This window comes from Gordonia malaquae NBRC 108250 (assembly GCF_000344135.1).
GTDB lineage: Bacteria > Actinomycetota > Actinomycetes > Mycobacteriales > Mycobacteriaceae > Gordonia > Gordonia malaquae.
Map to the genome: position 1 here is coordinate 56,475 of NZ_BAOP01000015.1, position 57,671 is coordinate 114,145.

50 protein-coding genes and 1 tRNA gene (2 of these 51 cut by a window edge) are annotated in these 57,671 nt (G+C 66.5%); 20 read left to right on the top strand and 31 right to left on the bottom strand.

Features of this window, described 5'->3' with window-relative positions; translation table 11 throughout:
• The 6 genes from GM1_RS11640 to GM1_RS11665 all read right to left on the bottom strand — a co-directional run.
• Positions 1-1,299, bottom strand: the 5' portion of a protein-coding gene (locus GM1_RS11640; protein ID WP_008379059.1) for an AMP-binding protein. Its footprint begins 348 nt before the window's first position; the window shows 1,299 of its 1,647 coding nt (coding positions 1-1,299); the start codon lies at positions 1,297-1,299; its stop codon lies off the left edge, out of view.
• A gap of 20 nt (positions 1,300-1,319) precedes the next feature.
• The gene (locus GM1_RS11645; protein ID WP_008379061.1) at positions 1,320-2,153 is read right to left on the bottom strand and encodes an HpcH/HpaI aldolase/citrate lyase family protein; all 834 of its coding nucleotides are present in this window, start codon (positions 2,151-2,153) and stop codon (positions 1,320-1,322) included.
• 6 nt (positions 2,154-2,159) lie between these two features.
• Positions 2,160-2,648, bottom strand: coding sequence for a MaoC family dehydratase (locus tag GM1_RS11650; protein ID WP_008379062.1), 489 nt, complete (start codon positions 2,646-2,648; stop codon positions 2,160-2,162).
• Positions 2,645-3,793: an acyl-CoA dehydrogenase family protein gene (locus GM1_RS11655; RefSeq protein WP_008379065.1), complete on the bottom strand. Its 1,149-nt coding sequence runs from the start codon at positions 3,791-3,793 to the stop codon at positions 2,645-2,647. Before GM1_RS11655 ends, GM1_RS11650 begins: the two co-directional genes overlap by 4 nt.
• A 298-nt stretch (positions 3,794-4,091) precedes the next feature.
• Positions 4,092-6,176: an acetyl/propionyl/methylcrotonyl-CoA carboxylase subunit alpha gene (locus GM1_RS11660; protein WP_008379066.1), complete on the bottom strand. Its 2,085-nt coding sequence runs from the start codon at positions 6,174-6,176 to the stop codon at positions 4,092-4,094.
• A gap of 23 nt (positions 6,177-6,199) precedes the next feature.
• Positions 6,200-7,777: a carboxyl transferase domain-containing protein gene (locus GM1_RS11665; RefSeq protein ID WP_008379068.1), complete on the bottom strand. Its 1,578-nt coding sequence runs from the start codon at positions 7,775-7,777 to the stop codon at positions 6,200-6,202.
• A 229-nt stretch (positions 7,778-8,006) separates the two neighbouring features.
• Here GM1_RS11665 and GM1_RS11670 point away from each other — a divergent pair, with 229 nt between their 5' ends.
• On the top strand, positions 8,007-11,552 hold the full coding sequence (locus GM1_RS11670; RefSeq protein WP_008379069.1) for an indolepyruvate ferredoxin oxidoreductase family protein: 3,546 nt from the start codon (positions 8,007-8,009) through the stop codon (positions 11,550-11,552).
• Positions 11,553-11,938: 386 nt separating this feature from the next.
• On the opposite strand, the gene GM1_RS11675 is transcribed toward GM1_RS11670, so the two are convergent.
• The 7 genes from GM1_RS11675 to sucC all read right to left on the bottom strand — a co-directional run bounded on the left by GM1_RS11675 (position 11,939) and on the right by sucC (position 18,130).
• Positions 11,939-13,426 carry a glycoside hydrolase family 5 protein gene (locus tag GM1_RS11675; protein ID WP_008379071.1) on the bottom strand — a complete coding sequence of 496 codons (1,488 nt, stop codon included), beginning with the start codon at positions 13,424-13,426 and terminating at the stop codon, positions 11,939-11,941.
• A gap of 85 nt (positions 13,427-13,511) precedes the next feature.
• Entirely contained in the window at positions 13,512-14,144 is a 633-nt protein-coding gene (locus GM1_RS11680) for a TetR/AcrR family transcriptional regulator (RefSeq protein WP_008379072.1), read from the bottom strand.
• Positions 14,145-14,147: 3 nt separating this feature from the next.
• Entirely contained in the window at positions 14,148-14,867 is a 720-nt protein-coding gene (locus tag GM1_RS11685; protein ID WP_008379074.1) for a DUF5336 domain-containing protein, read from the bottom strand.
• A gap of 109 nt (positions 14,868-14,976) precedes the next feature.
• A complete protein-coding gene (locus GM1_RS11690; RefSeq protein ID WP_008379076.1) occupies positions 14,977-15,426 on the bottom strand; it encodes an RDD family protein in 450 nt (149 codons plus the stop codon).
• Positions 15,419-15,970: a hypothetical protein gene (locus tag GM1_RS11695; RefSeq protein WP_008379078.1), complete on the bottom strand. Its 552-nt coding sequence runs from the start codon at positions 15,968-15,970 to the stop codon at positions 15,419-15,421. Before GM1_RS11695 ends, GM1_RS11690 begins: the two co-directional genes overlap by 8 nt.
• Positions 15,971-16,051: 81 nt before the next feature.
• The gene (gene sucD / locus GM1_RS11700; protein ID WP_008379080.1) at positions 16,052-16,954 is read right to left on the bottom strand and encodes a succinate--CoA ligase subunit alpha; all 903 of its coding nucleotides are present in this window, start codon (positions 16,952-16,954) and stop codon (positions 16,052-16,054) included.
• A 12-nt stretch (positions 16,955-16,966) separates the two neighbouring features.
• Positions 16,967-18,130 carry an ADP-forming succinate--CoA ligase subunit beta gene (gene sucC, locus GM1_RS11705; protein WP_008379081.1) on the bottom strand — a complete coding sequence of 388 codons (1,164 nt, stop codon included), beginning with the start codon at positions 18,128-18,130 and terminating at the stop codon, positions 16,967-16,969.
• A gap of 240 nt (positions 18,131-18,370) precedes the next feature.
• On the opposite strand from sucC, the gene GM1_RS11710 reads away from it, so the two are divergent.
• Positions 18,371-19,309, top strand: a complete 939-nt coding sequence (locus tag GM1_RS11710) for a M23 family metallopeptidase (RefSeq protein WP_008379083.1) — start codon at positions 18,371-18,373, stop codon at positions 19,307-19,309.
• Between the two features lie 156 nt (positions 19,310-19,465).
• On the opposite strand, the gene GM1_RS11715 is transcribed toward GM1_RS11710, so the two are convergent.
• Together GM1_RS11715 and GM1_RS11720 are read right to left on the bottom strand one after the other, a co-directional pair.
• Positions 19,466-21,976 (bottom strand): UvrD-helicase domain-containing protein, encoded by a 2,511-nt coding sequence (locus GM1_RS11715; RefSeq protein ID WP_008379084.1) that lies wholly within the window; start codon positions 21,974-21,976, stop codon positions 19,466-19,468.
• 45 nt (positions 21,977-22,021) lie between these two features.
• A complete protein-coding gene (locus GM1_RS11720) occupies positions 22,022-23,821 on the bottom strand; it encodes a hypothetical protein (RefSeq protein WP_040519992.1) in 1,800 nt (599 codons plus the stop codon).
• A gap of 100 nt (positions 23,822-23,921) precedes the next feature.
• On the opposite strand from GM1_RS11720, the gene GM1_RS11725 reads away from it, so the two are divergent.
• Positions 23,922-24,233 (top strand): chorismate mutase, encoded by a 312-nt coding sequence (locus tag GM1_RS11725; protein WP_008379088.1) that lies wholly within the window; start codon positions 23,922-23,924, stop codon positions 24,231-24,233.
• Positions 24,234-24,244: 11 nt separating this feature from the next.
• Here the strand turns inward: GM1_RS11725 and pgi are convergent, their stop codons facing one another.
• Entirely contained in the window at positions 24,245-25,933 is a 1,689-nt protein-coding gene (gene pgi, locus GM1_RS11730) for a glucose-6-phosphate isomerase (RefSeq protein WP_008379090.1), read from the bottom strand.
• A 141-nt stretch (positions 25,934-26,074) separates the two neighbouring features.
• Here pgi and GM1_RS11735 point away from each other — a divergent pair, with 141 nt between their 5' ends.
• Positions 26,075-26,467 (top strand): hypothetical protein, encoded by a 393-nt coding sequence (locus GM1_RS11735; protein ID WP_040519978.1) that lies wholly within the window; start codon positions 26,075-26,077, stop codon positions 26,465-26,467.
• Positions 26,468-26,478: 11 nt separating this feature from the next.
• On the opposite strand, the gene GM1_RS11740 is transcribed toward GM1_RS11735, so the two are convergent.
• A complete protein-coding gene (locus GM1_RS11740) occupies positions 26,479-27,222 on the bottom strand; it encodes an SDR family oxidoreductase (protein WP_008379094.1) in 744 nt (247 codons plus the stop codon).
• Positions 27,223-27,342: 120 nt separating this feature from the next.
• Between GM1_RS11740 and GM1_RS11745 the strand changes: the two genes are divergently transcribed.
• Together GM1_RS11745 and GM1_RS11750 are read left to right on the top strand one after the other, a co-directional pair.
• The gene (locus GM1_RS11745) at positions 27,343-28,611 is read left to right on the top strand and encodes a glycoside hydrolase family 183 protein (RefSeq protein WP_052005382.1); all 1,269 of its coding nucleotides are present in this window, start codon (positions 27,343-27,345) and stop codon (positions 28,609-28,611) included.
• Between the two features lie 89 nt (positions 28,612-28,700).
• Positions 28,701-29,885, top strand: coding sequence for a glycoside hydrolase family 183 protein (locus tag GM1_RS11750; RefSeq protein ID WP_008379098.1), 1,185 nt, complete (start codon positions 28,701-28,703; stop codon positions 29,883-29,885).
• Positions 29,886-29,900: 15 nt separating this feature from the next.
• Here the strand turns inward: GM1_RS11750 and GM1_RS11755 are convergent, their stop codons facing one another.
• On the bottom strand, positions 29,901-30,773 hold the full coding sequence (locus GM1_RS11755) for an Fpg/Nei family DNA glycosylase (protein ID WP_008379100.1): 873 nt from the start codon (positions 30,771-30,773) through the stop codon (positions 29,901-29,903).
• 39 nt (positions 30,774-30,812) lie between these two features.
• Between GM1_RS11755 and GM1_RS11760 the strand changes: the two genes are divergently transcribed.
• A complete protein-coding gene (locus GM1_RS11760; RefSeq protein WP_008379102.1) occupies positions 30,813-31,553 on the top strand; it encodes a 3'(2'),5'-bisphosphate nucleotidase CysQ in 741 nt (246 codons plus the stop codon).
• Positions 31,554-31,644: 91 nt separating this feature from the next.
• Entirely contained in the window at positions 31,645-32,547 is a 903-nt protein-coding gene (locus tag GM1_RS11765; RefSeq protein WP_008379104.1) for a DUF4189 domain-containing protein, read from the top strand.
• A gap of 2 nt (positions 32,548-32,549) precedes the next feature.
• Here the strand turns inward: GM1_RS11765 and cobF are convergent, their stop codons facing one another.
• Positions 32,550-33,317 carry a precorrin-6A synthase (deacetylating) gene (gene cobF, locus GM1_RS11770; RefSeq protein ID WP_008379105.1) on the bottom strand — a complete coding sequence of 256 codons (768 nt, stop codon included), beginning with the start codon at positions 33,315-33,317 and terminating at the stop codon, positions 32,550-32,552.
• Position 33,318: 1 nt separating this feature from the next.
• A tRNA-Arg gene (locus tag GM1_RS11775) sits at positions 33,319-33,391 on the bottom strand.
• 477 nt (positions 33,392-33,868) lie between these two features.
• On the opposite strand from GM1_RS11775, the gene GM1_RS11780 reads away from it, so the two are divergent.
• From GM1_RS11780 to GM1_RS11790, 3 genes are all read left to right on the top strand, one after another.
• Positions 33,869-34,396, top strand: coding sequence for a hypothetical protein (locus GM1_RS11780; protein WP_008379106.1), 528 nt, complete (start codon positions 33,869-33,871; stop codon positions 34,394-34,396).
• Positions 34,397-34,471: 75 nt separating this feature from the next.
• Positions 34,472-35,488, top strand: coding sequence for a COG1361 family protein (locus GM1_RS11785; RefSeq protein WP_008379107.1), 1,017 nt, complete (start codon positions 34,472-34,474; stop codon positions 35,486-35,488).
• Positions 35,489-35,808: 320 nt separating this feature from the next.
• Positions 35,809-36,171: a hypothetical protein gene (locus tag GM1_RS11790; RefSeq protein WP_157435974.1), complete on the top strand. Its 363-nt coding sequence runs from the start codon at positions 35,809-35,811 to the stop codon at positions 36,169-36,171.
• Between the two features lie 31 nt (positions 36,172-36,202).
• Here GM1_RS11790 and GM1_RS11795 read toward each other — a convergent pair whose 3' ends face one another.
• Positions 36,203-37,678 carry an NAD-dependent succinate-semialdehyde dehydrogenase gene (locus GM1_RS11795; protein WP_008379111.1) on the bottom strand — a complete coding sequence of 492 codons (1,476 nt, stop codon included), beginning with the start codon at positions 37,676-37,678 and terminating at the stop codon, positions 36,203-36,205.
• Between the two features lie 111 nt (positions 37,679-37,789).
• Between GM1_RS11795 and GM1_RS11800 the strand changes: the two genes are divergently transcribed.
• Both GM1_RS11800 and GM1_RS11805 read left to right on the top strand, forming a co-directional pair.
• A complete protein-coding gene (locus GM1_RS11800) occupies positions 37,790-39,136 on the top strand; it encodes an SWIM zinc finger family protein (RefSeq protein ID WP_008379112.1) in 1,347 nt (448 codons plus the stop codon).
• Positions 39,129-42,338, top strand: coding sequence for a hypothetical protein (locus GM1_RS11805; RefSeq protein WP_008379113.1), 3,210 nt, complete (start codon positions 39,129-39,131; stop codon positions 42,336-42,338). Before GM1_RS11800 ends, GM1_RS11805 begins: the two co-directional genes overlap by 8 nt.
• Before the next feature lie 36 nt (positions 42,339-42,374).
• Here the strand turns inward: GM1_RS11805 and GM1_RS11810 are convergent, their stop codons facing one another.
• The gene (locus GM1_RS11810) at positions 42,375-43,328 is read right to left on the bottom strand and encodes a hypothetical protein (RefSeq protein ID WP_008379115.1); all 954 of its coding nucleotides are present in this window, start codon (positions 43,326-43,328) and stop codon (positions 42,375-42,377) included.
• Positions 43,329-43,446: 118 nt separating this feature from the next.
• The gene (locus GM1_RS11815; RefSeq protein ID WP_008379117.1) at positions 43,447-43,884 is read right to left on the bottom strand and encodes a type II toxin-antitoxin system Rv0910 family toxin; all 438 of its coding nucleotides are present in this window, start codon (positions 43,882-43,884) and stop codon (positions 43,447-43,449) included.
• On the opposite strand from GM1_RS11815, the gene GM1_RS11820 reads away from it, so the two are divergent.
• Positions 43,862-44,455 (top strand): DNA-3-methyladenine glycosylase, encoded by a 594-nt coding sequence (locus GM1_RS11820; protein WP_008379118.1) that lies wholly within the window; start codon positions 43,862-43,864, stop codon positions 44,453-44,455. The genes GM1_RS11815 and GM1_RS11820 overlap by 23 nt on opposite strands.
• A 1-nt stretch (position 44,456) precedes the next feature.
• Here GM1_RS11820 and GM1_RS11825 read toward each other — a convergent pair whose 3' ends face one another.
• From GM1_RS11825 to GM1_RS11835, 3 genes are read right to left on the bottom strand one after another with little or no spacing between them, the layout of a single operon-like run.
• Positions 44,457-44,639: an antitoxin gene (locus GM1_RS11825; RefSeq protein ID WP_008379120.1), complete on the bottom strand. Its 183-nt coding sequence runs from the start codon at positions 44,637-44,639 to the stop codon at positions 44,457-44,459.
• A 19-nt stretch (positions 44,640-44,658) separates the two neighbouring features.
• Positions 44,659-47,160, bottom strand: coding sequence for an HAD-IC family P-type ATPase (locus GM1_RS11830; RefSeq protein WP_008379121.1), 2,502 nt, complete (start codon positions 47,158-47,160; stop codon positions 44,659-44,661).
• Positions 47,157-48,254, bottom strand: a complete 1,098-nt coding sequence (locus GM1_RS11835) for an MBL fold metallo-hydrolase (protein WP_223291321.1) — start codon at positions 48,252-48,254, stop codon at positions 47,157-47,159. The genes GM1_RS11830 and GM1_RS11835 overlap by 4 nt, the downstream gene beginning before the upstream one ends.
• A 124-nt stretch (positions 48,255-48,378) precedes the next feature.
• On the opposite strand from GM1_RS11835, the gene GM1_RS11840 reads away from it, so the two are divergent.
• Complete coding sequence (locus GM1_RS11840; RefSeq protein ID WP_008379123.1) at positions 48,379-49,623, top strand: alanine racemase; 1,245 nt, start codon at positions 48,379-48,381, stop codon at positions 49,621-49,623.
• The gene (locus GM1_RS11845; RefSeq protein WP_008379125.1) at positions 49,620-50,942 is read left to right on the top strand and encodes a D-arabinono-1,4-lactone oxidase; all 1,323 of its coding nucleotides are present in this window, start codon (positions 49,620-49,622) and stop codon (positions 50,940-50,942) included. The genes GM1_RS11840 and GM1_RS11845 overlap by 4 nt, the downstream gene beginning before the upstream one ends.
• 66 nt (positions 50,943-51,008) lie before the next feature.
• On the opposite strand, the gene GM1_RS11850 is transcribed toward GM1_RS11845, so the two are convergent.
• The 3 genes from GM1_RS11850 to GM1_RS11860 form a co-directional block, all read right to left on the bottom strand.
• Positions 51,009-51,740, bottom strand: coding sequence for an enoyl-CoA hydratase (locus GM1_RS11850; RefSeq protein WP_008379126.1), 732 nt, complete (start codon positions 51,738-51,740; stop codon positions 51,009-51,011).
• A gap of 93 nt (positions 51,741-51,833) precedes the next feature.
• Entirely contained in the window at positions 51,834-52,199 is a 366-nt protein-coding gene (locus tag GM1_RS11855) for an FKBP-type peptidyl-prolyl cis-trans isomerase (protein ID WP_008379127.1), read from the bottom strand.
• Positions 52,200-52,202: 3 nt separating this feature from the next.
• Entirely contained in the window at positions 52,203-53,513 is a 1,311-nt protein-coding gene (locus GM1_RS11860; RefSeq protein WP_008379128.1) for a citrate synthase, read from the bottom strand.
• A gap of 191 nt (positions 53,514-53,704) precedes the next feature.
• On the opposite strand from GM1_RS11860, the gene GM1_RS11865 reads away from it, so the two are divergent.
• Genes GM1_RS11865 through GM1_RS11875 form a run of 3 tightly spaced genes read left to right on the top strand, consistent with a single transcriptional unit; the run spans position 53,705 to position 56,310 of the window.
• On the top strand, positions 53,705-54,394 hold the full coding sequence (locus GM1_RS11865) for a 5-oxoprolinase subunit B family protein (RefSeq protein ID WP_040519981.1): 690 nt from the start codon (positions 53,705-53,707) through the stop codon (positions 54,392-54,394).
• Positions 54,391-55,269: a 5-oxoprolinase subunit C family protein gene (locus GM1_RS11870; RefSeq protein ID WP_157435976.1), complete on the top strand. Its 879-nt coding sequence runs from the start codon at positions 54,391-54,393 to the stop codon at positions 55,267-55,269. Before GM1_RS11865 ends, GM1_RS11870 begins: the two co-directional genes overlap by 4 nt.
• A gap of 42 nt (positions 55,270-55,311) precedes the next feature.
• Positions 55,312-56,310, top strand: coding sequence for an oxygenase MpaB family protein (locus GM1_RS11875; protein ID WP_008379134.1), 999 nt, complete (start codon positions 55,312-55,314; stop codon positions 56,308-56,310).
• A gap of 52 nt (positions 56,311-56,362) precedes the next feature.
• On the opposite strand, the gene GM1_RS11880 is transcribed toward GM1_RS11875, so the two are convergent.
• Positions 56,363-56,650 (bottom strand): hypothetical protein, encoded by a 288-nt coding sequence (locus GM1_RS11880; RefSeq protein ID WP_008379136.1) that lies wholly within the window; start codon positions 56,648-56,650, stop codon positions 56,363-56,365.
• A gap of 240 nt (positions 56,651-56,890) precedes the next feature.
• On the opposite strand from GM1_RS11880, the gene GM1_RS11885 reads away from it, so the two are divergent.
• The gene (locus tag GM1_RS11885) at positions 56,891-57,514 is read left to right on the top strand and encodes a Pr6Pr family membrane protein (protein WP_008379137.1); all 624 of its coding nucleotides are present in this window, start codon (positions 56,891-56,893) and stop codon (positions 57,512-57,514) included.
• 118 nt (positions 57,515-57,632) lie between these two features.
• On the opposite strand, the gene GM1_RS11890 is transcribed toward GM1_RS11885, so the two are convergent.
• On the bottom strand, positions 57,633-57,671 hold the end of the coding sequence (locus GM1_RS11890) for a DUF3885 domain-containing protein (protein ID WP_075051969.1). The gene runs 510 nt beyond the window's last position; the window shows 39 of its 549 coding nt (coding positions 511-549); the start codon falls outside the window, past its right edge; its stop codon occupies positions 57,633-57,635.

Sequence of the window (57,671 nt, forward strand, 5' to 3'; positions counted from 1 at the left end):
GGCGTAGCCGTCGTCGCCCATCACGCCCAAGTCGCCTGTGCGCATCCAGCCGTCGGCGTCGATCGCGTCCGCGGTCTTCTCCGGCTCGTTCCAGTAGCCCTGCATCACCGAGTAGCCACGCGTGCAGAACTCGCCGGTCTCACCACGCGGAAGCACTTCGCGCGTCACCGGGTCGACGATCTTGATCTCCAGGTGCGGTCCGACCCGGCCGACGGTGCCGACGCGCAAGTCGAGCTCGTCGTCGGTACGGGTCTGAGTGGAGACCGGGCTGGTCTCGGTCATTCCGTAGCAAATCGACACTTCGGCCATGTTCATCTCGTCGATCACCCGACGCATCACCGCCTCCGGGCACGGCGAACCCGCCATGATGCCCGTCCTCAACGTCGACAGGTCGTACGACGCGCCTGTGTCAAGCAACGCGAGTTCGGCGATGAACATCGTCGGCACACCGTACAGGCTCGTGCAGCCGTACTTCTCGACCGCCGCGAGCGCAGTCGCCGGGTCGAACGCCGGGCCCGGGATCACCATCGCCGACCCGTGCGAGATCGCGGCGAGATTGCCCATCACCATGCCGAAGCAGTGGTAGAACGGCACCGGCAGGCAGATGCGGTCGGCTTCGGTGTAGTTCACCAGCTCGCCGACGAGGAACCCGTTGTTTCCGATATTGGTGTGCGACAGGGTGACGCCCTTCGGCGAGCCCGTGGTCCCCGACGTGTACTGGATGTTGATGGCGTCGTCGGCGTCGAGTCGAGAGGCGATCTCGTCGACGGCGGCGAGCTCGTCGGCCGTCGGCTCGGACAACAGCGTCGCGAACCCGTCCGACTCGAACAACACGACCTGACGGAGCTCCGAAAGCTGATCCCTGACGTCGTCGAGCATCACCGCGTACTCGGAGTCGCGGAACCGCTCAGCCGCGAGCACCACGGTCGTTCCCGACTGCCCGAGGACGTACGCCAGTTCGTGACGACGGTACGACGGATTGATCACCACGAGCACCGCACCGATCTCAGCGGCGGCGAACTGGGTGAGGACCCATTCGAACCTGTTCGGCGACCACAACGCCACCCGATCACCCGGGTTCACACCCAGCCGCAACAGCCCGGCGGCGAGGGCCCGGACGTCGCGCCGGAACTCACGGTAGGTCCACTGCCTGTCGACGCTCGCGTCGATGAGCGCGACAGAGTCCGGGAACCTCTCCGCGGTGGCGGCCAGCGTCGCGCCGATCGTCTGAGTCAGCAGTGCAGGCTCGGACTCGCCGCGGGCATAGGAGTCGGTGTCGGTGTACATCTGGTCAGCCATGAGTTCCTCCGGGTTGTGAATTACCGCGTGACGCCCGCGCGGGACAGGACGGCGCGAGCCTGCGCCAAGACGGGACCGTCGATCATCTGGCCGTCGAGCTGGAAGACGCCGCCGTCGTAGACGACTGCACCCTGAAGCACTCGCGTGGCCCATTCGACACGCTCAGGAGCGGGCGCGTACCCGTCCCTGATGTGGGCGGCCTGCGACGGGTGGATGCACGCGGTCGCGGTGAACCCGAGTGCGACTGCGTCCTGGACTTCGGCGACCAGTCCGTCGACGTCGGCGATGTCGATGTGGACGGCGTCGATCGCGGCCTTGCTGTAGGCGCCTGCGGCGAGCCGGACACGCGAACGAACGTGACGCGCCACATCGCGGTACTCGCCCGCGTACGGTTCACCGACGCCGAACCTGCTCGACGTGCCGCCGAGACCTGCAACGAGATCCTCCGCTCCCCACATCAGGCCGATGCAGTTCGGCGCCGCGACGATCTCCTCCACCCGGAGTGCACCCATCGGCGTCTCGATCAGGGCGATCGTCGGCAGGTGGGCGATCTGCGAGGGCTCTTCGACCTTGGCCTGCATCAGGACCCGATACGGCGTCGCCTGCACGGCGGCGAGGTCGAGTTCGTGGTCTTCGGTGCCCGCCGGGTTGATCCGGACGATCACCCGATCCGGGTGGACCGGATTCGCGACGAGCGCCTCCCTCGCGGCAGCCTTGTTGACGGGAGCGACGGCGTCCTCAAGGTCCAGGATCACCATGTCGGCGCGATCGAGCGCCTTCAGATAGCGCTCGGGTCGATCGGCCGGGCAGAACAGGAGTGCAGGTCCTGCGGGTGTCCACGATTCGACAGTCATGCGATTTCAGTTCTCCTTGGGTGCGAGTCGGACGAGCGTCGAGCGCGACGCTCTCGCCACTATGACACCGTCTTGGTTGCGGCCGATGTGCGTTATCTGGACGATTCCTTCACCGGGGCGCGACGACGACTCTCGTTTTCCGGTGCATTCGGTCTCCGCGTACAGCGTGTCGCCCGCGAAGAGCGGATGCGGGAACGCGATGTCGCTGAATCCGAGGTTCGCGACGAGCGTCCCCTGGGTCAGCTGCGAGACGGAGAGTCCGACGATCGTCGACAGCGTGAACATCGAGTTGATCAGCCGTTGTCCGCCGAATCCCGGCTGCTGCGCGGACCATGCGGCATCCAGGTGCAGTGCCTGAGTGTTCATCGTCAGCGTCGTGAACAGAACGTTGTCGGCTTCGGTGACTGTACGTCCGGGGCGGTGCTCGTACACTGTCCCGATCTCGAACTCCTCGAACCACAGTCCGCGCTGCGGGACGCGCTTGCCCTCGCTCATGCCGGGAGTCCCAGCGAACGGGCGATCAGCATCAACTGGACTTCGGTGGTGCCCTCGCCGATCTCGAGGATCTTCGAGTCGCGGTAGTGACGCGAGACGGGGTACTCGTTCATGAATCCGTACCCGCCGTGGATCTGCGTCGCCATGCGTGCGTTGTCCATCGCGGCCTCGCTGGAGATCATCTTCGCGATCGACGCCTCCTTCTTGAACGGCTTTCCGGCGAGCATGCGCGCTGCAGCGTCGTAGTAGGCCATGCGGGAGACGTGAGCACGCGCCTCCATGCGGGCGATCGCGAACGACACCGACTGGTACTCGGCGATCGCCTTCCCGAATGACTTCCGCTCACGCGCGTACTTGATGCACTCGTCGACGCAGCCCTGCGCGACGCCGGTCGCGAGGCCCGCGATGGCGATACGGCCCTCGTCGAGGATCGACAGGAAGTTCGCGTAGCCGCGGCCACGCTCGCCGAGGAGGTTCTCGCGCGGGACGTGGGCCTCGTCGAAGCTCAGCGGGTGTGTGTCCGATGCGTGCCAGCCGACCTTGTCGTACGCGGGCTCGGCGGTGAATCCGGGCGTCCCGGCGGGCACGATGATCGTTGAGATCTCCTTCCCGCCGCCAGCCTTCTCACCGGTCACGGCCGTGACGGTGACCAACGAAGTGATGTCCGTGCCGGAGTTGGTGATGAACTGCTTGCCGCCGTTGATCACCCATTCGTCACCCTCTTCACGGGCCGTCGTCGCAGTCGCGCCTGCATCCGAGCCGGCGCCCGGCTCAGTGAGGCCGAATCCGGCGAGAGCCTTGCCTGCCAGCAGATCGGGAAGGAATCGCTCCTTCTGCTCCTGCGTTCCGAAGCGGTAGATCGGCATCGCGCCGAGGCCGACCCCCGCTTCGAGGGTGATCGCCACCGACTGATCGACCTTGCCGAGTTCCTCAAGCGCGAGGGCCAGGGCGAAGTAGTCGCCGCCCATGCCACCGAACTCCTCTGAGAACGGCAGACCGAACAGGCCCATCTCACCCATCTTGGCGACGACCTCGTACGGGAAGGTCTTCTCGCGGTCGTGCTGCGCCGAGACCGGTGCGACGACACTCTGCGCGAAGTCGCGCACGCTGTCGACGAGGTCGGTGTACTCCTGGGTCAATTCCATGTCTGTTCCTTCATTTTGTGTTTTTCCGCTGCCGCCACAACTTGCTCATTCCCCGCGCACTCCCTCTGCTCCCTCGCCCCGCGCGACCCCCCTCTGCTCCGTCGCGTCGCGCGACCCCCTCTGCTCCGTCGCGTCGCGCGACCTCCTCTGCTCCTTGAGCGAGCGGAGCGAGTCGAAAGGTCTGCACCCGAACACCTTTCGACTCGCAAGCTCGCTCAAGGAGTAGGAAAAGCGCCTCCCGCTCGAGGAGAAGAAAGGGGCGCCTCCCCCTCAAGGAGCAGGTGGGTTCGCGCGTCCCTCAAGGAGCAGGCGGGGTCGCCACGTGAGCCATGACCTGGGCTGAGGCGACCTTGTCACCGACTCGAACGGAGATGCTCGCAACGCCGTCGACCGGCGCGCGGAGCGTGTGTTCCATCTTCATCGCTTCGACCACCACAAGCGGATCGCCCGCGACGACGTCTGCACCGTCGACTCCGGGAACTGCGACGACGGTTCCGGGCATCGGACTTGTCACGTCTCCCGCGGCGTCCGCTGCGTCTCCGTCGGACAGTGCACGCAGTGGGTGGACGAGCCATGTCCCGTCGTCGCCGGCCACCCAGTGGTCACGGACGGTGAAGCGCTTCCGGACGCCGTCGCAGGTGAGCGTGATCGCCGATCCTCCCAACGGCGTCATCACCGCATGCGCACTCCACGGGTCGCCGCCGTCGGACTGCACGGTCACCTGGGCTTCCACCTCTCGCCCCTTCGAACCGCTGCGCTGGAGGAGCGACGACACTGTGTACGTCTCGCCGTCGACCGACAGACGAGACACATACGGCGACGGCGCTCCGACCCGGAAGCCGAGAGCACTGGACCACAGGTCGTCCGGGTCGCCGAGGTCGAGGACTCCGAGCGACGCGGCGACAAGCGCCTCGGGCGGCGGAGTCGGAGCCTGATAGTCCACGACGATCCGGTCGAGCAGTTCGGTGTCCAGGTCGCCCGCCCGAACTGCGTCATGCGCGAGCACGTGACGGCAGAAATCGATGTTGGTGACGACACCGGTGAGGCGGGTCTGAGCGAGCGCCTCGTCGAGACGTTCGACGGCTTCGGCGCGGTCTGCGCCGTGGACGATCACCTTGGCGAGCATCGGGTCGTAGTCGCTGCCGACGACGGAACCGGCGACGACACCGGAGTCGATTCGCACGGCGCCGGGAACGAAGTGAGCAGGCCGTGTCTGTGCCGACCGCGGCCACGCGAGGTCGCCGATCTCGCCGCCTGTCGGGAGGAAGCCTTGCGCCGGGTCTTCGGCGTACACACGGGCTTCCATGGCGTGGCCGGTCATGGTGACGTCGTCCTGTGTGAACGACAACGCCTCGCCACGCGCGATGCGGACCTGTTGTTCCACCAGGTCGAGTCCGGTGACGAGTTCGGTCACCGGGTGCTCCACCTGCAGACGAGTGTTCATCTCCATGAAGTAGAAGTTCTCGGGGTCCCGAGCCGACACGATGAACTCGACCGTGCCCGCGCCGGTGTACCCGACGCTGCGCGCCGCATCGCATGCGGCCTGGCCGATGCGAGCGCGAGTGGCCTCGTCGAGGAGCGCCGACGGAGCCTCCTCGATCACCTTCTGGTGCCGCCTCTGCAGGGAGCACTCGCGTTCCCCGAGGTGGACGACGTTGCCGTGGGTGTCGGCGAGGACCTGCACCTCGATGTGGCGCGGGGTGAGGACGAAGTGTTCGAGGAACAACGAGTCGTCGCCGAACGCCGCCCCCGCTTCTCGTCGTGCCGTGATCAGTGCCGCGGGCAGATCGTCGATGTTCTCCACACGATGCATGCCCTTGCCGCCGCCACCGGCGCTCGGCTTGATCAGCACCGGGAAGCCGATCCCCGGCGCGGCCTCGATCAGTTCCGCATCGGTCAGTCCCGGCCGAGACAGTCCGGGGACCACCGGGACGTTCCTCTCGGTGACGGCCGCACGGGCGGTGATCTTGTCGCCCATCGTGGCGATCGACCGGGCAGGCGGCCCGATGAAGACGATGCCCGCATCGTTCAATGCGGCCGCGAACGCCTGATTCTCGGAGAGGAAGCCGTACCCGGGGTGGACTGCGTCGGCGCCTGTCGCCTGCGCTGCGGCGACGACCTTGGTGATGTCGAGGTAGCTCTGCGACGCGGCGGCCGGACCGAGACGCACCGCTTCACCCGCCGCGGCGACGTGGGGTGCGTCGACGTCGGCATCGGAGTAGACGGCGACCGACTCGACGCCCATCTGGTCGAGGGTGTTGATCACCCGGACCGCGATCTCACCGCGGTTCGCGACGAGGACTTTGCGGATGCGCTTCGGACCGACTCCGCCTCTCGACTGCGCTCGAGAACCACTCGATGCGCTGGGGGAACTGGTGCTCACTGGGGACTCCTGGTTCATGGTGATCACATCCGGAAGACGCCGTAGCGCGGTTCGGGGAGCGGGGAGTAACGGCATGCCTCGAGGGCGAGGCCCAGAACGGTGCGGGTGTCGGCAGGGTCGATGATCCCGTCGTCCCACAGTCGGGCGGTGGAGTAGTACGCATCGGACTGCTCGGCGAACTGTGCGCGGATCGGCTCCTTGAAAGCCTCTTCGTCGGCGTCCGACCAGGTTCCGCCCGCACGCTCCACACCCTTGCGGCGGACTGTGGCGAGAGTGTCGGCGGCCTGCGGCCCGCCCATCACCGAGATGCGAGCGTTCGGCCACATCCAGAGGAAGCGCGGCGAGTAGGCGCGGCCGCACATCGAGTAGTTGCCCGCACCGAACGAGCCACCGATCATGACGGTCAGTTTCGGGACACTGGCACACGCGACGGCGTTGACCATCTTGGCGCCGTTCTTCGCGATGCCGCCCTCCTCGTACTCGCGGCCGACCATGAACCCGGTGATGTTCTGCAGGAAGATCAACGGGATGCGCCGCTGATCGCAGAGTTCGATGAAGTGAGCGCCCTTGAGCGCAGACTCGCTGAACAGGACGCCGTTGTTGGCGACGAAGCCGACCGGATGTCCGTGCAGGGTGGCGAATGCGGTGACCAGCGACGTCCCGTAGTCCGCCTTGAACTCCGTGTACTCACCGCCGTCGGACAGGATCTCGATCACCTGTCGGACGTCGTACGGGATCTTCGGGTCGGTCGGGACCACGTCGTACAGGTCGGTCTGCGCGCGCGGCGGCGCCACGGTGCGCGATGTCTCCCATTGAGCGGCCGCGCGCGGGCCGAATGTCGCGACGATCTCGCGGACCTTCTCCAACGCCTGCTCGTCGTTGTCGACGAGGTGATCAGTGACGCCGGAGATCGATGAGTGCATGGTACCGCCGCCCAGGTCTTCGGCAGTGACGTCTTCGCCTGTCGCGGCCTTCACCAGCGGCGGGCCGGCCAGGAAGATGGTGCCCTGATTGCGGACGATGACGTTCTCGTCGCTCATCGCGGGGACGTACGCACCGCCTGCGGTGGACGAACCGAGGACCGCTGAGATCTGCGGGATCCCGGCAGCGCTCATGTTCGCCTGGTTGAAGAAGATCCGACCGAAGTGCTCGCGGTCCGGGAACACGTCGTCCTGGTTGAGGAGCATCGCGCCACCCGAGTCGACGAGGTAGATGCAGGGCAGCCTGTTCGCTGCGGCGATCTCCTGCGCGCGCAGATGCTTCTTGACGGTCACCGGGTAGTAAGTGCCGCCGGACACCGTCGCGTCGTTGGCGACGATCATGCACTCCCGGCCGTGGATGCGGCCGATGCCTGCGACGACGCCCGCGCTGGGCGCCTTCCCGTCGTACATCCCGTACGCGGCGAGCGGCGCGACTTCGAGGAACGGTGAACCGGGGTCGACGAGTCCGTCGATCCGGTCGCGAGCGAGCAGTTTGCCGCGCTCGACGTGACGGTCCCGAGCTTTCTGGCCGCCTCCGGCCGCAGCTGCGAGCAGTCGTTCGCGGAGCTCGTCCACGTTGGACCGATGAGCGTCCCGCGGGGCGAGAAACTGGTCGACCATCGCCGCACCTTTCAGTTATTCGACATTAACCGAATTGACCATACGTGACCCGACGCACATCCGCCAGACACGAAATAGATTGTTCCATCACTGGTGACGCAGCTCACTGAAACAGTTAGGGTGGGGGCAAGCCACACACCCTCGTGGCGTCATCAACAACGCTCTCGACCGCACGCCTATCACCCTTGGCCTGCGTGTTGAGCCGAATACAGCAAGGCCAGGTGAACCCATGACCGTCGCCGACGACCGCGCCCACGCGGAGTCCACCCCTGCGAGCAGCCCCTCGCATTTCTCGCTCGATGACCGCTACACACGCGCGTCCGGAAGCATCTATCTGACCGGCATCCAGGCCCTCGTCCGCACCGTGCGCGACCGCGCGGTGCTCGACCGCCGCAACGGCCTACAGACCGCGTCGTTCATCTCCGGCTACGAGGGCTCGCCGCTCGCCGGCTACGACCTCGAGATCGCCCGACGCCGCAAGCATCTGGAGAAGTGGGACATCGTCCATCGTCCCGGTCTCAACGAGGAGATCGGCGCGACGTCGGTGATGGGCTCGCAGGTCGCGGCGCGGGTCGGCCATCTCGCCGCCGACAAGTCCGGCGTGCAGCGCGACGGTGTCGTCGGGTACTGGTACGGCAAGGCGCCCGGCCTGGATCGCGCGACCGACGCGCTGCGTCACGCGAACATCATCGGCACCCACTCTGCGGGCGGCGCCGTCGCACTCGTCGGCGACGACCCCGGCGCCAAGAGTTCAACGGTCCCCTGCTCGTCGGAGATGGCCCTCGCCGACCTGTACATGCCGATCCTGTACCCGGCCGACAGCGCCGACATCCTGGACTTCGGCATCCACGCAGCCTTGATGAGCCGCGTCTCCGGATTGTGGACGTCGATGAAGATCTCGGCGCACGTCGCCGACGGCTCGTCGACTGCAGAGATCGACCTCGACCGCTTCGAGGTGGACTACGGCGGCCTCGGCACCAGTCCGCACATCCCGTCCGGCAGGCTCCTCGGTCCCACGCTGATGGAGCTCGAGCAGAACCAGCTCACCACCCGCATCCCGCGCGCCGTCGAGTATGCGCGCCTCAACGGCCTCAACAACATCGTCCAGTCGACGGGCGACGACCGCATCGGCATCGTCGCCGCAGGTAAGACGTACCTCGACCTCCGCGAGGCGCTGCGTCTCATCGGCATCTCCGACGACGACCTCGGCCGCCTCGGCATCCGCATCCTCAAGCTCGGCATGGTCTACCCGATCGAGCGGGGGATTCTCGACCGTTTCATCGCCGGGCTCGACGAAGTGATCGTCATCGAGGAGAAGCGCGACTTCATCGAGACGATGATGCGCGACATCCTCTTCCGCCGTCCGGACGCCCCCGCGATCGTCGGCAAGACTCACGAAGACGGTTCCACGCTGTTCTCGCGTTTCGGTGAGCTCGACGTCGACTCCGTCTCGCGAGGCCTGGCGGCCCGCCTCGGCAAGTACCACCACATCGAACCCGCCCAGCGGTGGATGGACGAACGCAATGCCACACGCGAGCGCATCATGCTGCCGCTGGCCGTCCGCACCCCCTACTTCTGCTCGGGCTGCCCGCACAACAGCTCGACGAAGGTCGCCGACGACACTCTTGTCGGCGCCGGCATCGGCTGCCACGCGATGGTGCTCCTGATGGAGCCGGAGCAGGTCGGCGACATCGCCGGCGTCACCCAGATGGGCGGCGAGGGCAGCCAATGGCTCGGCATGGCGCCGTTCGTCACGGAGAACCACTTCGTGCAGAACATCGGCGACGGCACGTTCATGCACTCTGGTTCACTCGCCGTCCGCTCCTCGGTGGCGTCCGGCGAGAACATCACCTACAAGCTGTTGTTCAACGGCACTGTCGCGATGACCGGCGGTCAGGACCCGGTGGGTCAGATGACACTTCCCCAGATCCTCGCACTGCTGCAGGCCGAGCGGGTCGCGAAGATCGTCGTCACGTCGGACGATCCGTCACGCACCAAGGCGTTGGGCCTGCCGAAGGGCGTCGACGTCCGCCACCGAGACGACATGCTCGACGTCCAGAAGGAGCTCGCCGAAGTCTCCGGCGTCACCGTCCTCGTCCACGATCAGCATTGCGCCGCGGAAAAGCGCCGCAAGCGCAAGCGCGACAAGGGGACCGACAAGAACAGCCAGTTCAAGACTCCGAAGCAGCGTGTGATGATCAACGAACGCATCTGCGAGGGCTGCGGCGACTGCGGCGCGAAGTCGAACTGCCTGTCTGTGCATCCCGTGTCGACCGAGTTCGGCCGCAAGACGCAGATCGATCAGAGCTCGTGCAACCTGGACTTCTCGTGCCTCGAAGGCGACTGCCCGGCATTCGTCAGCATCGTGCCGGGCACGGCGCGCAACCGCGAGAAGGTCGCCTCCATCGCCGGTTCGCTCATCCCGGAACCCACGTTGGTTCCGACCATGAACGGAAACTTCACTATTCGAATCACCGGCATCGGCGGCACCGGTGTCGTGACCGTGTCCCAGGTGCTCGCCACCGCAGCCGTCATCGACGGTCACAGCGCACGAACCGTCGACATGACGGGACTCGCCCAGAAGGGCGGTGCCGTCGTCAGTGACATCAAGGTGTCCGCGTCGCCGGTGGAACAGGCGGCGAAGGTCGCGTCCGGCGACTGCGATGTGTACCTCGCCTGTGACCAGCTCGTGGGCGCCGATCCGGTGAACCTGAAAGTCGCGTCGTCGAAGAAGACTGTCGCCGTCGTGTCCACCGCGAAAGTGCCCACCGGATCGATGGTCATCGACACGTCGGTCGCGTTCCCGGAGGCTCTTGCGGTCCGCACCGCCATCGACGATCACGTCGCGCGCTCGGTGTACCTCAACGCGGGTGAACTGTCCGATGACCTGTTCGACGACGAGCAGTACGCGAACATGCTCATGGTGGGCGCGGCGTACCAGACCGGCGCACTTCTCATCTCGGCCGATGCGATCGAGCGGGCCATCGAACTCAACGGCGTCGCCGTCGAGGTGAACATCCAGGCGTTCCGCCGCGGTCGCCAGGCCGTCGTCGCACCCGACGCCGTGGTGGCCGCGGCCGAATCGGTCCGCGTCCAGGTCCCGACGTACGCACCGAGCGCGGTCGCGACGAAGGCTGCATCCACCCTCGCCGGCGCAGGCGAGGACCTCACGGCGATCGTCGAGCGACGCTATGACGAGCTGGTCGCCTACCAGAGCGCGAAGTACGCCGACTCCTGGCTGGCGGACGTTCAGCGTGTCCATCGCGGCGGTTACGGCGACGACTTCACGTCTGCCGTCGCCCGGAACCTGTACAAGCTCATGGCCTACAAGGACGAGTACGAGGTGGCGCGTCTCGCCGACGACGCCGCGTTCGCTGCGGAGATCTCCAACACGTGGGGTGACGACGCGAAGGTGTCGTTGCGCCTGCACCCGCCGATGCTGCGTGAGATGGGCATGAAGAAGAAGCTGTCGCTCGGCCAGTGGGCCGATCCGGCGATGCGGAGTCTCGCGTCGATGAAGCGTCTTCGCGGAACCAAACTCGATCCGTTCGGCCACGGCGAGGTCCGTCGCACCGAACGCGAGCTGATCGTCGAGTACCGCCGTGCCGTCGACGTCGTCGTCGCTGCTCTCGGAACGTACCCGGCGCCCGAGCGGATCGCCGCCGCCACCGCCATCGCAGACCTGCCGGACATGGTCCGCGGCTACGAGGGAGTCAAGATGGGCAACGTCGCCCGCTACCGCGCGGAGATGGCCCGCCAGCTTCGCGCGCTGTAGCCACTGTTCGCGGCCGTCGGCGACGAACGCGGCGTTCGCAGACACAGATCGACGCCTCGCCGACAAACGCGGCCTCCGTGAAGGCCGCGTTTGTCGGTGAGGGTCGCGGCAACGATTCCCCCTTCAGCATGCCGAACGTTGATGCGAAACCGGGTGGCGGCCTTGTCAGAGGTCGAGTCGTCCCACCGGGCTACCGCTCCCTGTGGGAGCGTTTGTCAAAGACGCTAGGACAGCCAGGCGGCGATTCGGTTTCGCGTCGACGTTCGGCCGGCTGCCGCCGCGACCTTCACTGACAAACGCGGCCTTCACAGAGGCCGCGTTTGTCGTTGAAGCGTCGATCTACGTCGAGGAAGGCAGCGTCTGTCGCTGAAGGTCGCGACGCGGCCTCAGAACGACGCGGAGTACCGCCCGGCCGAGCGGGCGATGAACTGCCATCCTCCATCGACCTGGATGAGCTCGACGTCGGACAGTCCGGTGGTCTTCGCGGTGGGGCGTGCGCTTCCCGGGATCCACGCCTCCACCCGGCCGGTTCCAACGCCTGCGAACCCGCGCTTGTCGGTGCGGGTGAGTCGTCCTGGAACGGCGCGAGGGAAAGCCTGGCCGAGGACCGCTGCGACAGAACGATCGAGTCCGGTCATGACGCCCGACGGGCAGGCGACGATGTTCAGGTGATGCTGGTCGTTGAGGGTGTCGTCGCCCTTCACCGCATGCGGGTCGCCGCACGCCTGCGCCCACGACCACCAGGCGCCGCCGATCCGGTGGGCATCGGCGGAGCGCATGAAGCGAGCGACGTCGGAGGCACGACGGCTGGGATCACTCCACCAGCCCCACTCCCCGGTCCACAGCGGCGCGTTGTAGACGGCGGCCGCGTTCTTCGCGATCTGGAAGCCCTGTTCGACGGACGGGATGTCGTTGCTGACGTTGATCGACCCGCTGTACAGGTGTGGAGAGAAGACGACGCGCGGGTCCGTCAGGTACTTGGCCGGCGGGAGCACGTCGGTTCCGAATGCCGACCAGAGCGCACTGGGTTCGACGATGGCGAGGTGCTCGAATCCACCTCGCTCGGCGACGCGGATGGCCCGGATCGCACGCTGGTAGAACCGGCCGATCTGGTCCGCTGCGCCGATCGGTTCGCGCAGACCCGGGTTCGGTTCGTTCAACAGGTCGTAGCCCGCGACCGCCGGCTCGTTCTTGAACTCGCCTGCCAGTCGTGCCCAGGTCGCGACGAGGCGACCCTGGATTCCGTTGCGGTCGTCGTAGAAGTTCTGGAATGCTCGCGCCACACCCGGCGCGGCTTCTCGCTGGCCTGCGATGGTGCACGTGGTCCAGCCGTCGGTGATCGTCGCCCAGCCGGGTGCACCGTCCCAGCCGATGCCGGGTTGGAGCGGGCCGGGGCACTCGGCGCCGCGCGGCGTTCCGATCGTCGGGCCCCAGGCGTCCTGGTGCATGTCGAGCACCGTGTAGATCCCATGGGCCTTCGCCTGATCGACGGCCTGCCGAATGCGATCGACGTAGGCCCTGTTGAAAGCGCCGCGGGTCGGCTCGAGTTGCGACCAGGAGACGTTGAGTCGGACGACGTTGAATCCGAGGGCGGCCATGTCGGCGTAGTCGACGTCGGACTCCGGTACGACGGTTGCCAGCGGCTGCCCGTTCTGGGCGTACTCGACGAGATGGTTCGCGTTCACCCCGCGCAGGATCACGGTGCGGCCGGTGACATCGGTGATGTCTCGATGCGCAACGGTCAGCCTGGGCGTCGTCCAGCCGCCCGACTGCGGCTCGGCCGCCGCCGGCACCACGAGCACGGTGACGAGCGCTGCGATCGATGTCGCCGTCGCCGCAATGCTGCGAACCCAGGAGCGCGTTGAGGTGACCATCACATGAACGTATCCCGAAGTTGATCGATCGAACAGGAACGAGTGTGTCGCTGGCACAAAACGCAACCCGGACCAGGTGATCGTCTCAGTCCGGCGGGTCCGCGTACAGCGCGGCGAGCGCCATGCCGGCCAGGAGCGGACCGAGTTGATCCGTCGGATACGCGGGGAGGCGGGGCGAGGAGTTCAGCAGGCCGAATCCTGCGTGAACACGCACACGCGCCTGCTCACGGCTCAACGACTCTCCGGAAGCCGCTAGCAGGACGTCGACCCATCTCTCGACATACCGTCGCTGCAACGATCGGACGCGGCGATTCGTGTCGGGAGTCATCGACGACATGTCGCGCCCCTGCACGACGATCAAGTCCGGCTTGGTGACGAGCATGTCGATGTGGAAGTCGACGAGCCGCCGCAGGACGTCGCCCGGCTCTCCGCCCGCCTCGACCACGCCCTCGCCTCCCGCGTGCAGTCGCTCGCTGATGTCGAGGAGCATCTGGTCGAGAAGATCGGTCTTGGACGAGAAATGCCGGTACATGGCGGGCCCGCTGACACCGACCTCCGCGCCGATGTCTTCCAAGCGCACACCGGAGAAGCCCCGCGAAGCCATCTGCCGAGCCGCCGCGGCAATCAGTTCCGCCCGTCGGGCGGCCTTGGCCTGGGAACGCTTTGTTCCCGGCACCGCAGCAGCGGCACCGGGAACGGGATGCTCAGCGTCCGCCATGTATCAGTTCTGCGGCGGGTTCTTAGCCTCTGCGAGACCATCGATGATGACCGCGGCCACCAGCAGCGCCGCCTGCACGAAGCCCAGGATGAGTGCGACGATCGCGCCTGCACCCAGTCCGATGAACGGCGGAATACCCATCGAGGCCGCGAAGATGCCCAGCCAGCCCGCAACGGATCCGAACGCGAGATACGGCAGGAACTTGCGCCACTTGGGAGCGATCAGCGAGAACGTCGCGACGGCGACGGCCCCCAGCAGGATGAAGAACCAGCCGACGCTGAGCAGGAGGGTCGGCGAGAAGAACGCCGGGATGTCCACCGAGCCGTTGAGGTCTGCCGCCCAGTTCTCCGCGTCGCGTTCGACGCTCTCGTCGATCGTGAGCCATGCCAGGAAGCCCATGAAGAAGGTGATGACGCCTGCGACCGCAGAGCCGAGCGCAAGCTTGTAGGGCAGCGGCAGCAGTGCCAGGAACGACGGCCGAGCCGGCACCGGCGGGCCGAACGAGGGCTGGCCGTACTGTCCGGGCATGGGCTGGCCGTACTGTCCCGGCACCTGCTGCCCGGGCGCGGGCTGACCGGGGAACGGCTGGCTCTGCGGTGCAGGCTGCGCGCCCCACTGCTGTCCCTGCTGCTCGATGTTCGTCGTGGCGTCGAATCCGCCCGTCGGAACGTTGGGATTGCTGGGGACGTTGCCCGGCTGACCCGGGTACGGCGGCTGCGTCATGGGAGTATTGAACCACTCGATTGGCACGTATTCACCGGCAAGACCCCCTCGGCTCGTCGATTTCGTTCGAACGACATACACCGCGGCCGTGTCAAGGACGGAACGACGGTCAGTCGGCGAAGACCACTCGCGTGCGGAGCACGATGTCCTGCAACGACTTCCGCTTCGGGGACAGCACAACCCACGCGAGCCCGAAAGGGAACACCACGCAGAAGGCCGCACGCGGAAGGATCCGCACCACCGGGACGTCGTCGCCTGCCGCGTTCGCCAGGCGGAGTCCGAGGAACGCGTAACCCACAGTGCGGCCGGTGACGGCCCAGCAGACGAACAGGTACAGCACCGCGGTGACGAAGAACCCGCTCGCCGTGAAGATCCACATCACTTCGGGAAACCGGAACTCGCGGAAGTCGACGGCGAACAGGATGATCGCCATCGACAAGTACCCGATGCCCATCAACCCGATCACAACGCCGAAGTCGATGCCGGCCGCGATCGACCGGGACACGATGCCCGCATCGCGGATCGTCGTCTCCTCCGAGGGAGCGGCTGCCTCACTCATTGCCCTGCTTCCGTCCGAGCATGCGGTTGACGATGCCCTCGACGACGTCGTCGGCGCGTTCGCTGCCGGTCCGGACGTCGGAGATCATCTCGGTGGTGACGGTGGTGCTCGCGCCGCGTACCACCGACGACATGTCGACGCCGTCGAGCAGCGCGTTGACGTCGACGCGGTCGAGGACTGCGTCGAGGTCGAGGTCGGCCAGGAGCGCGTTCAGGTCGATCCGCTCCAGCAGTTTCGGCAGGTCCACCTGGTCGAGGACTGCGTTGATGTCCAGGCGAGCGATCAGGCGATTGAGGTCGACGGTGTCGAGGACCGCGTTGATGTCGAGTTTCTCGAGGAGAGCGTTCAGGTCGACGCTCTCGACGATCGGGTTCACGTCGAGCGTTCCGACGATCCGGTTGAGGTCGATCGCGTCCATCAGCATCTGCGTCGCATCGATCTCCTCGGTGAGGAACGTCAACGCCTCCGACAGCACGAACCGGACGGTGCTGCCCGGAACAGAGACGGCCTTGCCGACCGTTTCGGACACTAACTTCGAGATCATCGGTAAATCATGTCAGATGCACAGAACCCCGGTGCGGCACTCTCGTGCCGGACCGGGGTTCTGTGATGAGTCCCTGAGGGATCAGAGCGCCTCGAAGAGTTCGCGGGCGAGGCGAGCGGTCTCGCTCGGGGTCTTGCCGACCTTGACGCCTGCGGCCTCGAGGGCCTCCTTCTTGGCCTGCGCGGTGCCGGAGCTGCCCGACACGATGGCGCCTGCGTGGCCCATCGTCTTGCCTTCCGGCGCGGTGAAGCCCGCGACGTAGCCGACGACCGGCTTGGTGACGTTGGCCTTGATGTAGTCGGCCGCACGCTCTTCGGCGTCGCCGCCGATCTCACCGATCATGACGATCAGCTTGGTCTCCGGATCGTTCTCGAAGGCCTCGATCGCGTCGATGTGGGTGGTGCCGATGACCGGGTCGCCGCCGATACCGATGGCGGTCGAGAAGCCGAGGTCACGGAGCTCGTACATCATCTGGTAGGTGAGGGTGCCCGACTTCGAGACGAGGCCGATCGGGCCCTTGCCCGTGATGTTGTTCGGCGTGATGCCGACCAGTGCCTCTCCCGGCGTGATGATGCCGGGGCAGTTCGGGCCGATGATGCGGGTCTTCTCGCCCTTCTCGACGTTGTACGCCCAGGCGTACGCCGAGTCCTGCACGGGGATGCCCTCGGTGATGACCACGAGCAGCGGGATCTCCGCGTCGATGGCCTCGATGATGGCGTCCTTCGAGAAGGCCGGGGGCACGAAGGCGATCGAGGTGTCGGCCCCGGTCTTCTCCATGGCCTCGGCGACCGAACCGAAGACCGGAAGCTCGACGGTGTTGCCGTCAGCGTCGACGTGCGACACGGTGGTGCCAGCCTTGCGCGCGTTGACGCCGCCGACGACGTTGGTGCCCGCCTTGAGCATCAGTGCGGTGTGCTTGGTGCCTTCGCCGCCGGTGATGCCCTGGACGATGACCTTGTTGTTCTTGTTCAGGTAGATCGACATGTTCGCAGGCTCCTACTTGCTCGCCAGTTCGGCGGCCTTGTCGGCGCCTTCGTCCATGGTCTCCGCCAGGGTCACCAGCGGGTGGTTGGCCTCGGCAAGGATCTTGCGACCCTCCTCGACCTTGTTGCCGTCCAGGCGGACGACCAGCGGCTTGCTCGCGCTGTCGCCCAGCTTGGCGAGTGCGCCGACGATGCCGTTGGCGACGGCGTCACACGCGGTGATGCCGCCGAAGACGTTCACGAAGACGCTCTTGACCTGCTCGTCGCCGAGGATCACGTCGAGACCTGCGGCCATGACGTCGGCCGATGCGCCGCCGCCGATGTCCAGGAAGTTGGCCGGCTTCACGCCGCCGTGGTTCTCGCCCGCGTAGGCGACGACGTCGAGGGTTGACATGACCAGACCCGCGCCGTTGCCGATGATGCCGACCTGGCCGTCGAGCTTGACGTAGTTGAGGTCGTTCTCCTTGGCCTTGAGCTCAAGGGGATCGGTGGCGTCGACGTCGGCGAACTCGGCGTGGCCGGGCTGACGGAAGTCGGCGTTCTCGTCCAGGGTCACCTTGCCGTCGAGGGCGAGGATCTGGTCGTCGGGGGTGCGGACCAGCGGGTTGACCTCCACGAGCACGGTGTCTTCGGCGACGAAGACCTCCCAGAGCTTCTGGATGGTCACGGCTGCGGCGTCGAGGACCTCTGCGGGCAGGTGGCCCGCTTCGGCGATCTCGCGCGCGAACGCCAGGTCGACACCCTTGACGGCGTCGACTGCGATGCGAGCGAGACGCTCGGGCTTGGTCGCTGCGACTTCTTCGATCTCCATGCCGCCTTCAACCGAGCACATGGCCAGGTAGGTGCGGTTGGACCGATCGAGCAGGAACGAGATGTAGTACTCCTCAGCGATGTCGCTGGCTTCAGCGACGAGGAGCTTCTTGACGACATGACCTTTGATGTCGAGGCCCAAGATGTTTTCGGCGTGTGTCTGTGCGTCATCAGGGGTAGCGGCGTACTTGACGCCTCCCGCCTTGCCACGGCCGCCGACCTTGACCTGCGCCTTGATCATGACGGGCTTGCCGATTTCCTCGGCGATCGCCCGCGCATCGGCGGCAGTATCGGTCACCCGACCGGGTGTGGTGGGTACCCCATGCTTGGCGAACAGTTCCTTCGCCTGGTATTCGAAGAGATCCATTCAGCTCACCATCTGAAGTAAGTTTTGCCCGCCTCGGTGTAACGCGGGCCATATCGGACTCTAATCCTGTCATGCCCCCACAGCCCAAGCAGCCCCAAGCTTGTGCCCCATCTCACTGACTTCTGGCCGAAGGTGGACTTAGGGCGGACACTTGGTTACCGTCGTGGAGGTTGATAACGAGATGGTTACATTCCACAGGACGCGATACGAGGTGACGAGCACTTGACGACACGGGACGTTATGAACCCCGAGGCGGACGCCTCCGCCGTTGTCGACGCTCCGGTCACGCGCGACATCCCGGTCCCCTCTCGTGCCCTCCGTCTTGGACTCCGCGCCGACGACGCCGTGATCGCGAACGTCCGTACCACCGAGATCCCGGTGACCGACGACGATGACGTCCCGACGCCCGTCACAGAGTCCGCTCTGGCCAAGGCCCGCGCCGGATCGAAGCCGAACGGTCGCCATCGCCTGCGACCTCCGTCGTCGGCACTCAAGGCCCGTACCGCGCTCGTGGCGATCGCCGCAGGCGCAGGCGCCGTGGCCATCGTCGGTTCCGGCGTGGACCAGGCGACGCATGCGGCTTCGGCGCCCGAGCCCGCGGACGCGTCACCGGAACTCGCCCGTTCGGCCGACGATCTCGGCCCCGGCATCACTGAGTCGGATGCGGCGCCGGACTTCAGCGACTTCTCGGACCAGCTGACGCAGGGCAAGAAGATCGCGGCCGCGAAGGCCGCGGCAGACGACGCCGCTCGTCGCCCGATGTTCGTCAGCCCGATCTCCGACAAGTACTCACTGACGTCGGCGTTTGCACCTCGCTGGGGCGCGTTCCACGGTGGACTGGACATGGCGGCGCCGCTCGGCACTCCGATCCACGCCGTCACCGATGGTGTTGTCGTCAACGCCGGCCCGGCGTCCGGCTACGGCAACTGGGTCCAGGTCAAGGGCGCAGACGGAACCATCACCATGTACGGCCACATGTCGTCAAGCGGCGTGAAGGTGACCAAGGGCGAGAAGGTCACCGCAGGCGACGTGATCGCCCTCGTCGGCAACGAAGGCTTCTCCACCGGACCCCACCTCCACTTCGAGGTCTGGATCCCCAAAGGCGGCGGCTACTTCAAGATCGACCCCGCGCCCTGGCTTGCGAAGCACGGCATCCGGCTCGTCGCTCTGACTGGATAGCAACCGGCCGTCGGCCGCACTACCGATCCTTCGCATTGACGGAGCGCTCCCTGCCCCGTGAGCGACCGTTCCCTGCTCCTTGAGCGAGCTTGCGAGTCGAAAGGCTGCGGCGCCGAGCATGAAGCCGTGGCCGCTCTCAAGGGCTGTGAAGTCGAGCTAGAGCTTCTCCCCCGGCAGACCGCCCGCGGTCATGAGGGTGACGCGACCGACGTTGCCGCCGAAGTCGAAGGTGATGCGCTCGGTGATGCCGTTCCCCTCCTTCGCCACGGCCTTCCCCATCCCGAACTTCGGGTGGTTCATGCGGTCGCCGATCTCGTAGTTGACCTGCTTGTTCCGGCCCTTCGTCGGATCGGAGGAGTACGACGACCGACCACGACCGAACGACTCACCGCCGCCGAAACCGCTCGACGAACCGCGTCCTGAGTCGTAGCCGAACCCTCCCGACCGGGAACCGAACTCCCGGGGAGCACGACGCGGCTCGGTGCGTCGCCAGTCGATGAGGTGCTGCGGGATCTCCTGCAGGAACCTCGACTCAGGGTTCGACACCGGCTGACCCCACGACGCCCGGGACATGGCACGCGTCAAATACAGACGCTGACGGGCACGGGTGATGCCCACGTATGCGAGACGTCGCTCCTCGCTGAGCTCGTTCGGATCGCCGAGCGCTCGCATGTGCGGGAAGTGCCCGTCCTCCCAGCCCGTGACGAACACGACCGGGAACTCGAGGCCTTTTGCGGTGTGCAGCGTCATCATCGTGACAACACCTTCGCCCTCGTCCGGAACCTGGTCGGCGTCGGCCACCAAGGACACCTTCTCCAAGAACGCCGCGAGTGAGCCCGGCTCCGGTTCGCCCTCTTCGACAGGACTCGGAGCGTCGAGCGGAACGTCGTCGTCCTCGTCGTCCTCTGCACGTTGAGCTGCTTCGAGGCTGAAGTCCCGGGCCACGGCTACGAGCTCGTTGACGTTGTCCAGTCGCGCCCCGTCCTGTGGGTCGTTGGACGCCTCGAGCTCTGCTCGATAGCCACTGCGCTCGACGATGGCGTCGACGAGTTCGCCGATGTCGGAGCCTTCGGTCGTCGCGTCCGCGACCGCCTCGTCCGCTTCCCCGCCGACTGCGCCGAACGACATCAGGAAGTCGGTGCGCAGGCCCTCGATCAGTTCCACGAACCCGGTGATCTGCTTGACCGCCCGAGTGTTCAGCAGCGCCACTCGCCCCTCGGTCGCGTCGATCAGCGCTTGATAGAAGCTCACACCGAGGTTCTCCGCGTGCACCGCCACGCACGCTTCCGCACGATCGCCGATTCCTCGGCGCGGGGTGTTGAGGATGCGGCGCAGACTCACTTGATCGTCGGGGTTGGCCACCACACGCAGGTAGGCGACGATGTCGCGGACTTCCTTGCGTTCGTAGAATTTCGTCCCTCCGACGACCTTGTACGGCATGCCGTGACGGACGAATACTTCCTCCAGCGCGCGCGAGCCGGTGTTGGTGCGGTAGAAGACGGCGATGTCGGAGTAGGTGTGGCTGGCCGAGCCGCCGATCGAGTAGTCGACGAGTTGCTCGATCTCTTTGGCGATGAACGCCGCCTCGTCACGGTCGGAGTCGGCGACGTAACCGACGATGAGTTCACCGTCTCCCGAGTCGGTCCACAGTCGCTTCTCACGACGACCTGTGTTCCGGGAGATGACCGCGTTGGCGGCCGACAGGATGGTTTGCGTGGAGCGGTAATTCTGTTCGAGAAGGATGGTCTCGGCGTTCGGGTAGTCGCGCTCGAACTCCTCGATGTTGCGGATCGTGGCGCCGCGGAACGCGTAGATCGACTGGTCCGCATCGCCCACCACACACAGTTCGGACGGTTCGACGCCGCCGGTCGCCGCCTCCGCGTCACCGACGAGTTCCCGGACGAGAACGTACTGCGCGTGGTTCGTGTCCTGGTACTCGTCGATCATGATGTGACGGAAACGCCTGCGGTAGTACTCGGCGACGTCGGGGTGGCGCTGCAGGAGCGACACCGTCTCGCCGATCAGGTCGTCGAAGTCGAAAGCGTTCGCCGTGGACAGCCTGGCCTGGTACTCGGCGTAGATCTGGGCGACGGTCTGCTCGGTCGGGTCGCCGTCGTCGCCGACGGCACGCGCAGCCGCCTCCTCCGGGTCGACGAGTTCGTTCTTGTGATTCGAGATGAGCGTTCCGACTCCGCGGGGACTGAACTTCTTGGGGTCGAGGTTGAGGTCGCGGATCACCATGCCGAGCAGACGACGCGAGTCGTCTGCGTCGTAGATGGAGAAGTTTGAGTTCCGGTTGCCGAGCAGCGCCGACTGCGCGCGCAGGATCCGGACGCACGTCGAGTGGAACGTCGACACCCACATGTACGCGGCGCGGGGACCGACGAGGTCGATGACTCGCTCGCGCATCTCGGCGGCGGCCTTGTTGGTGAAGGTGATCGCGAGGATCTGCCCCGGTGTCACATCGCGTTCGGCCAGCAGAAATGCGATACGACGAGTCAGGACTGCGGTCTTGCCCGACCCGGCTCCGGCCACGATCAGCAGCGGCACACCCTGATGAACGACAGCGGCCCGCTGTTGCGGGTTGAGCCCGTCGAGCAGTTCCCGACCGCGGTCGGTGAGGTCCGCGTCGGAGTGGCTGGAGGCAGAAGTGACAGAGGTGTTCATCGCCTTGCCAGGCTACCTTCGACCTACGACAGTTCTGCCGACCCCTCAGGGCGCGAGGTCGGCGATCACCGGCAGTCCAACACGTCCTTCGCCGGTGTGCAGTCGCAGGCCGGGGGTCACCGGACGGATCCGCAGCCTGTCTCCCTGGCCGCTCACCTGTAGGTAGACCGCGTGCAGACCCGGCTCGACAGTGATGCGAAGCGGTTGTCCCCCTTCGAGGCCGACTTCCACGTCGCCCCCGATGTTGGCGCAGTAGCTGAGCTGGATCGTCCACTGGATGTTGAACAGCGGCCCGTCGAGGCGGAGTCGCTGCGGGCCCGCGATGCCGGGGTTCCGGCACGTGCCGCGGCTGGGCGCGATGGTGCGGGACCTCGTGACCGCCCCCGGGACCGCCCGCCCGTCCGGGGCCAGAACCACGAGCCTGTCGGTGTATCCGCCGAAGTCGGGACGGTCGTGCAGGCGCCCGAAGATTCGGCTGATCTGATTGTTCGGGTAAGTGACCGGGTGGAGCACCTCGATCGGCACGGCCTGGTCGAACATCACGCGCCCGGCGTTGTCCTTCATCGCCTGGCGGGCGTTGGTCAGGTAGTCCCCCGTGGGTCCCTCGCTCCACGACTGCGAGAACGAAGACGTGCCGACCATCGCCGACAGGACCAGCAGTCCACACCCGGCGGCTCCGGCGATCGAGAGTCTGCGGTCCGGCTCAGCCTTCGCGGCGTGTGACCCACCGGGAACGGGCGCGGCGGCGATCAACGCGAAGGCGAGCGCGAACACCAGGGCGGTGTCGGGCAGATACCGCAGAGTCTGGGCGAGTTCGAGTGCGGTGTTCTCGCTCGATCGCAGCCACATGACGGGGATCTGCACGCCGACCGCGTAGACGGCTGCGAAGACCCAGACGATCGCCGCACCGCGACGGGCGCGAACCGTCGTCACGACGAGAGCCGCGATCACCAACCAGCCGACGACGATCATCCAGACCGGCGCCAACCCCATCGGCGGGGCAGGCGGCCACAGTTCCCACACCCACGGCCCGCCTGCGAACGACGGCACGATCGCATTGTTCACGCTGCGCCAGACCAGTTCGGCCATCTGCGACGCCGAACGTTCACCGTCGTCCGTGGTGGACGTCGTGAAGAACAGCACCGCCCATGCGACGAACACGACGCCCATCGCCGCCCAGAGCTCCTTCGCCCTGCTGAACACCGCGGTGAGCAGCGAGCCGACACGACGGTCGTGGCGGACCGCGAGCAAAGCCACCACCAGGGCGACGGGCAGTATCACCAACGACTTCTCGAAGAAGAGCAGGCCGACGACAAACGCGGCGACCGCACCGACGACCAGTCGGGTCCGGCGCGGCCCGGTCGGCTCGTCGCGAACCAGCACCACCGTGCTGCCGACAACCCATGCGAGTGCCGCCTGGAACGGCAGCGTGTTGAGACCTGCGGCCCACCACACGAACGAGGTCACCGTCATCGGCACGAACAAGTAGAAGGCCAACGCCGCGAGCGCTCCCCCTCTCGCATTCGGCGCGATGATCCGAATGGCACGCCACACTGCAAGTGAGGCGAGTACCTGCCCTACGACCAGCGTCGCGGCGGGCAGCCACCATTGGAGCGGCGCGATGTATGTTGAGACCACGACCACCAGATACGCGCCCGGCATCAGATGCCCGTCATGGCTCTGACCGAAGAAGGACCAGCCGAGACCGTCGTGGCTGGACGCCTGCGCGATGAGGAGCAGGTCGTCTCCGTAGAAGTCACCCCGGATGACGAGCCACGCCCGCACGATCGTCTGCGCAACGATGAGAGCCGCGGCGAGTGCGGTGATCTTCCTGGCATCCAGCATTCCTGCATTGTCGCGCACCGCGTCCGGCCGGTACACCGCGCCACGCGTTTCCGGCAGGCACGAGCCCTCGGCGTCGAGGTTCATGGCAAGATCGTGAACCGTGAGCGAGTCAAGCGAATCCGACAAGGACCTGGGAGTCGACGGTCTGAGCACCGATGTCGCCGATCTGCCCGACGACATCGACACCCTGCGTCTGGAGATCGACCGGATGGACGCGATCATCCTCGCCGCCATCCAGCGTCGGAGTGCGGTGTCGAAGAAGATCGGCGCTCACCGTATGGCGACCGGCGGTCCGCGCCTGGTCCACAGCCGCGAAGTGAAGGTCCTCGACCGCTTCTCCGCACTCGGGTCCGAAGGTCACACCTTGGCGATGCTCCTGTTGCGTCTCGGTCGCGGCCCCCTCGGCCGCTGACCTTCGCCCGGTCAGCCCTTGCGCCCTCGGTGTGAGCGGTACCAGCGGACGAGGGCGTCGGTCGACGAGTCCGGCTGCGGCGCGGGCGAATCCGCCTGGGAGACCACGCCGAGCAGCGCGCTCGCCTTGTCCTTGCCCAGTTCCACACCCCACTGGTCGAAGGGGTTGATGCCCCAGATCATCGCCTTCACGAAGGTCTCGTGCTCGTAGAGCGCGATCAGCTGCCCCAGGACCGACGGAGTGATCTGCGGGGCGAGGATCGTCGTCGACGGACGGTTGCCCGGCATCACCTTGTGCGGGACCAGCGCGGGCGGGACGCCTTCGGCGGCGATGTCCTCCGCCGTCTTTCCGAACGCGAGGACTTCCGTCTGGGCGAAGAAATTGCTCATCAGGACGTCGTGCATCGAGCCGCCGTCGACGGTCTCGCGGTCGTCGGTGGGGATCGCGAAACCGATGAAGTCGGCCGGGATCAGCCATGTTCCCTGATGAAGCAGCTGGTAGAACGCATGCTGGCCGTTCGTCCCCGGCTCTCCCCAGTAGATGGTGCCGGTCGGTGAGGTGACCTGCCGCCCGGTTGTCGTCACCGACTTGCCGTTCGACTCCATCGTCAACTGCTGCAGGTACGCCGGGAATCGGGCGAGGTCGTCCGCGTACGGCATCACGGCCTTCGTCTGCGCGCCCCAGAAGTTGGAGTACCAGAGGCCGATGAGGCCGAGCAGTGCAGGCGCGTTGCGTTCGAGAGGCGCGGTGCGGAAGTGCTCGTCGACGAGATGGAAGCCGTCGAGGAACTCGTCGAATCGGCGGCGACCGATCGCGATCATCAACGACAGGCCGATCGCCGCGTCGAGCGAGTACCGTCCGCCCACCCAACTCCAGAAGCCGAACATGTTGGCGGTGTCGATGCCGAATTTCTCGACTTCGTCGGCGTTGGTGCTGACGGCGACGAAGTGCTTCGCGACGGCGGAGGCGTCGCCGTCGAACGCGCCGACGAGCCAGCGTCGAGCACTGACGGCGTTGGTGATGGTCTCGAGTGTCGTGAACGTCTTCGAGGCGACGATGAACAGGGTGGTCGCGGGATCGCAGTGATCGAGGACGGACACCAGGTTCGACGGGTCGATGTTGGAGACGAAGTGGCACGAGATCCGCTCGTGGCGGTCATGTCGCAGCGCCTGGTAGGCCATGGCCGGTCCGAGGTCGCTGCCGCCGATGCCGATGTTCACGACGTCGGTGATCGGTCGCCCGGTGTGGCCGACCCACGAGCCGTCGCGAACGCGTTCGCTGAAGTCGCCCATCGCGTCGAGCACTTCGTGGACATCGGCGACCACGTCCTGACCGTCGACGACAAGATCGGCGTCGCGCGGGAGCCGAAGTGCGGTGTGGAGCGCAGCACGGTCTTCCGTGGTGTTGATGTGCGCTCCCGCGTACATCGCGTCTCGCTTCTCCTCGAGCCCCGCTTCGCGGGCGAGGCTGGCGAGCAGCTCGATCGTCTCGGCGGTGATCAGGTGCTTCGAGTAGTCGATGTGCAGGTCGGCGACGTCGACGACGAGCGACGAACCGCGCTCGGGATCCATCGCGAACAGTTCTCGAAGATGCAGTGAGTAGACGTGCTGCTGATGCGCGGCGAGCGCATGCCACGACACGGTGGCAGTGATGTCGAAGTCATCACCATTGTCTGGATGTCCATTGAGGCGGCCCAACATTTATCCACCATATGCGGTCGCGCTGTGACGCGCCTGACCGCATCAGACCATTCGACGCGTGATCACATCAGACGCCCGCCGAAGCGACCCTCGATGGGAGTATGGAAGCCTTTGCGGAACGAATACGACGATTGGTGGCCGGTGACCGAACGAGAGTGGCTGATTCCAGCAGCGGCCGTGATCTGCCCGGTGCTCGGTTTCGGCAGCGCCTTCGCGAGTCTTGCGATCCGCAGCAGGCTGATCGCGTCGTGCGAGCCCTTCGCCGGCGCCGACACCGGCCCGGGAGAGGGTTGGTACGTCCTGTTGGTCCTCGGCCCGCTGATCACGGCAGCGGCCTTCGCCGCAGTCAGCATCACTTTCGGCGCAACGGCCAACGCCTGGGGTCGTCGACGTCCCTGGATACCGCTGGCCGCAAGCGCCCTGATCGCGATCATCACGATCTATCTCGCGGTGCTCGCCCTGGACGTCCCGGGCCATACACCGGACTGCCCCACCGGACGGCCCGCGTGGTGGCCCGGATGGCTGCCCCTGTAGGCCTGACCGCATCAGACCATTCGACGCGTGATCACATCCGGGAGGTATCGCAGCGCCCATGAGATCGGCGTCCACGGCAGGCCGGGGACGGCGGCGCGGGCGCGCTCGGCTTCGATCGCCTTGACCATCGATGCGACGCCGGTGTCCAGGTCAGTCATCATCGACGTCTTCACACCGCGGTTGATATCGGTGGAGATATAGCCGGGCAGCAGGACGGTGACGGTGATCGGCGTGCCGGCGAGTTCGGCTTGCAGTCCCTGCCCGAGTGTCGCGAGCCCGGCCTTGGACGCCGAGTACGCGGCCTGCGCCTTGGGGAGTCCACGGACCGCGCTCATCGAACTGACGAGGACGAGGTGCCCGTGGTTCTGTTCGCGGAAGATCTCGAGCGCGGCCTCGATCTGCGCGAGTGCACCGATCAGGTTGGTCTGGACGGTCTCGATGTTGGCCGCGGCCTTGCCGGTGCCGATCGGGGCGCCTTTGCCGAGGCCCGCGTTGACGATCACGCGGTCGACGCCGCCGAGGTCTGCCGACAGGGCTCGGAACGTGGTGCGAACGGCGTCGGTGTCGGTCACGTCGAGACGAGCCACCGCGACCTTCGGCGAAGTCGTCAGTTCGGCGGCGAGCGCATCGAGGCGGTCGAGACGTCGTGCCGCCAGTCCGAGGCTGCGTCCCCGCGAGGCGAATTCACGGGCCATTCCTTCGCCGAGTCCGGAGCTGGCGCCGGTGATGATGATCTTGTCGCGAGTCTGAGTCACGACAGCGAATCTACCTGCGGCGATCGTGACTGGATCGTGACGCGCACTACACCCCGCACCGTGATATCACTTTAGTCACTTCAATCACTTTTGCCCCATTAGTTTCATCGGAGGACAGGTATGCGACCGCGCCGTCTTGCAGCAGGAGTCGCGGCAGCATGCTGCGTGGCGACCGTGTCGTTCGCCTTCCCGGGCGCGGCTTCGGCCGCACCGTGCGGGAACCCCAACGCGGGCAATGGATCTTCTCTCCCGTTCCTGCCGACCGGTTCGCTCGGATCAGGCAGCGGCGACGCCCCCGGACCGACCGCCGAAGGCCCGCAGGGCGCACTGCCGAAGTACAACGACGGCACATCAGCGGTGCTCTCGTGGGTCACCGGCCCGCGGAGCCCCAACTCGACGTTCGCGCGATTCGGGATCTCCGGCACCGATCTGGGCATCGCGTGGGACAACGGCGCGGGCCAGACGTTGATGGCGTTCGGCGACACATTCGGCGACTGCACCGTCAGCGGCAAGCAGTGGCGACACAACGTCCTTCTGCGGACTGACGACACCGACCTGTCAGACGGCCTCACGATCGCCGACGGTGTTCCGGGCGACACCACGTCTGGCGCGTCGGTATCGGCTACAGCTCCCCGGTATGCGAGGCAGATGATCGGCGCGATCGGCTGGCCCGGTGTGGAGGTCACGACGATCCCGACGGCCGCCATCGCCATCGAAGGCAAGCAGTACGTCAACTACATGTCGGTCCGGAAGTGGGGCGCCGCCGGAATGTGGGACACCAACTTCTCGGCGATCGCCGTCTCTGCCGACAACGGCCAGACCTGGACGACGGAACCGTCGACGATCCGCGTCAATGCTCCGATCGCCGTCCCGTTGCCGACCGGGTGGCCGTCCGTCCGGCCGAACGACGCCAAGTTCCAGCAGAGCGCATACGTCGCGGGCCACGGCGCCGACGCCGGTTGGATCTTTCAGTACGGGACTCCGAACGGTCGCTTCGGCGCAGCGTACGTCGCACGTTTCCGTCCGTCGGACATCCTCGACCTGTCGGCATACGAATACTGGACCGGCTCGGGATGGTCCCCGAACATCGACTCCGTGCGACGTGTCGTCGGCGCGCCGGTGACCGAGGTGTCCGTCGCCTGGAGCGAGTACCTCGGCAAGTACGTGATGGTCGACAGCCCGCTCAACGTCCACCTGCGGACAGCTGACCGCCCGCAGGGGCCGTGGAGTCTGCCCAGGTTCCTGTTCCCATCGCTGATCAGCGTGTATGCGCCGATGATGTTGCCGTCGTCGCCTGCCCTGCGTGGCACCGGCCCGGAGCTGTACATGAACGCCTCACGGTGGGACGACTACAACGTCCTCCTCCTGCGCAGTCGACTCCGACGCTGATCGTCCAGTGTCGCGAATCGCCACGAACTCCGGGACGGACCGGTAAGAATGGCGGTGACCATGTCGTCCATTCGACCGAGGTACCTCTCATGCGCCGAACGCCCCGACTGTTGTCCGCCGCCGGAATCGGAACCGCTGTCGCTGCGACCCTGACCCTGTTGTCGCCGATGTCTCCGCTCCCGACCGCCGATGCCACCGGTGCGTGCAGCAACTCCGGCACCGGAATACGATTGCCGTTCAACACCGGTTCGCTCGGCCTGCCTCGCGGCGGCGCAGCCGAAGGTCCGCAGAAGCCGCTCCCCGGTTTCAACAACGGCCGGACCAGAACCGTCTCGTGGGTCACCGGCCCGCTCAGCAAGAACAAGACCTTCACTCGGTTCGGGATCTCGGGCACCGATGTCGGCGTCGCGTGGGACAACGGACGCGGTCAAACGTTGATGGCGTTCGGCGACACGTTCGGCAACTGTCTCCGACAAGGCCTCGGTTGGCGGAACAACACTCTCCTGCGCTCGACGGACCGGAACCTGTCCGACGGCCTGACCCTGCAGCGCTCGGGTTATGCGGGTCCGATGTTCGGGGCCCTCGGGTTCTCCGGCATCGAGAAGACGAAGATCCCGACCGCGGGCGTGTCCATCGGAGGCAAGCAGTACGTGAACTTCATGTCAGTTCGCGCGTGGGGTCCGCCGAGCCGCTGGTACACCAACTATTCGGGCACGGCGGTGTCGTCTAACAACGGCCGATCCTGGGTGACGCCCCAATCGACTGTCCGGCCGAATCTGCCGTGGAACCCGATCGACTCGGTGTTCCAGCAGAGCGCCTACGTGAAAGGTGCGGGTCCGGACGCCGGGTGGATCTACCAGTACGGGACCCCGAACGGACGGTTCGGCAACGCGTACATCGCCCGCTTCCGCCCGTCGGACATCCTGAACCTGGGTCGCTACCAGTACTGGACCGGCTCGCGCTGGGGCGGCGCCGGTTCGCGCCCTGCTCCGATCGTCCGGGGTCCGGTGACCGAACTGTCGGTTCAATGGAGCCCGGTGCTGCGGAAGTACGTGATGCTCGACAGTCCGCACGGGGTGCGACTGCGGACCGCGAGCCATCCGCAGGGCCCGTGGAGCCCGGGACGCCGAATCACACCGCCGAGCCTTGAGCTGTATGCGCCGATGATGCTTCCGTCGTCGCCTGCACTGCGCGGCACGGGCTCGGAGCTGTACTTCAACGCCTCGAGGTGGGACGACTACAACGTCGCCCTCATCGAGACCCGCGTCCGCTGATCCGACCCCGAGCGGCTACTTCAGCAGGCGCGACATCCGGCGGTCGGCGAGCACTTTGCCGCCGGTCTGGCATGTCGGGCAGTACTGGAACGATCGATCGGCGAATGACACTTCGCGGATGGTGTCGCCGCACACCGGGCATGGCATGCCGGTACGCGCGTGGACACGAAGCCCGGTCCGCTTCTCGGACTTCATCGTCGCGACCTCGCTGTCTTCGAAGCGGCGGGTCGCATCGAGCAGAACCGACCGCGTCGCGTCGTACAGCGCGCCGACCTGTTCCTCCGAGAGCGTCTTGGCGGTGGCGAACGGCGACAGCCTCGCGGTGTGCAGGATCTCGTCGGAGTAGGCGTTGCCGACGCCGCTGATCACCCGCTGGTCGGTGAGGAGGTTCTTGATCCGAGACGTGCGTGAGGCGAGGATCGTCGCGAAGTCGCCTCGTGAGAGTTCCAGAACATCGGGGCCGAGCGTCGCGATCCGCTCCACGTCGGCCGTGTCGCGGACGATCCACGCGGCGAGTCGTTTCTGGGTGCCGGCCTCGGTGACGTCGAATCCTTCTCCAGGCGGTCCACAGTGGACGCGCAGCGCGATGGGGCTCTTGCCGCCCGGTTTGAGCGGCCGAGGTGAGAGATCGCTGCTCCATCGCACCCATCCGGCCCGGGAAAGGTGGATGACAAGATCGATCTCCCCGTCGTCCCCGTCGGTGCGGATCACGAGGTACTTCGCGATGCGGTCGACGGCTGTCACAACCCGTCCGACGAGGGCCGAGTATGGCGGGTCCGCGGTTTTGAGCACGGACAGTGACGCGACGTCGACCCGACGGATCGGCAGCCCGGCCATGCGGGAGTCGAGGTAGGCCGCGATCGCGGAGACTTCGGGGAGTTCCGGCATGTCACCAGTGTCCTTCACGGGATGTGATTTGGTAAGTGGATGACTGATCGCCTGTCGGACGCCGAGCTCGCCGCCCGTATCGCAGTGGGCGCCGGTGAGGTTCTGAGCGGTATCCGGCACGGCGATCTGATCGGCGGACGGCTCCTCGGTGATGTCGGCGACGCTCTCGCACAGGCGTGGATCTCGACGGTTCTGCGGACTCATCGCCCCCACGACGCGGTGCTATCCGAGGAGGCGGCGGACGTCGGCGACCGGTCGACGGCGTCTCGCGTCTGGATCATCGACCCGTTGGACGGCACCAGCGAGTTCTCGATGGGCACGGCCGATTGGGCGGTGCACGTCGCACTGGCGGTGGACGGTCTACCGGAGGTGGCGGCGGTGTCTCTGCCCGCTCACGGCGAACTGTTTCGCAGTGACGACGTACCGCTCGCGGACGGCCCGCTGACGGGCAGGCTCGCCGTCTCCCGGTACGGCCACTCGTACCATTCCGCCGCCGTGGCCGACAGGCTCGGCATGGACGCGATCCGGATCGGTTCGGCAGGCGCGAAGGCGATGGCCGTCGTCCGCGGCGATGCTGACGCATACGTCCATTCCGGTGGGCAGTACGAGTGGGACAACTGCGCACCGGTCGGAGTCGCGCTCGCGGCCGGGCTGCACTGCAGCCGTCTCGACGGCCGCCCGATCGTCTACAACAACCCTCAGCCGTACATGCCTGACTTCATCATCTGTCGGACCGAGATCGCCGACGACGTCCTCGACGCGGTCAGTACTCCCTGGTGACCGATGCCCTACTCCGGAATTGCGGAGTTGGCGCGCTCCGCGACGATATTCGCACTGGTCGTACCGGCCGACCGGTGTCATTCTGAATGACATGGCTGACACTAACGGGCCGCAGTGGCCGAACGGCGATCCGCAGCAACCGGGCCCGGAGCCGGGCGGTTACAACCCGTACGATCCGACCCAGCATGGTCAGACGCCTCCGCCGAGCAACAGTCCGTACGACAAGACGCAGCAGTACGGAGCGGCGCAGCCCCCGAGTGGACCCCAATACGGCGGGCAGCCGCCGTTCGGTCAGCCGCAGCAGCCGTACGGCGCACAGTTCGGCCAGCCCCAATACGGGCAGCAGGGTCAGTACGGGCAGGGTCAGTACGGGCAACAGCCGTATGGGCAGTTCCCCGGCCAGTACCCTCCGGGCGGTCAGCCGCCGAGCGGATCGAACAAGGCGATCATCTGGATCGCCCTGGTCGGCGCCGTCCTCCTCGTCGGAGGACTGGTGACGTGGTTGATCGTGCGTGACGATTCACCGAAGAACGTCACCGCAGCGTCGTCGTCGAGCGGCGTCCCGAGTTCAAGCGGGTACCCGTCGTACTCATACCCCTCGTATTCGTATCCGTCGTACACGTACGATCCGTCGACCAGCTACACCCCGCCCACCACGTCGACCTCGTCGTACACGTATTACGGCGCGATCGCGATGTCGACGTCGACCGGCGACGTCGGCTACTCGATCAACAATCGAACCCAGGCGGAGGCGGACAGTGCGGCACTGTCGCAATGCAGCGCGTCGTCGTGCACCACGGTGCTCCGCTTCTGGAACGCGTGCGGCTCGATCGCGCAGTCGCAGGCCAACCTGTACTGGGGTTGGGGCTGGTCGACGACGCGACAAGGCGCCATCGATGAGGCCACTTCCCAGGTACGCGGCGCCGACCCGAAGGTGCTGACGACACAATGCACGATCAATGCGGGCGACTCGCGCGCCGGCGGTTCCGCCTGAGCTCAGCCGTGCTTGCGCAGCAGGTAGATGTCCATGATCCAGCCGAGCCGTTCACGTGCCTCGGCACGCTTGGCGACTATCTCGTCGGTGACGTCGCCGACTCGTCCGCTCACGAGGATCTGATCGTCGGTGCCGACGTACGCCGCCCAATAGACGACGTCGTCCGGTGACGCCGTCTCGCGGAAGGCGAGCGCGGAGTCGAGCATGACGATCTGATTGAGATCGGCGCCGTCCGGGGTGGTCGCGAGCCTGCGCCCGGTGGTGGTGGTGATCGGTTCGCCGACGCCGTGCGCCACGATCCCGTGCGCGGCGGTCAAGGCAGACGCGCTGGTCACCCCGGGGATCACCTCGACCGTGAGATCGTCGCGCTGCTCGACGAGGCGGTCGGTGATCCGAAGAGTGGAGTCGTAGAGTGCCGGGTCGCCCCACACGAGGATCGCCGCACTTCCACCCTCGGCCAGGTTCTCGTCGAGAGCCGCGCCGATCGCATCGACTCTCGCCGAATGCCAGCGCCGAACCTCTGCCTCGTAGTCGACGGGATCCCGATCGCGCGGAGGGTCGGGCACAACAACCACCCGGTGGTCAGCACGTGCGTGCTCGTCCAGCATCCGGGTGCGGGCCGCCGTCAGCTCCGCGGTCCTGTCCCCTTTGTCGAGGATGAGGAACACGTCGGTCGCCGCGATGGCGTCGACCGCCTCCAAGGTGATCTGACGGGGGCCGCCCGGGCCGATGCCGATGACGCGCAGGGTCTTCTCATTGATGCGTGACAAGTGCTCCCGGCAGGATTCGAACCTGCGACACCCGCTTTAGGAGAGCGGTGCTCTATCCCCTGAGCTACGAGAGCGAGAACGGTTCGCGTCGATGATGCACGACCGCACGGGCTGCGATGGGGATGCGCGGCCCGACGCGAGAAGTCTACGTGAGAGTGTTCCAGCCTCTGGCGTCGCCCGTGTCGGCTCCGAAGAGGGAAGCCGATCCAAGCGTCCTGGGGAGTCCACTTGTCCGAGTTTCTGTCGAAAGCGAGCGGAGCGGCGAGTGATCCGTGCCGAGCACCGGCGCACCGATGTCATCGACCAGCGACTCGCGACTTGAGTCCGACAGCGTCCCCACTGGTCAAAGAACCTGGTCAGCGGAAATTCGTCGCAACTGATGTCGGACAGCGATCCGCACGGACGATCCCGATGTCCCCCGATTGGGTACATGGACTCCCTGCGCGACAGCACTCAGACTCGTCTCACCTCGGCTGTCGGGTACAGGGGTCTGCATCCGAGGTCCCTCCCGTGTTCTGACAACACATTGAGCCTGAGAAGAGGTACCCCTCATGCGTAAACCCATCCTGGCCGCGACGATCCTCGCGGCCGCAGCCGGCCTCGCCGTTCCGGCCGTCGCGCACGCCGCGCCGTCGGCCAACACCGACGTCACCTTCATCGTCGCCGGACAGGGCGGCGATCTGTCGATCACCGCAGGCCCGCTCGGCACCATCGTCCCCAACGTGGCGGGCACCGCCGCGACCGGCGCGCTGCCTCCCGTCTCGGTCAGCGACAATCGAAACGGCTCGCCTCGTGCGTGGACCACCACCGCATCGTCGACCGACTTCGTGAGCGACGACCAGACGATCCCGAAGTCGGCAGTCACATACACGGCGAATGCGGTCGTAGGAAAGGTCGGCGGCGGAACACTCGCCTCGACCGGCGCCCAGACCCTCGACGGCCCGAAGGCCGTCGTGAACCGTTCCGGGCTCACCTGGCCGCTCGAAGTCGCCACCTGGTCACCCTCACTGAACGTCGCCTACCCCGGCGGCGCGTCGATCGGCACCTACAGCGGAACGATCACCGTCTCCGTCGCCTGATCAGTCGTAGAGCGCCAGCTCTGACAGCCGGGGTGCGCACCCCGCACCCCTGCTACCCCACCAGAAAGATCCCGCATGCGCCCCCTGAGCCTCGCCCGCGCCCTTCTCGCCGCATTCGTCGCAGTCCTCGCCATCGCCGCAGGTCTCGCTCCCGCGGCGAATGCCGAACCGTCGACCCCGGAGGGATCGATTGGCATCCGACTGCTCGACGTACCGGCGAAGGCGAAGGACGATCCTCGCGCCAAGTTGTACATCGTCGACAACGTGAAACCTGGAGCGACTATCACGCGGCGAGTCCAGGTCACGAACAACACGGGTGCCAAGGCAACTGTGCGGATGTACGCCGGACCGGCGCAGATCGTGGGGAACACCTTCGTCCCGGACGAGCCCGGTGCGACGAATGCACTCACGTCGTGGATCAAGGTCGACCAGCCGAGCGTCACGCTCGACAACGGCGAGACCGCCAAAGTCGCGGTCACTATCAAAGTTCCGGCCGATGCTCCCGAGATGGAGCATTACGGCGTGGTGTGGGCGTCCCTGACGACCCCCGGGAAGGACGGCGGAATCGGCGCGGAATCGAGAGTCGGAGTCCGCGTCTACCTCTCGGTGGGCGCCGGGAACGGGCCCCCTTCCGATTTCTCGATCGACAGCGTTACCGGTAGTCGCGGCGACGACAACGGTGCAACGGTGATCGCAACGGTGACCAACACCGGCGGACGCGCTGTCGACGTGAGCGGAACGCTGAAGCTGACGAAGGGTCCGGGAGATCTGAGTGCAGGCACCGTCGGCTCCACCGGCGTCACGATCCCTCCGGGCGCCTCATCCGATGTCGTCTTCACCGTCCCCAACAGCGCGAGCCTGCCGGACGGCCCATGGAACGCATCAGTTGCGCTGCAAAGTGGTGTTCACAAGCACACCAGCGATCAGACGGTCACGTTCAGGGCAGCCGCCGATTCCGGTCCCGCTTCCCGATCGATCGCACTGCCACTGACCGTCACAATCCTTGTTGTTCTCGCTGCAGCCGCACTCGGCTACTTTCTGTACCGACGTCGCCGCACAGCGACAGCAACGGGCGAGGACAAGTCGGCATGACCGCCCGTAGGCCCGCCCTTGCGTGCGCCGCAGCGGCCGCCAGTGTATTCGTCGCAGTGAGCGCACTCGCGCCGACAGCGTACGCAGAGCCTGTGACAAGCACGTCTGTCACACCGACGACATCTGCTGAGGAGACTGACGAGCCGACCGCACCAGTTTCGTCGACGACGGATGAACTCGAGCCTCCGACGACCACAACCTCCGACGAACCGGTGCCCTCATCAAGCACGCCGTCGTCGTCGACGCTTGCGCCGTCGACCTCCTCGACTCCTCCCCGTGCCAGGGCAGGCGTGAGTCCACTCGCGGCCAGCGGACTCTCCGTGAGCACCGGGGGATACGGAACGATCGTTCCCGGCGCCACCAGTGCCAATGGAAGCCTGCCGCTGGTGACCGTGGCGTCAGGCGGTGGCGGATCGTGGACGGCGACGGCATCGTCGAACGGATTCGGATGTCCTGCAATGACGATCCCGAGCAGCGCGGTCACCTACTCGGCAACCGCACCCGCGGGAGGTCTGTACATGAACGCCAGATCGAACCAGAACCTCGGTTCGCCTCAGGTGGTCATGACCAGCACCTCCGGCCTGGCCGAACTGGTGACCTGGACGCCTCTGCTGTCCGTCGCCTACCCCGGCGGCGCAGCGATCTGCACGTTCAGCGGAACGATCACGATCTCTGTCGCCTGATCGATCGTGTCGCCGCAGTCTGCCGCGAGTGTCAGGTCAGAGCGATGTTCACGTACACGGTCTCGAGGTATTCCTCGATGCCCTCGTACCCGCCTTCGCGCCCGAGGCCAGATTGTTTGACCCCGCCGAAGGGCGCCGCGGGGTTGGAGATGACTCCCGAGTTGATGCCGAGCATTCCTGTCTCCAGACGGTTCGGGAGCCGTAGAATCCGGTCGTGATCGGTTGTGTAGGCGTACGCGATCAGCCCGAACGGAGTTGAGTTCGCGAGTTCGATCGCCTCACCCTCCGTCGAGAAACGCGCGATCGGCGCCACTGGACCGAAGATCTCCTCCGACATCACCCGAGCATCGGCCGGCACATCGGTGACGACGGTGGGCTCGAAGAAGTATCCGGGGCCGTCGATCACCGAGCCTCCGACAACGACGGTCGCACCTCTGGAGACTGCGTCGTCGACTAGGGCGGCCACCCGATGTCTGGCGTCGTCGTCGATCAACGGTCCCAGGTCGACGCCCGCCTCAGTTCCCCTGCCGACTCGCTTGGCTGCAAACGCCTCGCCCAGTTTCCGAGAGAACTCGTCGGCGACGTCCTCGTGCACGTAGAAGCGGTTCGCCGACGTGCACGCTTCGCCGATGTTCCGAAGTTTCGCAGCGACAGCCCCTTGGACGGCAGCGTCGACGTCGGCGTCGGCGAACACGAGGAACGGGGCGTTGCCGCCGAGCTCCATCGATGTGCGCAGGACGTTGTCGGACGCCTGGGCGAGGAGAGTCTGCCCGACGGGCGTGGAGCCGGTGAAAGACAGTTTCCGCAGCCGGGAATCGGCGATCAGCGGCCCGGTGGTCGAGCCGGCGCTCGACGTGGGAATCACGTTGACCACACCGTCCGGGACGCCTGCTTCTTGAAGAACCTGCGCGAACAGGAGGGTCGTCAACGGGGTGGCCGAAGCGGGCTTGACCACCATGGTGCAGCCGGCCGCGAGCGCTGGGCCGATCTTTCGCGTCGCCATGGCGAGCGGGAAATTCCACGGTGTGATGAGCAGACACGGCCCGACCGGTTTCTTCACAGTAACGAGGCGTGACTTGCCGTCCGGCGCAGTCGTGTACCTCCCGTCGATCCGGACCGCCTGCTCTGAGAACCAGCGAAGGAACTCGGCGCCGTAGGCCACTTCCCCGCGCGACTCGACCAACGACTTGCCCATCTCCAAGGTCATCAGCAGCGCGAACTCGTCGGCGCGTGCGGTCACCGCATCGAACGCTCGGCGCAGGATGTCACTGCGCTCCCGCGGTGGTGTGGCGGCCCACGAGTCCTGCGCGGCCACTGCGGCGTCCAACGCTGCCGCAGCGTCGGCGGCGTCTGCGTCTGCGACGTCCACCAGATGCTCTCCGGTCGACGGATCGTCGACCGAGAAGGTCTTGCCGCCTGATGCGGGCCGCCACTCCCCACCGATGTGCAGGTTCACGGGAATGGAGTCGATGAGCTTCCGCTCGTCGGCGCTGCTGACAATCATCATTGTCTCCGTTCAGTAGCCGAGGTCTCAGTCCACATCGCATGGACTTTCGCCAGGGTAGTCACGACCGGGCTCGTTCCGCCGATCGTCGAAGGGCGACACTAAGGTGAGCGCATGACTCGTACGTTCAGCGGTGCGTCCGCTGTCGCTGACACCGGTGTCGGGCTGGCGCTCGCGCCGGCGCTGACTCCCGACGGGATCGCTGATCGGCCGAGTTTCTTCCACGGGTTCGCGACGCATCCGGCGGTCTTCGCGCAGGGCCTGTTGACACTCGCGGACGTGACCGCGACGCGATACTTCCAGTACACGCCGTCGAACCTGCGAGATCCGGTTCTCACGGCGCACGGCGATCGGTTGCGCGCCGAGTGCTTCTCCGCGTGCAACGGCGTGTACACCCGCCTCGACTTGCTCAGTTCCGGCTTCGACGGCGGCGACATCGGCCACGGCACCACCAACGTCGACCTGAACCCCACGATGCGCAGCGCACTCGCGAGGGTCCGACGCGGCGAACTCCTTCACGTCGACATCGGCGACGGAGGGCTGAGCGTGGCGACTCCCGATTCTCACGCTCACGAGCGACCCGTCGAGATGCCCGATCGGTGGATCCGGGCGCTCGGAAACGTCTCACAGATGCACCGGCCCGCAGTCTCGGCATTCACGCTCGACCGGCGGCAGACCAGAGCCTTCCTCGGTTCGCTTCCGCACGCGACGGCGGCAGCTCAACGCGGATGGCTCGTCCCCGACCGTACCGGCGCACGGCTGTCGCCGCGGCCCGCGCCGGGCGGCGTCTACGTCAACGGGCTCCACCGATTGGCCGCCGCGAAGCGCATGCTTGTGCACGCAACCGGGCTGACCGCGTACGCACTCGGTGTCGGCGAGTCCCCGAGTGTCATCGAGATCGAACTGCCGGGCGCACGACTGTCATTCGGTCTCACCGAGGAACCGTGGCGAGGCTTCTCCGGCGAAGGCAGCCTGCTCGAAGCACTGGCGTCGCCGACCGTGCTCGACCACGCCGACCTCGTGTCCGCGCTTCTGGCATTCGAACCGATCATCAACGTCGGACGGCTCAGTAGAGACGCCGCTCTGACTCCCGCGCGAACAGAGGGTGCGCTCGCGGTGCTGGCATCGTCCGGGCGCGTCGGCTGGGACGCTCACGACGAATCGTGGTTCCACCGCGAACTGCCCGATGACCCCGACCGCGTCCGCAAGGACAACCCGCGCCTCGTCGCCGCTCGCGCCCTCGTCGAGGCCGGGGCGGTGACAGCGTCCGACGGTGCCTGGACCGTCGCGAATCCGTCCGGCGGGATGTACCGAGTGACGCTCGGCCCGACCGGCGGCGTCGACGGCAGCCGGTGCACGTGCGCCTGGTACATGAAGCACGGCACCGCCCGCGGACCGTGCAAACATGTCCTCGCGGTGTACCTGACCTGCGGCGGATCAATTGAGGAGAACGATGACTGATCTCGACGACGCTCTCGCCGTCTACGACGCCGTCGGCTGGGAGGCCCTGGACTTCGCCGAGTTGCCCACCGCCGAACGATGCCCGGCCGAGCACCGGGCGACGGCACTGCGCGGCCTTCGAAAGGGCCCCTGGATCGACTTCGCCGAGACCTCGAGCGGCTCCTACGGGCGGGTGTCGCTGATAGGCGGCAGGTCGGCGTCGAAGCTCGCGCTGTTCGCGATCACTGTCGGGGTGGACGCCCGACGGGCAGTCAGTGTGCTCGAGTACAACGTGCCGCCCGAGGTGCTCGGCCAGTTCGTCGCCGACCGTGGTGCCGCGTACGCCGCCGATTTCGTCCAACGAGCATGCGTCAGCTCACGCCGCGGACTCACTCACGGCCCGTCCGGGTTCGGTGCCGGCGCGATCACCGCTGTCGAGCTCACCTCGGCCGAGGTGCCGATGAACATCGAGTTCTTGAAGGATTGGGCAGTCCATTCGAACGCCGCGCTCACCGGCGATCGCACCGACTTCTGGTCGCAGGCTGGACTCGACGTGGGCGTCCTCGCACCGCGGTTCGACGAGTACGCACACGCGGCGACGGCCATGAACGTCCCGATGACCGGACCGCTGCGACCTGCTCTGGCCGCCGCGGTCGAACGTGGTCTCCTCGACTCCGACGTCGCGCAGTCGTTGGCGTTCGGCGGCCTCGAGTCCGCGGTCCGCCCCGGCGACCTCGCGGGCTGGCTCGGGTTCCTGCTCGACGACCTGAATGTGCCGTCGTCGGGCCTCGCGGACCGTGCCGAGGAGCTGATCCCGCTCTTGACCGCCGGGGTTCCCGCCGTCACCGACCGCGTGGCGCCCGTCCTCATCGGAGCCGTCGACGACGATCTCCTCCCCGATGTCGTGTCCGCAGCTCTCACTGCTAAGCCCGCGAAGACCAGGCGGATCGTCGTCGACGCACTCGCGGCCCGGCCTGTGCCGTCCAACTCCGACGACGTGCTCGCCGAACTCGATGCACTCTCCGGTGCCCGCCAACTCGTCAAGCCTCTCGCAGCGCTCGCCACGACATGGGAAGTGGAGCCTCCGGCGCAAGAGGCCGCCTCATCGTTCGCCGTCTGGCGGTCGGTGCCCGACGTCTGGGACGTTCCGCGATTCGAACCCGGCCCGGTGTCGCCCGAGGCCCTCACCGACCTCGCACGCAGGCTTCTCGAACGAGGCGAGGCGACAGCGGCTGACGTGGTGGTGGAGCAGTTCCACGCCTGCGCGGCGACCCTCGGCGCACAGTCTCCGGACGCCGTGCGCACCGCACTCGCCGGGGTCCCCAACGCCGCCACCACCGGTCTGTCGGTGGTCCGGTCGTGGTTGGACGGCGACCTCGCCGACATCATGGCGAATTATCCGCAGTCGTGGGCGCCGATCGTCCGCCGGCGTGATGCCGAGTTGCTGCTCCGCAACGGTGAACTGCCCTGCGTACTCTCGCAGCCGTCGTGGGACGACCTGCGTGTGGACCCGGCCGATCTCCTCGCCCGGCTACGCGAGTATGTCGGATCCGGCGTCGCAGCGGCCGCCTCCGACCTTGCTCTTGCACTGCTGCGGATGGACGTCGATTCCTCGCCGGACGTCGACTTCTCGGAGATCGACATCAAGGTGGTCGCGTACGACGGGACCGTTCTCGACCAGACTGCGGGACGACTGGCGGCTGCAGCGCTCGCCGAGCCCGTCGCCGACCCCGGGTTGGTCTCGGGCCGCGGCTGGCGGCGGTGGACGCCGGGCGACATCGTGGCCCCCTCCTGGCTCAAGCAGTTCGAACCGATCGCCTCCGAGTACGGCGAGACGGCCGAGTTCTGGGTCTTCCCCTGTTGGCAAGGCGACACCGCGATGACGCCCGTCGCAGTTCTCGACGAGTACCACGGCAACGGGCCGACGCTCCGGCAAGCGGCGCGGCGCCGGGACCCGTTGTCACCGGGTGCGGCTGTCAACTTGCTCGCCGCTCAGCGTCGCTTTCACCCGCGGGACGCCACTGACGGCCAGACTGCGGTGTACGAGGCGTTCGATCGTGGTCTTCTCCGCCCGGGAGCAGCCGATGTGCGGTATCTCGACTGGGCCGACACTCCGTCGTCGATCGCGGCGTTCGCCCGAACGTTGTCCGACCTCGCCGAGGGCGGGTTGACGGCCGTCGTCTGGCCGGTCCTCGACGATCTGCTCGCCGCTTCCGCAGCGCAGAAGCGCATCCTGTCCGGTACCGAGACAGTCGTCGACGTCGTGGGATCCGTGTTGCCCGTTGTGCGGTCTGCGGTCGTCGACGGCCTCGCAGACTCGTCGGCGTTGGATGTCCCCGGCCTGCGTGCTCTTGCCGATCGGACCGGTTCGTCGGTGGCCGTGAAGAGCGCCCGTGCGCTTGCCGGGACTCTGCCCGCGCCGTCGCGCACACCGGTACCTGTCGATGTGGCGCCGCGCTTCGACCTGTCGGACGTGTGGACCGAAGGAGCAGGCAGTGCACCCGCCGTCGACGATCACGCGGCAGTGGCGATCGATTGGTTCGACCCCGACGCGAAGAGTCGTCAACTCGTCATCACGGCGACGTTCGCGCACTTGCCGGATCGTGCGTTCGCGATCCGCAAGGGCTGGACATACGACATCGAGCAGGAGGGCCAGTGCCGGGCGTCTGACGGCGGCCTCGACGTCTGGCTGCGATGGGACGGTACCGGTATCGCTGTCGGAGACAGCCGAGATCAGGCTGGGTCAGGTACAAAACCCCCGGTCACGGTGTTGATGACCGCAGTCCTGCTGGCGACGCTCATCAACGAGACACAGGACGCCCGGTGGACGGTGGCGTCGTGTGCGCTCGACGGCGTGCTGCAAGCCGAGGCTGTCGGCCTTGCGATGCGGCTCCTGCTGCGACATCCGGTGATCAGTCCGGCGCGAATGGTCCGCGCCATCGAGCACGAGCCTCGCTCACTGCGCGCCCTCTGGCCGATCCTGACCGAATCGATCCGTCACGCAGGCGACGTCGTCCGAGCCGGCGACACGATCCCCAAGTGGGCGAACCGTGTCCTCGACCTGGCCCTAACCGTTGCACCTCAGCTCGACGAGGCCGTCACCCGCGGTCTCGCTCCCGCCGATGCGTCGCAGTGGCCCGGTCTCGACGCCCTCGCCGACGCTCCGGGCAAGTCCGCGGCCATCACCAAGGCTCGCGCCCTCCGCGACCGATCACGTGTGTAGATCGTTACCCGATTCGGGTAACGATCTACACACGTCTTAGACCACACAGTTCGGGGACGTGCACGGATGCGGGCTGTCCGGCCAGCCGAGCAACGACAGGTATCGCCCTACCTTCACCGCGGTCGAACACGATCGGACATGCGCCTGTCCCCAACCGAGCCGAATCGTATGGCGATCGAGGACGACAGCGGCGTCCAGATCGCGTTCCAAGTCGCGATCGCGATCGCGCGCGTTGTCGTGGTGAGCTCGCCCGTCCAGTTCGATGACCAGGCCCCAGTCCGGATAGTCGAGGTCTCGGAAACCGGGTCGCCCAGCTCCTGTCGGTGCCTGCCTCACCGGCGACGGCAGTCCGTGCGGGCGCTCCACTCGGGTGAGATAGCTGTGCTCTAGCGCCGAACACGCGCCGTCTCGCAGATCCGCGAGTAAGCCTTCGATCAGCATTCGATGCCGAAGGCGAGCTCGTCTGACGACCGCGCTCAACAACCGATCTGGAGTGGTGCGACGCGACCCCACCGCGTCGGACAACGTCGCAATGGTTTTCATCTCGTTCAGCGTCTCGCTCGCGACATCGATGAGCGCTTCTTCGAGGCGAACTCGTGGAGGAGTCGTGTGATCCAGGACGTCCTGGTTGAACAGTGACCGGTGATGAACGATCATACCGGGGCGTCGGGTGACCTTCCTGCCTGCCTCGACCGCGATATGAATCGGGTCGTCCCGGCGCGGCTCACGGCCGACGCCTGCGGCTGAAAGCGCGGAGTCGTGGCTCGCGGCGGCAGGGCACGCATCGAGGATCGCGGCCCACACCCGCTGATGCCACGAGAGCGCACCGGTATGCGTCGCATACACACCCGGGTAGACGGCGACCCATGCCCGACATCGAAGCTGTTGCCTGACGTACGCCGACCCGAAACCACATTCGAGAACCTGCGTCCGGGCGATGACGCCGTCTTGCAGTCCGATCAGAACCCTCAATGCACGTTCGTCCCCCATGGGGCAGAGTGTGCGCGCAGGAGCCGAAACCGCCAACCCCGTTGTCCACAGGCCCTGTGGGCAAGATGCGTGTAGATCGTTACCCGATTCGGGTAACGATCTACACGCAGGATTTCAGTCAGGCGTAGAGCGCAGTGAACTTCTCTAGGGACTTGCCGATGTCGCCCTTGACGGCCATCGCGGCAGCTTTACCCGCGGGTCCGATGAGCGGGAGGCCGCCGAGGTCGATGAGGAAGGTGATGATCGATCCGTCGCCGTCCGGCGCGACCGTCAGATTGATCTTCGCTTTGACGCCGCCCTTTCCGCTGCCCTTGAGGACCACTTCGCGGGGTCGGTCGAACTTCTCGATCTCCCAGGCGAAACGCACGCGGGCGCCCTTCACGCTGATCACCGACGACACCTTGGTGCCTTTGCCGAGCTGATCGGCGGACGGCAGTTCGCTGCGCCAGCCGTCGTGCATCACGAGCCAGTCGTCGTAGCGGGACAGGTCGGCGGCAGCCGCGAAGGTATCCTCGGGCGAGAGGTCGACATGGATGGAGTCACTGGTCTTGGCCATGGTCCCAGAGCCTAGCGTCTGCGCCGACGCCTGTAACCTGCTGTACCGCATACTGGTCGGCCACGGCGTGTCCGTGCTGATCACCGAGGTGGAGGCGTACGACGGCCCGAACGATCCCGCATCGCACGCCTACACGCGGACACCGCGGTCGGAGATCATGTACGGCCCGCCGATGCGGCTGTACGTCTACCAGATGCACGGCCACCACTGCGCGAACATCGTCACCAGTCCCGAAGGTCACGGCTCAGCCGTGCTGATCCGCGCGGGCAGGGTCGTCGACGGTCTCGACCTGGCACGACAACGACGAGGCGTGGTCGACGACGACCTGTTGGCCCGCGGCCCCGGCAACCTGACCCGAGCCCTCGGCATCACCAAGGCCGATCTCGGCGCCGACGTGACCGCGCCGGACGGCGTGCATCTACTGCCCGAGGACGACGAACGACCCGGCGATGTCGTCGCCGGGCCGCGTGTCGGTGTGCGCCTGGCCGCTGACCGACCATGGCGCTTCTGGGTGGACGACGAGCCCTCGGTGTCGGCGTATCGCCGTCACCCGAAAGCTCCTCGCCTCTGAGCTACTTGTCGGCGTCCTTCTCCGGAGCGCCGACCGCCTTGCGGGCTGCGTCCTGAGCCTTGTCGACCTGCGAGGCGTACTTGTTTCCGGTCGCCTTGTCGACCATGTCACCGCCCTTCTCGATCAGGTCGGGGTTCGAGCGGAGTGCGTCCTTGGCCTTGTTGACCAGTCCTGAGAGATCCATGCCGACATCTTAGTACCGGTCAGGCCGCGGCGCGTCGGTCGAGAGCTGCTTTCAACACCCGTGTGCTGATCTCCACTGCGGCACAGCCCACCACCGCGCACACAGCGGCGACGGCCATCATGCCTGCGTTCGACGAGTCGAGGTGGAACATCCGCTGGCTGAACGGCACCGTGAAGATCAGCACGTAGGCGACCACCGAGACGCCGATCAGCACCGCCTTCCACCACGTGTAGGGGCGCGCCACGACCGCCAGCACGTACACGGCGATCGCGATCATCGTCGCGAGCGCCGCCGTAGCGGCCTGGGTCTGCTGCGCACCGATGGTCTGCGATGCCCCGGCGATCGCGGCAGCGGTGTCTGCGGGCGAGAGCAACACGTTGCCGGTGTAGCTCGCGAGCGCACCGGTGTAGTCGCGGTTGACCAGCAGGAAGCAGACGAACGTCGACAGGCCGATGATGATGCCGTTCGGAACCGCCTGTGTGAGCACTCGGCGCACGAACCCGGTGCGAGCGCGCTCGTTGTTCGGCGCAAGCGACAGGACGAACGCCGGGATGCCGATCGTGAACCACGCGGAGATCGTCACGTGGATCGGCTGGAACGGGTAGCTGATCGGCGCCCAGCCGAATCCCTTCGCGACGAGACCGCCGATGCCGATGAGCAACGCGAGCAGAACGGCGTAAACGGTCTTGGTCAAGAACAGGTTGGAGACGCGTTCGATGTTGCCGATGACGCGTCGGCCCTCGCCGACGACGTACGGGAGCGTGGCGAACTTGTTGTCCAACAAGACGATCTGAGCGACCGACCGGGCGGCGGACGAACCCGAGCCCATCGCGACGCCGATGTCGGAGTCTTTGAGCGCCAGGACGTCGTTGACGCCGTCGCCCGTCATCGCGACGGTGTGCCCATTCCCCTGAAGGGACTGCACCATCGCACGCTTCTGGTCGGGGCGGACGCGGCCGAACGCGTCGGCGTCGCCCACCACCTTCCCCAACTCGACAGAGTCGGTCGGCAGCTTCCGTGCGTCGACGGCCTGCTCGGGCTCGCCGAGTCCGAGCGACGCGGCGACCGCTCCGACGGACAGTGCGTTGTCGCCGGAGATCACCTTCACCGCGACGTTCTGCGATTCGAAGTACTCGATCGTGTCCTTGGCGTCCGGGCGCACCCGCTGCTCCAACACGATCAGTCCGACGGGTGTGATCACGCCTGGCAGGTTGCTGCCCGTGGCAGGCACGGTGTCGACGAGTGCGTCGCAGGTGGCGACGAGCAGGATGCGCAGGCCCGTCGAGCCGAGGTCGGATGCGAGTTGCGCGATCTCCGACTCCGGGTCGAGCAGCACGTCGGGCGCACCGATCAACCAGTTGCCGCGATCGGTCCCGTCGCCGTCCACGAAGGAGATGCCGCTGAACTTGTTTGCCGAGCTGAACGGCAGGATCGCCGACGTCGACCATCCGGGTGCGTCCGGGTACGCCTCGGCGACCGCCTGAATCGACGCGTTGGGACGCGGATCCGCCGCCGCGAGCGCCGCCATCGCCGTCTGCACTGACTCCGGAGTCACCGAATCGTCGACGACGCGGATCTCCGAGAGCCGCATGCCGTTCTCGGTGAGCGTTCCGGTCTTGTCGGTGCACACCACGTCGACGCGGGCCAGGCCCTCGATCGCCGGAAGCTCGTTGACGAGGCATTGACGGCGTCCGAGCCGGACGACACCGACGGCGAAGGCGATGGACGTCATCAGGACGAGTCCTTCGGGGACCATCGGGACGAGCGCGGCGACCATGCCGAGCAGTGCGGTTCGCAGGCCGTTCTGGCTGATGAACAGCTGGTTGATGATCGTCAGGATGCCGGCCGGGATCAACAGCCAGGTGATCACCTTGAGGATCTGGTCGATGCCGGAGCGCAGTTCGGACGACACGAGCGTGAACTTGCTGGCCTCCGCCGCGAGTTGCGCGGCGTACGCGTCCGCGCCGACCTTCGTCGCCCGGTATGCACCCGACCCGGACACCACGAAGCTTCCCGACATGATCGGGTCGCCGAGCGACTTGTCGACCGCATCGGCCTCACCGGTCAGCAGAGACTCGTCGACGTCCAGGGACTCCGATTCGACGGTCTCGCCGTCGACCACGATCTGGTCGCCGGGGCCGAGCTCGATGATGTCGCCCTGCACCACCTGATCGGGCGCCACTTCGGTGGCGACACCGTCACGACGGACGACCGGCCTGGTCTGGCCGACGATCGCCAGACGATCGAGCGTCTTCTTCGCTCGAATCTCCTGAATGATGCCGATGCCGCTGTTGGCGATGATCAGGAGACCGAAGAGACCGTTGATGAACGACCCGGTGAAGGCGACGATCGCGAACAGCACGCCGAGGATCGCGTTGATCCTCGTGAAGACGTTCGCCCTGATGATGTCGGCGACGCTGCGGCCCGACTTGTCGGGCATCGTGTTGGCCTGACCGGCGGCGACGCGCTCAGCGACCTCCGCCGCTGTCAGTCCGGGCAGACGGTCGGTCGTCGAAGTCATAGGTAGCGCTCCCACCAGGTCGGATCGTCGAAAGCCGTGCCGACGCGAGCGTCGACGTCGAGCGCGGCGCCGGGCCGGGGCACACACAGTTCGACCCCCGCCGACTCCGCTGCGGGCAGCAGTCGCTGGATCGGGTCGCCCCACGAATGCCGCGCCAGGTTGAACGTACCCCAGTGGATGGGAATGAGGAGGCCGCCTCGATCACCCCCGTTGACCAGACCGTGAACAGTGACGCCTTCCTCGGGGTTGAGGTGGATGTCGGGCCAGAGGACGTCGTACGCCCCGACCGCGATGAGCGTCGCGTCGAACGGGTCGTATCGCTCCCCCACCTCGCGGTACGCATCAGTGAAACCGGTGTCGCCGGAGAAGAAGACCGAGTGCGACGGCCCGACGATCGCCCAACTCGCCCACAGCGTCTGATTACGGGTGAGACCACGCCCCGAGAAGTGTCGGGCGCGTTCGCAGCCGAAACGCACATCCACTTCCCGAACAGAGAGCGTCACGTCGCCCTTCCAGTCAGCCGTGCTGATCCGGTCGGCACTCACTCCCCACGACCGCAGGTGAGCGTCGACGCCGATCGGCGCGACGAACCGAGCGTGCGGCTGGGCGGCGGCGATCGTGCGGATCGTCGGATAGTCGAGGTGGTCGTAGTGATCGTGGCTGAGGAGCACCACGTCGACCTGCGGGAGCTCGGCCGCCGTCACCGGGACCCGGTGCATCCGCTTGGGACCGATCAACTGCGACGGTGAGCATCGATCGCTGAGCACCGGGTCGAGGAGCACCCGGACACCGTCGATGTCGACGACAGCGGTCGCATGCCCGAGCCAGGTGATCGTGAGTCCAGACGGCTCGTCAGCGAACACCGGTCGCAGAACCGGAAGCACCCCGTTCGGCTTGCCCGGGCGACGCATCATGTCGACAAACGTCCCGGCGCCGGGACCTTCGGTGTCGGGTACCGGTTCGACGTTGGTGAACACTCCGTCGACGAGGTTCGGCGAGCCGGATGTCGCTTCGGCGATCGCGTCCGCGGATGCGCCCATCGCGCGCAGCGGGGCCGGTGCGGGCAGGCGTCTGACAGTTGATGTGAAGGTCACCCGACCAGCGTAATCGTCTCGCGAGGGTGGCCTCGGACACACTTTCGTCCGACTATGCCCTATGCTGTATTCGACAACAGTTGATCGATTGATCCACTCAGGTTCACCGAAGGCGAGAACACCCGTGACTGACAACCCCGCAGTCGACACCCCGCGCCCCGACTGGGCGGCGATCGACGACGCCGTACGACGCGCCAGGCTCGACTCCCCAGTCCTGACCCTCGACCTCGATCTTCTCGAGCACAATATCGCCGACCTGCGACGACGCGCGTCCGGTGTGCCGATCCGCGTCGCGTCGAAGTCGCTTCGGGTCCGCTCGATCATCGACGACGTGCTCTCGCGTGACGGGTACGCGGGAGTCCTCGCCTTCGACGTCGCAGAAGCCCACTGGCTCGCGACCGAGTCCGGCGTCTCCGATGTGCTTCTCGGCTACCCGACCGCCAAAAAAGAAGCGCTCGCAACACTCTTCGCCGACGAACTCGCGTGTCGGCGGGTCACACTCCTCGTCGACGACGTCGCTCAGCTCGACCTGGTCGACGCCGTGCTGCCGCCCGCCAAGCGGCCGGTGGTGCGCGTCGCGATCGACCTCGACGCGTCGCTTCGGGCCGTCGGCGGGCGCGTTCACCTCGGTGTCCGCCGGTCGCCCATCCACAGTGTCGACCAGGCGACCGCGCTCGCTCGCACCATCGTCGGACGTGACGGCTTCGCTCTCGTGGGCGTGATGTCGTACGAGGCGCAGGTGGCCGGACTCGGCAACGACGTCGACGGTAAGTTCGCGATGAACACGGCGGTCTCCGCGATCCAGGCCGTGTCGATGACGGAGATCCGCCATCGTCGCGGCAAAGTGATCAGCGCCCTCCGGGAGATCGCGAACCTCGAGTTCGTCAACGCAGGCGGCACCGGATCCCTCGAGGAGACCGCCAAAGACAAGTCGGTCACCGACATCGCTGCGGGCTCGGGGTTGTTCGGCGGGCATCTCTTCGACAATTACCGCCACTTCCGTCCGGCACCGGCGATGGCGTTCGGACTGGACGTTCTGCGCCGTCCGGACGACGAAATCGTGACGTGTGCAGGCGGCGGATGGATCGCGTCCGGGCCGCCCGCACAGGACCGCCTGCCCAAGCCGGTATGGCCCGAAGGGCTCGAGTACATCAGCACCGAATCGGCCGGTGAAGTGCAGACTCCGCTCACCGGAGCGGCCGCTCGCGGCCTCTCGGTGGGCGATCGAGTGTGGTTCCGCCACACCAAATCGGGCGAGGTGGCCGAACGTGCCGCTCGCGTAGCTTTGATCAAACGTGACAGCAGTGGAGTCGCCGACGTCGTAGACGTGGTCCCGACCTACCGCGGAGAAGGGAAGTGCTTCCTGTGAGCCAGACGACAGCAGCCGCGACGTGGACCAACTGGGGTGGCACCGCACGGTGCACACCGACGGAGTTGATCACGCCGCAGAGCGTGGACGAACTCGCCGACGCGGTGCGCACCGCCGCCGCAAGCGGTCAGACGGTCAAGCCCGCCGGCGCGGGTCACAGCTTCTCGCAGATCGCCGTCGCACCCGGCATCCAGGTGAAGCTGTCCGGACTCCGCGGACTCATCAGTGTCGACGCCGACCGCAAGCGCGTCACCCTCGGCGCGGGCACTCACCTTCACGAGATCCCGGCGATCCTCGAACCGCTCGGCCTCGGCATGGCCAACCTCGGCGACATCGACAAGCAGACCCTCGCGGGCGCGACGTCCACCGGGACGCACGGCACCGGCGGTGCGTTCGGCGGGATCTCGACCCAGATCCGCGGTGTCACCCTCGTCGACGGCACCGGCACCGTCCGGGTGATCGGTGAAGACGACCCCGACCTGAAGGCCGCTGCACTCGGGCTCGGTTCACTCGGCGTGCTTACGCAGATCACGATCCAGTGCGTCGACGCGTTCTCGATCCGAGCCGAGGAGGGTCCCGGCGAAGCAGACGAGACCTTCTCGACGTTCCTCGAGCGTGTCGAGAACGTCGACCACTACGAGTTCTACTGGTTCCCCCACACCACGAAGACACTCGTGAAGACCAACACCCGCGTTCCGCGTGACACCCCGGCCACCGGCCCAAGCGACCTCCGGCGCTACATCGACGACGAACTGCTGTCGAACAAGCTGCTCGGGGCACTGTGCAAGGTCGGAGCCCGGTCGCCGCGCACCGTCCCGTCGATCAACCAGGTCGTCGGACGCGCGCTCTCAGCTCGCACGTACACCGACCGCTCCGACCGGATCTTCATCTCCGACCGCGACGTCCGTTTCCGCGAGATGGAGTACGCCGTCCCACTCGAAGCCGTCCCCGACACGCTGCGCGAGATCCGCGCGATGATCGACCGACGCGGCCACAAGGTGAGCTTCCCGATCGAGGTCCGCGCGGCCGCCGCCGACGACCTCATGCTGTCGACCGCATCCGACCGCGCGTCCGGTTACATCGCCGTCCACCGCTTCTCCGGGGACGACGTCGCGGCGTCGGAAGCCTACTTCCGCGATGTCGAGGACATCATGATGTCGCACGCCGGTCGTCCGCACTGGGGCAAGATGCACACGCGCGACGCCGACTACCTGCGAAGCGTGTACCCACGCTTCGACGAGTTCCTCGAAGTCCGCAACCGGTTCGACCCGCAGCGCGTCTTCACGAACCCGTACTTGCAAACCGCTCTCGGCAGCTGATCCCAGACTGTCCACCACGTTGGAGACGATTTCCGCACCAGGACCGGAAATCGTCTCCAGCGTTGGTCAGCGCCCCTGGAAGTTCGGTGCGCGCTTCTCCTCGCGAGCGGCGCGCGCCTCTTTCACGTCTTCGCTCATCCATGCGGCGAGCATCGCTTCGTGACGGTCTGCGGGTGCTTCGTCGCGGGCGCCGTCGCCCGTGAGGACCATCTTGTAGTGGCGAAGGGTGAGCGGAGCGAATCCCGCGATCGTGTCGGCCCAGTGCTTGGCGTCCTCGAGGTCGCCGATGCGGTTCGCGAAGCCCAGGCTGTACGCGCGATCGGCCGTCAGCGGGTCGCACCCGAGCAGCATGCCGCGGGCCTGCCCACCACCGACGAGTGAGACGAGACGCTTGATCGTCCACTCGTCGAGAGCGACCCCGATCTTCGCGGCAGGGATGCCCGCGATCGATCCCGGCGCCATCACACGGAGGTCAGCGGCCATCGCCAACTGCAGCCCACCACCGAGCGCGGGACCGTTGACGGCGGCGATCACCGGGACGGGCGTCGACTCGATCTGAGCGATGACGGCGACCAGCTTCTCTGGGAACTCCGGATCGTAGACGGGCCCGGACAGGTCGGCTCCGGCGCTGAACACACTTCCGCGGCCGGTCAGCACGATGGCGCGCGCTCCCGACTCGACTGCATCGGTGAACGCCTGCGACAAGTCGCGCAGCATGTCGTAGTCGAGCGCGTTGCGCTTGGCCTCGCGGGCCAACTCGATGGTCGTCACATATCCGTCTGTGGTGCTCACGATCATGACGGCAGACTACCCAGGTCGTTCGACCCGTGTGCGTCCGGATACGACAAAACCTCTCGACCGATTCGGTCGAGAGGTTCTGTCTGAAGAGACTTAAGCGCCGAGCAGGTCGATCACGAAGATCAGCGTCTTGCCGGAGAGGCGGTGTCCCGCACCTTCGGGTCCGTACGCGAGCAGCGGCGGGACGACTAGGCGACGACGGCCACCGACCTTCATGCCGGGGATGCCCTCCTGCCAGCCGGGGATCAGCGCGTCGAGCGGGAAGTTCGCAGACTGGCCGCGGTCCCACGACGAGTCGAACTCTTCGCCGGTCTCGAACTCGACGCCGACGTAGTGCACGTCGACCATGCCGCCGCGCTGAGCTTCGGCGCCGTCACCGACGATGATGTCGGTGATCTGAAGCTCCGCCGGAGCGGGGCCTTCCGGGAATTCGACCTCGGGCTTGGTGTTGTCGGCCATGGTTCAGCGATCTCCCATCGACTGGTAGTCGCGCTCGGTGTAGCCGGTGTACAGCTGCCGCGGGCGACCGATCTTGGTGGTCGGGTCGTTGTGCATCTCGCGCCAGTGGGCGATCCAGCCGGGGAGGCGGCCCAGGGCGAACAGCACGGTGAACATGCGCGTCGGGAAGCCCATCGCGCGGTAGATGACGCCGGTGTAGAAGTCGACGTTCGGGTACAGACGACGCTCGATGAAGTACTCGTCGTTGAGAGCGACCTCTTCGAGGCCCTTCGCGATGTCGAGGAGGTCGTCCTGGACGCCGAGGGTCGCGAGGATCTGGTCGGCGGTCTCCTTGACGATCGCGGCGCGCGGATCGTAGTTCTTGTAGACGCGATGACCGAAGCCCATGAGCTTCACGCCGTCTTCCTTGTTCTTGACCTTGTTCATGAAGGCCTTGGTGTCGCCACCGGAAGCGCGGATCTCGTCGAGCATCTCGAGCACGGCCTGGTTCGCGCCGCCGTGCAGCGGGCCCCAGAGTGCGTTGATGCCGCCCGAGATGGACGTGAACAGGTTCGCCTGCGACGAGCCGACCAGGCGGACCGTCGACGTCGAGCAGTTCTGCTCGTGGTCGGCGTGGAGGATGAACAGCATGTCGAGCGCCTTGGCGACCTCCGGGTTCACCTCGTAGGGCTCGGCCGGGAAGCCGAACGTCATGCGGAGGAAGTTCTCGACCAGGCTCAGCGAGTTGTCCGGGTAGAGGAACGGCTGGCCCTGCGACTTCTTGTACGCGTAGGCGGCGATCGTCGGCAGCTTCGCGAGAAGGCGGATCGTGGCCAGCTCGACCTGCTCGGGATCCTTCGGATCGAGCGAGTCCTGGTAGTAGGCGCTCAGCGCGTTGACGGCGCTGGAGACGACCGGCATCGGGTGCGCGTTGCGCGGGAAGCCGTCGAAGAACCGCTTGAGGTCTTCGTGAAGCAGCGTGTGGCGCTGGATCTTGTTCGTGAACTCATCGAGCTGAGCCTGCGTCGGCAGCTCGCCGTAGATGAGGAGGTAGCTGACCTCGATGAACGTCGACTTCCCGGCCAACTGGTCGATCGGGTAGCCGCGGTAACGCAGGATGCCCGCGTCGCCGTCGATGTAGGTGATCGCCGACTTGGTCGACGCAGTGTTGACGAAGCCTCCGTCGAAGGTCGTCATACCGGTCTGCGACAGGAACGAGCCCAGTGCGACCGAGTCACTGCCTTCCGAAGCCTTCAGAATCGGCAGGTCGATCTTTCCACCGGGGTAGGTGAAAGTACCGTTCTGCTGTTCGGTGGCGCCATTCTCCACGGACACACAAACCCCTTAGCAATCGCGGGTGAGCAGTTGTTGGGTAACAACCTAGTCGTCTTTCGACTCAGCCGCCCAACGAGGGTCCTTGGGGATCTCCACAGGTTCCTCATGCGCGCGGCCGACGACTCTCTCGTCGCCCGCTCAGCTTACTCATACGGCCCGCAGCCGCTTGCGCGCCCAGTAGCGTTGAGCGCATGCGCGAGCGCCCTGCGGGAGATGACGGACTCCTCCTCGACTTCGGTTCCGCGGATCGTCCCGCATGGACTGCCGCGCGAGTAGCCGACGCGCTGCGAGGTGCCGCCGCGGACGGCCGAGTGTCCTTGTCCGACGTCGTGGCCTGCGCGGAAACCGTTCTCGTCGAAGCACTTCCGGGCACAGGGTTGAACGAACTCGGGGTGCGACGCGTCGTCCACGATCTGCTCGCCTCGGCAGTTCCGGACAGCGATGAAGGCGGCAGTTCCGTGCGGTCGGCGATCGTGATCCCGGTCCGATACGACGGGGCAGACCTGTCGTCCGCAGCTGATGCCGCCGGGTGCTCGACGGATCGTCTGGTGCTGGCGCACACACATCTCACGTGGACGGTGCAGTTCATGGGCTTCGCGCCAGGCTTCGGGTATCTGGTGCCCGAGGACGGCAGCGACCCCTCGTTGACCGCTGTCTTCAACGGCCTCCCGCGACGCGAGGAGTCGCGGCCCCGCGTGCCGGCCGGATCGGTGGCGGTCGCGGCCGGATACAGCGCGGTGTACCCGAGGGTGAGCCCCGGCGGTTGGCACCTGCTCGGCGTGACGGACACCGTGCTGTGGGATTCGACCGCCGCTCCCCCATCCGTGCTGTCGGCGGGAGCACGAGTCCGATTCGTGCGCGCCGAGGAGGTGATCGGGTGACACCCGCCGAGTTCACGGTGTGCTCCACCGGGCCGCTCGCGACGATCCAGGATCTCGGGCGGCCCGGCCATGCCCACCTCGGCGTTGCGCGATCGGGTGCCGCCGACCGCGAATCGTGCGGGTTGGCGAATCGACTCGTCGGAAATCTCCCGGACGCCGCGTGCATCGAGGTGACGCTCGGCGGATTCTCGGCCCGGGTCCACGGCACCGCGTTGATCGCCGTGACCGGCCCGGCGACCCGGGTCCGAGTCGACGGACACGACGTCGGCAGCCACTCCGCGATTCCGCTGCGCAACGGCCAGTCGTTGTCGGTGACCGCACCGCGCCACGGCTGCCGCAACTACATCGCAGTCCGCGGCGGGTTCGACGCGGTGCCCGAACTGGGATCGCGGTCGACGGACACCCTGTCCGGACTCGGCCCGCCGCCGCTGAGCGTGAAGGACCGTCTCACAGTCGGCGACCTGTCGGATGACTGGCCTGCGGTGATGCTCGCGCCGCCGCCCGCTGTCGGCACCGAGCCCGCGGTGGTCCTGTCGGTCCGGCCGGGCCCGCGCACAGACCGCCTCATCGACCCCGGTCAACTGGTGATCGGCCGATGGCAGGTGAATCCCGCGTCCAACCGGATCGGCGTCCGCCTCGACCGGCCGTCCACGTCGACCGAACCGCCACTTGTGCACCGCGATCTGCCCGAACTGCGATCCGAGGGTGTTCCGCTCGGAGGCGTTCAGGTTCCACCGAGCGGCCAGCCCGTCATCTTCCTCGCCGATCACCCGGTGACCGGCGGCTACCCGACGGTCGCCGTGCTCACCCCCGCGTCACTGATCCGCGCGGCGCAGCTGGTGTCAGGCGACTCGGTGAGATTTGTGGTCGGCTGATGCCCTTGCCACCAGTTTGAGACGAAGATAGAGTTCCGTCTCATGACTGAGGTGCTGCCCCCGCTGGGGCCCGATTCGGTGACGTGGCGCTATTTCGGCGACTGGCGCGGGATGCTGATGGGCCTGTGGTCGGGGTCGATGCAGAACATGCACCCGAAGTTGGCCGCAGGCGTCTGGGACCACTCAGACTTCTTCGGCGAGCGTTGGGAGCGCCTGATGCGGTCGCTGTATCCGATCAGCGGCGTCGTCTTCGACCAGACGCCGGACACCGGCGCGCAGGTCCGCGACTACCACCGGACCATCAAGGGCACGATGAACGACGGCGAGCGCTATCACGCGCTCGACCCCGACGTCTTCTACTGGGCGCACGCCACGTTCTGGTACGGCAACATCCGCTGCGCCGAAGCGTTCGGCCCGCCGATCTCCGAGGCCGACAAACGTCGTCTGTTCGACGAGTCGCGTGCCTGGTACTCGATGTACGGCGTCAGCATGCGGCCGTGCCCTGACACGTACGAGGAGTTCCTCGAGTACTGGGACCATATGTGCCGCCGAGTGCTCCGCGACCACGAGGCCGTTCGGACCGTCCTGGACATCACCGTCCTGCCGCCACCGCCGTGGGCCGCGGCGTGGATGCCCGCCTGGCTGTGGAAGCGGCAGGTCGCCGTCGTCCAGCGGATGTTCCTGTGGATCACCACCGGCCTGTACGACGAACCGGTCCGCGAGATGATGGGACTGACCTGGACCGGTGCCGATCAACGGCGCTTTCGCCTGTTCGGTAAGGCCGTCAACGCGGGGATGAAGCTGCTTCCGGCTCGGTACCGCCGCCACCCGAGAGCTCGTGACGCCGACGACCGTCTGACCGGCCGCGTCGCCGCAGACGCTCCACTCCTAGAGACCCCCGTCCGCAATCTGCCCACCGGCGCCGAGCGCGACAGCCCGATCCACTACTGCCCCGTCACCGCCGCCCGCCGCGCCAACCTCCCCTGGCAGAGCAACACCACCGCCGTCGGGCCTCCCGCTACAGAAATCAGTTCCCGCTAATAGTCAGACCATTAGCGGGAATGGACGCCTGATGCGTGAACGCTTCGATCGATCAACAGTCGCCGACGGTCCGCTCCGTGAGAACGCCCTCACGGGCCAACTTGTTGAACTTGTTGCCCCACCAACGCAGGAGCACCGCGACCGCGATCGGCCACACCAGCGCAGGCCAGAGCGCGTTCGTGTCGTTGTTCAGCCACACGATCGCACCGGCGATCGCACCCAAGACGACCAGGCTGAAGAGCACGTCGACGATCCGACCGACGATCCACAACGGATGCCGGTACAGAGTCGCGTTCGCGCGCCGCGTTCGATCGGTCCGCGCTGTGTCGTCTGTTGCCATGTCTCTCCCCCACGAAGCGGTCACCGAAGATGCGACCAACGACCATCAAATCAGACGAAGCGACTCGTCGATGGACTGAACCCGCTCGTCTGGCAGAGCAACAACACCACCATCAGGCTTCCCGCTACAGAAGTCGACTCCCGCTAATTGTCAGACCATTAGCGGGAAGCAACGCCTGATGCGTGAATCTCCCAGCGGCATTCGCCGCCATGACAAGGACCGACCAGTCAGACTGCACTGATGACAGGTGACTCGCTCGTCGTCCGAGCGCTCCGACTCGCCGCCGGGATCCTGGGCGGCGTTGCACTCATCGTTCTTCCGATCCTGAGCTGGGACAACCCCGGATTCGGGCTCGGGAATTACTTCAGCTACTTCACCGTGCTCAGCAATGTGCTGGCGGTCGGGACCTTAGTGACCTGCGCTGTCGCCCCAGCGCCGGAATCACGGTGTTTCACGTGGATCAGAGGTCTCGCGACCACGTGCATGGTCATCACCGGCGTCGTCTACGCAGCGCTGCTCTCCGGGATCGACGTGCAACTGAACGTCATGTGGATCAATCGGGTGATGCACCTGGTGCTCCCGATCGTGCTCGCCCTCGATTGGCTGCTGGTCCCCGGCGCCCCCGGCCGCAGGTCTAGGTGGGCGCAGTGGCTGATCGCGCCGCTCATATACGGCGTGTACACGCTCGTCCGAGGACCGATCATCGACTGGTACCCGTACCCGTTCATCGACCCTCGCGAGCACGGGTACGCCGTGATGTCGGCGATCCTCGTCGGAGTGTTCGCCGCGATGGCGCTGTTCGCTTTCCTCGTCGACCGCGCCGGAGACCGGAGCGCGAAACGGACTACAGCGCAGGCTCTCTGAGGTCGGTCAGACGACGAGTGCGGCGAGAATCGTTCCGATCAGGACCCGCGTTGCCGCCAATCACAGCATCGTCTGACGACGATGCGGCGGACGCCACGACATCGGAAGCGCGGCGAAGTCACAGATGTCCCGCACCGCCCTGCGGCAGCCACTCGGC

Bases quoted from the DNA above. Each gene is read 5' to 3' on its own strand.
- GM1_RS11715 (WP_008379084.1), bottom strand. From the start codon at position 21,976: ATGAACACCTCTGTCACTTCTGCCTCCAGCCACTCCGACGCGGACCTC.
- GM1_RS11880 (WP_008379136.1), bottom strand. From the start codon at position 56,650: ATGGCAACAGACGACACAGCGCGGACCGATCGAACGCGGCGCGCGAAC.
- GM1_RS11785 (WP_008379107.1), top strand. From the start codon at position 34,472: ATGCGCCCCCTGAGCCTCGCCCGCGCCCTTCTCGCCGCATTCGTCGCA.
- GM1_RS11795 (WP_008379111.1), bottom strand. From the start codon at position 37,678: ATGATGATTGTCAGCAGCGCCGACGAGCGGAAGCTCATCGACTCCATT.
- GM1_RS11865 (WP_040519981.1), top strand. From the start codon at position 53,705: ATGCGCGAGCGCCCTGCGGGAGATGACGGACTCCTCCTCGACTTCGGT.
- GM1_RS11830 (WP_008379121.1), bottom strand. From the start codon at position 47,160: ATGACTTCGACGACCGACCGTCTGCCCGGACTGACAGCGGCGGAGGTC.
- GM1_RS11675 (WP_008379071.1), bottom strand. From the start codon at position 13,426: ATGGTCACCTCAACGCGCTCCTGGGTTCGCAGCATTGCGGCGACGGCG.
- GM1_RS11690 (WP_008379076.1), bottom strand. From the start codon at position 15,426: ATGAGTGAGGCAGCCGCTCCCTCGGAGGAGACGACGATCCGCGATGCG.
- GM1_RS11810 (WP_008379115.1), bottom strand. From the start codon at position 43,328: ATGGGGGACGAACGTGCATTGAGGGTTCTGATCGGACTGCAAGACGGC.
- GM1_RS11875 (WP_008379134.1), top strand. From the start codon at position 55,312: ATGACTGAGGTGCTGCCCCCGCTGGGGCCCGATTCGGTGACGTGGCGC.
- GM1_RS11855 (WP_008379127.1), bottom strand. From the start codon at position 52,199: ATGGCCGACAACACCAAGCCCGAGGTCGAATTCCCGGAAGGCCCCGCT.
- GM1_RS11805 (WP_008379113.1), top strand. From the start codon at position 39,129: ATGACTGATCTCGACGACGCTCTCGCCGTCTACGACGCCGTCGGCTGG.
- GM1_RS11670 (WP_008379069.1), top strand. From the start codon at position 8,007: ATGACCGTCGCCGACGACCGCGCCCACGCGGAGTCCACCCCTGCGAGC.
- GM1_RS11780 (WP_008379106.1), top strand. From the start codon at position 33,869: ATGCGTAAACCCATCCTGGCCGCGACGATCCTCGCGGCCGCAGCCGGC.
- sucC (WP_008379081.1), bottom strand. From the start codon at position 18,130: ATGGATCTCTTCGAATACCAGGCGAAGGAACTGTTCGCCAAGCATGGG.
- GM1_RS11755 (WP_008379100.1), bottom strand. From the start codon at position 30,773: ATGCCGGAACTCCCCGAAGTCTCCGCGATCGCGGCCTACCTCGACTCC.
- GM1_RS11720 (WP_040519992.1), bottom strand. From the start codon at position 23,821: ATGCTGGATGCCAGGAAGATCACCGCACTCGCCGCGGCTCTCATCGTT.
- GM1_RS11695 (WP_008379078.1), bottom strand. From the start codon at position 15,970: ATGATCTCGAAGTTAGTGTCCGAAACGGTCGGCAAGGCCGTCTCTGTT.
- GM1_RS11665 (WP_008379068.1), bottom strand. From the start codon at position 7,777: ATGGTCGACCAGTTTCTCGCCCCGCGGGACGCTCATCGGTCCAACGTG.
- pgi (WP_008379090.1), bottom strand. From the start codon at position 25,933: ATGTTGGGCCGCCTCAATGGACATCCAGACAATGGTGATGACTTCGAC.
- GM1_RS11680 (WP_008379072.1), bottom strand. From the start codon at position 14,144: ATGGCGGACGCTGAGCATCCCGTTCCCGGTGCCGCTGCTGCGGTGCCG.
- GM1_RS11645 (WP_008379061.1), bottom strand. From the start codon at position 2,153: ATGACTGTCGAATCGTGGACACCCGCAGGACCTGCACTCCTGTTCTGC.
- GM1_RS11820 (WP_008379118.1), top strand. From the start codon at position 43,862: ATGGAGTCACTGGTCTTGGCCATGGTCCCAGAGCCTAGCGTCTGCGCC.
- GM1_RS11760 (WP_008379102.1), top strand. From the start codon at position 30,813: ATGACTGATCGCCTGTCGGACGCCGAGCTCGCCGCCCGTATCGCAGTG.
- GM1_RS11685 (WP_008379074.1), bottom strand. From the start codon at position 14,867: ATGACGCAGCCGCCGTACCCGGGTCAGCCGGGCAACGTCCCCAGCAAT.
- GM1_RS11765 (WP_008379104.1), top strand. From the start codon at position 31,645: ATGGCTGACACTAACGGGCCGCAGTGGCCGAACGGCGATCCGCAGCAA.
- GM1_RS11800 (WP_008379112.1), top strand. From the start codon at position 37,790: ATGACTCGTACGTTCAGCGGTGCGTCCGCTGTCGCTGACACCGGTGTC.
- GM1_RS11710 (WP_008379083.1), top strand. From the start codon at position 18,371: ATGAACCCCGAGGCGGACGCCTCCGCCGTTGTCGACGCTCCGGTCACG.
- GM1_RS11650 (WP_008379062.1), bottom strand. From the start codon at position 2,648: ATGAGCGAGGGCAAGCGCGTCCCGCAGCGCGGACTGTGGTTCGAGGAG.
- GM1_RS11655 (WP_008379065.1), bottom strand. From the start codon at position 3,793: ATGGAATTGACCCAGGAGTACACCGACCTCGTCGACAGCGTGCGCGAC.
- GM1_RS11850 (WP_008379126.1), bottom strand. From the start codon at position 51,740: ATGATCGTGAGCACCACAGACGGATATGTGACGACCATCGAGTTGGCC.
- sucD (WP_008379080.1), bottom strand. From the start codon at position 16,954: ATGTCGATCTACCTGAACAAGAACAACAAGGTCATCGTCCAGGGCATC.
- GM1_RS11815 (WP_008379117.1), bottom strand. From the start codon at position 43,884: ATGGCCAAGACCAGTGACTCCATCCATGTCGACCTCTCGCCCGAGGAT.
- GM1_RS11750 (WP_008379098.1), top strand. From the start codon at position 28,701: ATGCGCCGAACGCCCCGACTGTTGTCCGCCGCCGGAATCGGAACCGCT.
- GM1_RS11885 (WP_008379137.1), top strand. From the start codon at position 56,891: ATGACAGGTGACTCGCTCGTCGTCCGAGCGCTCCGACTCGCCGCCGGG.
- GM1_RS11825 (WP_008379120.1), bottom strand. From the start codon at position 44,639: ATGGATCTCTCAGGACTGGTCAACAAGGCCAAGGACGCACTCCGCTCG.
- GM1_RS11745 (WP_052005382.1), top strand. From the start codon at position 27,343: ATGCGACCGCGCCGTCTTGCAGCAGGAGTCGCGGCAGCATGCTGCGTG.